The sequence below is a fragment of the Flavivirga eckloniae genome, from assembly GCF_002886045.1.
In the GTDB taxonomy this organism is placed as follows: domain Bacteria; phylum Bacteroidota; class Bacteroidia; order Flavobacteriales; family Flavobacteriaceae; genus Flavivirga; species Flavivirga eckloniae.
Genome location: NZ_CP025791.1, coordinates 3,547,475 through 3,605,145, shown reverse-complemented (window position 1 = coordinate 3,605,145; position 57,671 = coordinate 3,547,475). Strand labels below are relative to the sequence as shown.

The following is a 57,671-nucleotide window of genomic DNA, read 5'->3' as shown; positions in this document are numbered from 1 at the left end:
TTTCATGAAGAGCCCCAGTGTGCTTCGGTTTGTCCAGTAGATTGTTGTGTGCCTGATGAAGACCATGTTGAATCTGAAGAGACGTTGCTTGAGAAAAAGGCTTGGTTGCATGCTGAGTAAAGATTAGATACATTAATCAAGGCTATTGGGACAATCATCATTTAATTCCAAATGTTCTGCGATTCTTACCCTTATTGTATCATTACCTTCGTCAGTTCCAGCACAAACTTCTCCGAATAGAAAGAATATAATAAAAAAGTTTTTACAGAAAGTATGAACTTTTGCCTTTTCAAAGCAATGTATGTTTAGCTATTTTGCCCTTGATAAAAAATATTCTAACAGAGGTGATAATCGTGTTTTTAATTCAATATTAATTTTGATGATACTACTTTCGTACTTTCAAAATTTACTTTTATGAAGTATAGCCCTTTTCTGAAGTTAGATACATTAATTTTTATATCAGAAATATTAAAAACATTCTCATAATAAATACGTTTACCTAAAGCATTATAAAATTCAACGGACTTAGCTTTTTCAGAAACATTAGATTTAATGTTCACAAAATCAGTTGTTGGGTTTGGATATATTGATATTTCTTTTTCTAAATCAAAATCTGTAAGGCTCAATGTACCTGTTGTATATTGATAAGTATCTGAATAAACTATATTCCCATTATTAGTGGCAACTAGTCTGTAGTAATAAGTTTGATTTGGCAACGGGTTGTTGATTAAACTAGTTATCAAGTTAGTATTATAATCATAAGCAAAATTTGGCGTTCCTGCTATTGATGAACCAAAACTGTCTGTAACCCCATATTCGAAATGAATATCTGTTAAATAAGCTCCATAGCTATTAATTAATCCTTTAAATTCTAAAGAATTTGTTTGAGTTTCTTCTATTGTTCCGCTAACCATTATAATATCTCCTGAAAAATTAAAAATTCCTTCTTTGCTATAAATAGTTTCTCCATTATGAATAGCTTTTAATCTAAAAAAGTAATTTGAATTTACATCTAAGTTAGTTATTGTTGTACTAACATAGTTTGTACTGTTAGCGTTGACTCGAGAAGGATTGGTTGAAATATTGTTTCTGTAATCAATAGTTCCGTATTCAAACACGATATCTGTTATATCTTGATTATGAGAAGTCAAATATGCTGATAATGTAACATCTGTTCCATTAATACTTGGTCCATAAAGATTTATATCGTATTCTGGATAAGTTGTAAAAGACTGAATATCACCATAAATATCTTCTCCTTGGTGTGTTGCCTTTATTCTATAAAAGTATTGCGTTTCAGGTTCTAAATTAATTAAACTTGCAGTAACATTTTCTGTTGTATTTTCTAATACAGATGTTGGTGTTCCACTTAAAGTACCACTAAGAGCATCTGAACTCTTACCATACTGAAACTCCACATTTGTAATGTCATGTTCATTGGAAACTACAGTACCCGAAATTTCTGCAGTATTGGATGAAAAATTAAAAGTATATTTCGTTGTTATTTCATAATCGGGAAGTGTTGTGAAACTCAAAATTTGGCTAGAAGAATTAATATTTGAATTCTGTTTTCCTGTCAATCTATAGTAATATGTGGTGTTTGACTCTAAGTTAACTAAATCAATAGAAACATTCAAAGATTCATTTGCATCAACGGTTTCAGGTATTGTAGAAATAATATTACTGAACGAGTAATCCATGCTATATTCAAATTGAATGTTCGAAATAGATTCTCCATTAGAAGCAACATTACCAGTTAAACTAGCACTTGAATTAGTGAGGTTTTCAGCAGGATTAATATGCAAAATCATGGTTTCATAATCTACATTACTTCTGTAAATTTTACCATTTGTACCTACTGTATAGATTTTCTCGTTAATAAGTTCAATTGAATTTATAGCATATTGTTGAGTAAGATATTCCCAATTTACACCTCCGTTTTCCGTTTTATAGAGTTTTCCATCCTCGTCTGCTATATAGCCAATATTTTTTGAATAAAAATTAACCTTTGTATACCATTCATATGGAATTTCTAATTCTTGCCAGTTGGTTCCGCCGTCGTTTGTTTTATAGATTAAACCTTGATCACCGACAAAATACCCATTGTTCTCATCGACAAAATGAAATGCATTAATATCTTCACCTTCCAACTCAATACTTATATTCCATGTATTGCCACCATCTATAGTTTTGTACATAGCTCCATAATAGTTTCCTATACGATTACCATAACCAATCAAATCACTAACAAATTGTATCTGACCAAATTCTTGATTAGAAACCTGATTCCATGTAATTCCCCCATCAATAGTTTTCATAACTTTTCTTTGGTTAAAACCTCCAGAAATAAAACCAATATCTTCATTTATAAAGAAAATAGAACTTAGCCCTTCGTCTACGTAAATATTTAATTGATTCCATGTGACTCCTCCATCTAATGTTTTAAATACATCTCCAGATATACTGTTCGTTCCACCTCCTATGGAATAACCAATATTTTCATTAACAAAATAAAACCCACTACAATATGTATAATGGTTCGTAGAAGAAATAAAAGACCAATTATCTCCAAAATCAGTAGTCTTGTAATAATTATTTCCTGACCTAGCAAAACCTACACCGGTATCAAATATTTTAATACCATTAAAATCATTATAAGTTACAGAACCTGGTGTCCATGTATCTCCTCCATCTGTAGTTTTAATAATACGTCCACGCGCACCAGTGGCATAACCAATATTACTGTCTTGAAAATAAATTCCATACATAGAAGTATTGTATACAAATCCACTTTGAAAAAAAATTTGACTCCATGTACTTCCTCCATCATTTGTTTTATAGGTAGCTCCATGATCTCCTGTTGCAAATCCATTATTTTCATCTAAAAAATGAAAATCATATATTGCCTCAATTGATCCCGATATTTCTATCCAAGTTTCTCCGCCATCAGTAGTTTTATACATATAATCATGTTCTCTTGTTGCAAATCCAATGTTTTCATTAATGAAGTAGATGTTAAAATAATTAGAAGGGATGATATTACTGTCGTCTTTTGTTGAGTACCAAGTTTCTCCACCATCAATAGTTTTTAGGATAACTCCATTTAAACAAGCTGCATGTCCTACCAATAAAGATGTGAAAAAAGTTTTGACTACACTTACATTAGGTATACTTGAGCTTTCCCAGGTTACTCCGGCATCATCAGTTTTTATCACACTATTTGAAGTCGATAATATAATATTGTTATCATCAATTATATTAACAGTATTAAATGTATTATTAAAACCTGTAGATATTTGACTCCAGGATGTTCCGTTATCTATAGATTTTAACACGTATCCATAATTACCAACAATATAGCCTGTTGTATTGTAAAAACTCATATCATTTCCACTAGATATATTTTGTTTTTTTAACCAAGTATTGCCAGCGTCCAGCGTTTCCAATAATTCATTAGACGTAATAATGTATCCAATATTATTTGTCACAAAATCAATATCTTTTCCAGTATTAGCTGTTGGTTTAGGGTTCAACAATTCCCAATTTGTTTGAGAGTAGATTTTATTTATGCATATAATAATACAAAACAGGAAAAGTAGATTTTTTTTCATTTCAATTTGTTTAAACTTCAGGACGGATCAAGCTTATGTACGAGATGTTGCACGTTTGAGTTTGAGGTTTTTTCGAAAGAAAATCAGAAGCTAACAAATACGTAACCAACTTAACGTTAGCTAAAAATAGTCATTTCTTATATATGGCGTGCCTATTGCACAAATCTTAGATAAAGATACAGAAAATATGTGTTTTGTCGTACGCAAGGCAAGAAAGATTATCCAAAAAAAATTATTCACTCAACTTCAATTAAACGCACATATACACCGTTGTTTCTAAATATGTCTCCTGCTAGAATATTTTCTAGTGACAATAACAGTGAAAAGGAAGTATATAATAAAAAGCTTTTACGGAAAGTATGGGTTTTTGTGTTTTTAAATTAATGGGTTTTTAGCTGTTTTACCGCCACTAGAAAATATTCTAGCGGGAGCTGGGGTTGTCAGCATAGATAACTCTCTATATTTTAATCTCAAAAGTATTGAAAATGCTTTCCGATTCTTGCTTAGCCATATTGATACTTCAAATAGAATTAATTAACGTTGTATAACGACCGTAAACCTAAAGAGTGAAACTCCCAGGTAGCGGGGCTGTGCAATGGTACGTCTTCAAATGTACGTGTTATAAGATTGAAATAGCGCACCGTATCTCCACGCCAGTAATAAAGCGTGTCTGGTTTGTCAGAGAATATCGGACTGGCGCGTGATTTTAGAAACTTTCGGGCATTCTCGCTGCCTAAAAGTTCTCCTGTTTCTATAGAGGCCCAATGTGCCATGATGCTTGGTCCACCGTCGGTTTTGAAAAAAACAAGTTTGCCGTCGATGGATACAATGGGGGATTTAATATTCCAATTTTCTGGAAAATTAAACGTCACTTTTCTTTTAAGCTTGCCATTGAAGTCATGAATCCAGAAACCGTCTGATTTCATTGCCAGAAACTCTTTATCACCAGGCAAAAGAAATAAACCAATAGAAAAAATAGTTGTGCGTTCAGTTAACTTTTGCTCTGAAACACTATAGTTATAATGCTTTCCATCGGAGTAAAAAATCAGATTTTCACTATCTGATGTCCAATTAAAATGGGGGACACCTCCTCCGTCAATTATCTTGATACTCGTTTGCTCCTTTAAATCCAAAAGCCCTCTAAAATAACCATTGGGACCATCCAAAGACAATGCTACATAACGGTTATTAGGCGAACGAATAGGCGTATGTACAATCGTCGCTCCGTCGAATAAAAGCGCGCTATCCGCTATTTGACGTCGATTGGAGCCATCAAGCTCCATTGACCACAATGTATCACTGTCTTCTGCATTGAGGCGAGCTATAAGTTGAATTCTGGGTATTGAAGTTGATTGTATCTTATTGTTTTGACAGTAGACCATGAATGATACTGTGGAGATTAGAGTAATTAGTGCTATTTTTTTCATAATTATATTGACCATAACGGTCTCGTATAACCGTCAGTTACGGGTTAATATGCGTTTATTTTCGGTTTGGCACTGACTTTAGCAATTCCGAGTGGATTCGGACGTAGTCAAATCCGCCCGTAATTGCGGTTATACATTGTTACCTGCAGTTATAATTTTTTTTCAATCCACTTCTTAAGGACTATATCCCACGCTGATTCATCAAATTCTAATTCTCCTTTTCTTTTTGGATTGGTAACATAAAGGGAAAACCAAGTTAATAAAAGTGTTTTTGGTAAATCAAATCCTTCATATTTATGTGTAACTAAATCTTTATGAATCTGTTCATAATGAGGTTGCATTTTTTCGATTGTTTTTTCGATAGAAACAAAATTCTCACCGTCTTCATCAAAATTGTCAAAAAACAATGAAAAATCATCTTCTTTCCAATTTTCTGAATCGTCTGGAAATTTATATTTAATGTAGGCTTTAAATGTTTCTAGATTAAAATCTTGCTTTAAATTGAAGCTATTAGATTTAGCTATATTATCATTTATAGTTTCTTTGTATTCTTGAATACCTATTCTTAATTCCTCGAATTGTTCATCGGCTTCTTCAAATTTCGCACTTAAGCGAAATAGTTTTCTTTGAAATTTGTCGGGGACTTGAGCATCACTCTTATAATTTAGCTTGTGTTCAACTTCTGCCCATGCGTGCATAAGTACGGTCCTTGTCTGTATTTCGGCCTTTAAGCCTTTAAGCTTTCTGTAGTTTGGGGCAGCTAACCAACTATCATTTATAGTTACGATGTAATGATTTGATCTATAGGCAAATTCTTTTAATCCCAATAAATCAGATTTGTCTTCTTGCTCGATAACTAAAAATTCTTTTCTAATAATTTCATCAATTCTTTTAATATCTGAAGCATAATAGCAAATTATTCGAACTCCACATATATCTTCAATATCTATAAACGGATTTTTATATCCTTTTCTTTTTGTTTTTTCGTAAAAAGAATCGAATTTTTTTACTCTAGAATATATCTCAAGAAAAGGGATGTCTGCTTCTTTTAGAAATGTTCTCAAAGCTTCAACAATATTATTTCCAAGTCTATTGTAATTTTCTTTCTTTTCTTGAAACTCTCGTATTAATTTATTTTTATCCATTTCTTTAAATTGCAGGTAACAATTATATAGACGCACCTTATGGTATTTATTCCCCTTATATTTCCGAATAAACGTCATAAGGTGCGTTTATTTCTATTATATGTAAAATCAAATATAAGAAAAATCTTTCTCGATTAAATAATACCCTATTATACTAAACCCCCATTATCACAAATCACAACTCCCCAACATTAACACCGTCACCTGACATAAATCATAGAATTTCAGCTATTTAGTTTATAACTTAACAAACATTTCGTTAAAATTTTATGTATTATGAAAAGCCGTACTCCTAAATTAATTTGTGACGCAAATGAAGCAGTTGCAAGAATTGCGCATAAAACTAATGAGGTTTGCGCCATATACCCGATAACTCCAGCATCCCCTATGGGTGAACATGTTGATGTATTTAGCTCTAACGGAGAAAAAAACATTTGGGGTAATGTTCCCAGGATTGTAGAAATGCAAAGTGAAGGTGGCGCAGCAGGAGCTGTTCATGGTTCATTGCAAGCCGGTGCTTTAACCACAACATTTACCGCTTCTCAAGGATTACTACTTATGATTCCTAATATGTATAAAATGGCAGGCGAATTGTTACCCTCTGTTATCCATGTTGCCGCCAGAACGGTTGCAACGCATGCGCTTTCAATTTTTGGAGATCATTCTGATGTTATGGCAGCAAGGCAAACAGGGTTTTCTATGTTATTTGGAGGCTCTGTTCAAGAAGCTTACGATTTTGCTCTTATAGCCCAAGTAGCCACGTTAAAATCCAGAATTCCCTTTCTAAATATTTTTGATGGCTTTAGAACGTCTCATGAAATTTCTAAAATCGATTCTATTCCAGATGATGTTATTACGGCAATGATACCCGAAGATAAGATTTTAGAGCATAAAAAGCGGTCGTTAGATCCAGACCATCCGGTAATACGAGGTACTTCGCAAAATCCGGATGTATTCTTTCAAGCTAGGGAAGCTGCCAATACATTTTACGAAAACGTACCTGAGATTGTTCAGGATACCATGGATGAATTCTACCAACATACGGGACGCAAATACAGTTTATTTTATTACGAAGGACACCCGGAAGCAGAACGCATTATTATACTCATGGGGTCTGGTGAAGGTGCTGCACGAGAAACTGTTGAAACTATGGTTCGTCATGGTGAAAAAGTAGGCGTATTGTTTGTTCGTTTATTCAGACCGTTTTCAATTAAACATTTTATTAATGAATTGCCCAAAACCGTTAAAAAAATAGCGGTTCTGGATAGGACTAAAGAACCAGGCGGCGTTGGAGAACCTCTATATTTGGATGTTGTTACAGCATTTAATGAAAGTGATCGAGATATGCCTGTTATTGTTGGTGGTCGCTACGGCTTATCTTCAAAAGAGTTTACACCTCAAATGGTTAAAGGTATTTATGACGAATTATTAGACGATAAACCTAAAAACCATTTTACAGTTGGCATTAATGATGATGTAACGTTTAAGAGTTTACCAATTGACGATTCCTTTAAAACCGAAAGCAACACTTTTAACTGTATGTTTTACGGATTAGGATCTGATGGAACGGTGGGAGCCAACAAGAACTCCATTAAAATTATTGGAAATACCACAGATAATTTTGTACAAGGCTATTTTGTATACGATTCTAAAAAAGCCGGAGCGCAAACCATTTCCCATTTACGTTTTGGTCCGAAACCTATTTATTCATCCTATTTAATTGATAAGGCTGATTTTATAGCAAGCCACCAATTCAATTTTATAGAAAAGTATAATATGCTTGCCGATTTAAAGCATGGTGGAACCTTTTTATTAAATGCACCCTATTCTAAAGACGATATCTGGAATCATCTACCTGAAAAAACACAAAAAGAGATTATTGATAAAGAAGCCAATTTTTATATCGTTGATGCGAGTAAAGTCGCTGCGGAGTCCAATCTCGGTAAACGTACCAATACCGTATTACAAACATGCTTCTTTGCTATTTCTGGTATCCTGCCAAAAGAAGAAGCCATTCAACGCATTAAAGATGCTATTGTAAAGTCTTACTCCCATAAAGGAGTAAGAACCGTTAAAATGAATTTTACTGCTGTTGATAATGCGCTTGCCAATCTTGAAAAAGTAACATATCCAAAAGAAATTACAAGTAAAAAGCATATCCAAACTGCTATGACAAATGCTCCTGAAGGATTTATTACAGAGGTATTAGAAAAAATTCTTGGCGGGTTTGGAGATGAGCTTCCTGTAAGTGCGTTTCCGGTTGATGGTACCTTCCCAACAGGAACAACTCAATATGAAAAAAGCGGTATTGCAGACAATGTTCCGGTTTGGGATGATGTGGACTTATGCACGCAATGTAATAAATGTGTTGCTATTTGCCCGCATGCAGCGATTAGAGCAAAGGTTGTGCGTAATGATGAATTATTAAATGCCCCAGCCTCACTACAATCAATTGCAGCTAAAGGCAGACCTTTTAATAAAAATGAAGAATCTTATGTGCTTCAAGTATCGCCACAGGATTGTACGGGTTGCGATCTTTGCGTAGCTGTTTGTCCGGCAGTAAGTAAGGAAGATGAAAACTTTAAAGCGATTAATATGCACAAAAAGCTTAAAGTTGAAGCCGAAGAGGACGTAAACTGGGATTATTTTGTTAATCTACCTGATTACAATAGAACTGCATTACAAATTACAAACATAAAAGGCTCGCAGTTCTTAGATCCGCTATTTGAATTCTCGGGTGCGTGTTCTGGTTGTGGTGAAACACCTTACATTAAACTATTAACCCAATTATACGGAGATAGTATTTTAATTGCAAACGCAACAGGGTGCTCATCCATTTATGGTGGTAACTTACCAACCACACCATATAAAACGAACGAATTTGGTAGAGGCCCAGCCTGGGCAAACTCCTTGTTTGAAGATAATGCAGAATTCGGTTTAGGTATGAAATTAGCTTTAAGTAAGAAACAAGAAATTGCGGTAAGTTTGCTTAAATCTGTTGAAAAAGACGTTGGAAAAGAACTGGTTGACGCCATTCTTAACAATCCTGAAAAGACCGAAACAGAGAAAGCAGAAAATTTCAAAAATCTTGATAAATTAAAAATCAAACTGGTAGGCATTGATGATGAAAATGCCAAAAAACTATATCAACTCACCGAATATCTCCGTAAGAAATCAGTATGGATTTTAGGTGGTGATGGTTGGGCTTACGATATTGGTTATGGCGGTGTAGACCATATTCTAGCTTCTGGTGAGGATATAAACATTATGGTGTTAGATACTGAGGTTTATTCTAATACCGGCGGACAAACTTCTAAAGCAACCCCTCTAGGTGCTAGTGCGAAATTCTCTGTATCTGGTAAACGAACCAGCAAGAAAAGTTTAGCGCTTCAAGCTGTTTCTTATGAAAACGTTTATGTTGCTCAAATTGCAATTGGCGCAAAAGACCTTCAAACGCTAAAAGCTATTGAAGAAGCCGAAGCTTACCCCGGACCATCCATTATAATTGCCTATTCGCATTGTGGCGAACACGGCTACGATCTTGCCGACGGTGCTTTACAGCAAGAAAAAGCTGTAGCAAGTGGTTATTGGCCGTTATTTAGATTCGACCCGTCTAAACCGAAAGGAAAGAAATTTAAATTAGATTCTAAAGCCCCATCGATACCTCTTAAAGACTTTATGTATAATGAAACTCGTTTTTCCAGAGTTGCTAAAGACGATGCCGAACTTGGAGCTAAGCTCCTGGAACAGGCTCAAGCAGAAGTTAACTCGAAATGGGAGCGACTAGAACTTTACAGAGATATGTAAACATATCCTGCAGACTCCTTAAGACAAACTCTCCATGCTACCGCATTTAGCATGGATACGGTATTGCTATTACTAACATTAAATACATTTACTATGAAAAATGAAGCTAGTAAATATTTTTTTAATGCCTCTCAAAAATTGAATCAAGCTAATGACGAACTTTTTAAACCTGGAGAAGATATTGCAAATCATTTAATTTGCAAAAATTCCCAATATGCCATTGTCCATTATCTAAAAGGGTTTCTTGTAGAAAACGGTATCGATACGAGGAATTTTAGAACAATACATGATCTTTATGAACAATGTATAAAAATCAACAGAGACTTTAAAGATATCGACTTGTTAGATTTTGACTGTAAATGGCGTAAATCGGATTGTACAACGTATTGCTATATCCCATCAAAAGCAAGTACCTGTTTCAATATAGCGAATAGCCTAGATTGGTTTTAAAAAAAAGAGAAAAGCGCTTAAACTATTCAATATTAATAACTTGTTCAATTTGTGGCGCATACTTTTTTATGGTCATTTCAACCCCAGATTTTAGTGTCATCTGATTGATGCTACAGCTCACGCAATTTCCTTTTAACTGGACTTTGACCAATGTGTCGTTTTCCTCAATGGATAATAACGAAATATCGCCACCATCACTTTGAAGGAACGGGCGAATTTCTTCTAAAGCTTTTTCTACATTTAATCTAACTTCTTCTGTGCTCATACCCTATTTTTTAACAGCTGAACATCCAGCCATGGTTGTAATTTTAATTGCTTCGGTAGGTGGCAAGTCGTCATTTCGCCTTACAACTTCTTCAACAACATTTTGAGTTAGTTTTTCAAATGCCTGTTCTAACTGTGTTCCTGTTTGTAGTGCAGCCGGACGACCAACGTCTCCTGCTTCTCGTATACTTTGCACTAATGGTAACCCGCCTAAGAAAGGCACTTCTAAATCTTCAGCTAAATTCTTAGCCCCTTCTTTTCCGAAGATATAATATTTATTATCTGGTAATTCTTCAGGTGTAAAATATGACATATTTTCTACAATTCCTAAAACTGGCACGTTAATGCTCTCCTGCTGAAACATAGCTACACCCTTTTTAGCATCGGCTAATGCTACATTCTGTGGTGTACTAACAACAACAGCTCCTGTAATAGGGAGTGATTGCATGATACTTAAATGAATATCGCCTGTTCCCGGAGGTAAGTCTAATAACAAGAAATCGATCTCTCCCCAATGGGCATCAAAAATCATTTGATTTAATGCTTTTGCTGCCATTGGCCCTCTCCAAACCACTGCTTGGTTAGGTTGTGTAAAAAACCCGATGGATAATACCTTAACGTTATAATTCTCTATAGGTTTCATTTTAGATTTCCCATCTATATTAACCGCTAAAGGTTTTTCTGCCTCAACATCAAACATAATAGGGATAGATGGTCCGTAAATATCGGCATCTAAAACTCCCACCTTAAAGCCCATTTTAGCAAGAGTTACTGCTAAATTTGCTGTTACTGTAGATTTTCCAACACCACCTTTACCAGATGCTACAGCTACTATATTTTGAATTCCAGGTATAGGATTACCTTTAATAACATTTGCTTTTGGCGTTGCAGGCGCGTCTACCTTTACATTTACTGTAATTTTAGCTTTTTCGTAAATTTGCTCGTGAATCGTTTTTAATATATCTACCTCGGTACGCTTCTTTGCTTGTAAACTTGGATTTTTAATGGTAATATCTACAATAACCTCATCTCCAAATGTAATCACATTTGTTACGGCACCACTTTCAATCATATTTTGCCCTTCTCCCGGTACGGTAATCGACTCTAATGCCTTTAATATATCTTTTTTATTCAGCTTCATTTTTTTAGCTTTAATCTAAGCTACAAAGATAATTAATTAAGAGAAGATAAAATCCAAAAGCTAGAAGTTTTATCTGCGTTTAGGGCTTAAAACCAGAGGTATTTTGATTTATTCGGGCAATTCATAATTCTCGATAACATAATCTAAATCCTTGTCTCCTCTTCCGCTTAAATTTACCAGGATAGATTGTTTTGGGTTTTCTTTCGTCAATTTAAGGCAAATGCTACGGCATGCAAACTTTCAAGAACAGGAATAATATCCTCTTAATCTTGAAGGCTTTTATTATGATAATAATCAACTTAGCGATTTAATATCGGGACAATATTATAAAGTAAAGACCGATAAGAGAGCGTTTATAAATTTAAGATTATTAAGCAATAACCTTATAGTTCTTTTGATGGATCCCAGTAAACACTGTCTAAATTCTGAATCTGGTTGTCAACGACCTCTATCCCCTCATTTTCTAACAGTTGTTGCATAAGGTTAGTACCATCAAAATGATGTTTACCGGTTAGTAAACCTTTCCTATTTACTACACGGTGAGCGGGAACGTTTCTTGCTCCAGAACCGTTCATAGCATAACCAACTATGCGTGCACTTCTAGCTGCTCCCAGATAGTTGGCAATAGCACCATAGCTGGTTACTTTGCCGTAAGGAATTTGCTTGGCAACTTCGTAAACTTTATCGAAGAAATTTAAGGTTTCTGGTTTCACAATTTATAGTTCCTTAATAATATTGATTAATGTTATAATTGAAATAACGCCTGTAACGCCTCCAATGACGTAATTCATACCTTTTTGAGATGTAAACGACTTTCCTTTTATCTTATCGAAAAAGAAAATATACATGTATAGCATTACAAAAGTCCCCATACCTGCTCCTGCTACGTACGATATGATACTAATCTGGTCGAAAGTCATCCACCCAAACGAGGCTATGGTAATTGTCATATAAGCCTGATAAGGAATTGGAAACACATTTATTGCCGAAAGAAACATCCCTTGAAAAAACCGGCTATGCTTACTACGCATTTGTGGCTTAATTTGTTGGGCGGGCTTCGATTTTGAGATAAGTAGAAAATAAATGGTTATTAGCACAAAAATAACAAAGGCAACCCGTTGTAAAACATCTACAACTTCTGCATGCTTAGTTAAATATCGTGCAAAAACAGAGGCTACATAGGTTTGAAGCAATACAACTGCACAAACCCCAATGGAAAACACTATGCCTCTTATATGCCCTTCTTTTAAACTTATTTTAGCAGCCGTCATATTTAATAACCCCGGAGGCGCAACTCCTATTATAGCTACAGTTAATCCTAAAATGAAGACTACAGTTATATTCACTAATGCTTAATTTTGAACCGAATATACGTAATTGGTTTGTTTTGTTCCAAATATTGTGATTCGTAGAAAGTTTGAATGCTTGTAACTTCTTCTGGACTGCCTTCTTGTTTATACACATTATGGTTGGCATAAAGCACTTCATGCCCCGCACCATGCAATAACCCAAGCGTATATCCGTGCATAAACTCGCTGTCGGTTTTTAGATTTACGACACCATCGGTTTTCAATATTTTTTTATAGCGTTTTAAAAAGGCTTCGTTAGTCATTCTGTGTTTAGTACGCTTGTATTTTATTTGCGGATCCGGGAAAGTAATCCAAATTTCATCAACTTCGTTTTCTGCAAAGGCATGATCTATCAGCTCGATTTGGGTTCTTAAAAAAGCAACATTAGGAATATCTTCTTCTATAGCAGTTTTAGCGCCTCTCCAAAACCGTGCACCTTTAATATCTATACCTACGAAATTTTTATTAGGATATTTTTTTGCCAACGCCACAGAATACTCTCCTTTTCCACACCCCAGTTCTAACACCAATGGATTTTCGTTTTTAAACACCGATGTTCTCCATTTACCTTTTAAATCGTATTCCGCATTAACCAACTCATCTCTAGACGGTTGAAACACATTCGAAAAAGTTTCGTTTTCCTTAAACCTTTTTAACTTGTTTTTACTCCCCACTATTATTTAAAATTTTGGTAAAATTACGGAAATATACTAAAGTGTTCATATGCTTATCTTTGAATTTACCGAAAACTTGCGTGAAGTTTTTTTATAGCACCTTTTTTAAATTTAGTTCATGTTTTAAATTAAAACATATGAAAGAAAATCCGAATTTTGCAATAATGATCACGCCATAAATTATTTATGAAGAAACGAATTTTAGTTGCTCCTCTTAATTGGGGTCTTGGACATGCTACAAGAAGCATTCCTATTATCTATGAATTAATAAAACATGGTTTTGAACCAATTATAGCGAGCGATGGCGTTGCTTTAACGCTTCTACAAAAGGAGTTTCCCAGACTGTCGTCTATAGAATTACCATCTTATAATATAACTTATGCTAAAAAAGGAAAGCATTTTAAATTAAAGATGATCAAGGACTCGCCCAAACTCCTTAAAGCAATAAAAGCTGAAAAAAAAGTCACCAAATTTATTGTGGAAACTCATGGTATTAAAGGGATTATTTCCGATAACCGACTGGGGGTTTATAACAAAAATGTGCCTTCGGTTTTTATAACCCATCAATTAAATGTTTTAACAGGAAGCACAACATGGTTAAGCACTAAAATGCATCAAAAATTCATAAAAAAATTTGATACATGCTGGGTTCCAGACACTCCTGAAGATATTAATTTAAGCGGAAAGCTAGGGCATAGCAATAGTTTTGAAATCCCTACGGAATACTTAGGTCCTTTAAGCCGATTTGAAAAGAAGTCTTTAAAGATTGAGAATGATTTAATGGTATTACTTTCTGGCCCCGAACCTCAACGTACACTTCTTGAAAAAAAGATTTTTTCTGAATTAAAATCTTATAAGGGCAAAGTACTTTTTGTTAAGGGTGTTATGGAAAAGGAGCAAACGATCCAAATTATTGGAAATGTTACTATTTACAATTTTATGACTTCTAATTTACTGGAAAAGACCATTAATAAAAGTGACATCATTATGTCCAGATCTGGTTATACCACTATTATGGATTTGGCTAAGCTGAACAAAAAAGCCTTTTTTATACCTACGCCTGGGCAGTTTGAACAGGAGTATTTAGCAAAACGATTAACAGATTTAGGGATAGCACCAAGCTGTAAACAGGCAGATTTCACAATAGATAAATTAGAACGTGTATCTTCTTTTGAAGGTTTAAAAGCTTTTGATTACAGTGTAGATTTTAAAAGGCTATTCAACTTTTTCGAGCGTGAATGAAAATTCACTTCCCACACCAAATTCGCTTTCTACATATATTTTTTCGTTATGGGCTTCTATAATATGCTTAACTATGGAAAGCCCTAAGCCTGAACCTCCTTCTTTTCGAGATCCGCTTTTATCAACTCTATAAAAACGCTCAAATAAACGAGGCAAGTGTTCTTTCCCTATACCTTCTCCATTATCTGTAACACGAACTATGACTTTATTTTTTATAAGGTTTTCTATGCTAACCTCGGTAGTACCTTTTACTCTACCATATTTTAAAGAGTTTACAATTAAATTTGCAAGAACCTGTTGTATACGCTCCTTATCTGCTTTAACTAATACCTGTTTATTATAATCGGTATCGAAAGTAAGTGTAATTCTTTTTTTACTGGCTTTCATCTCCAACATTTCAAATACATTTTCAACCAGTTCAACAATATCAAACTCTTCTATGTTTAAACTTAAATCACCAACTTCTAATTTGGTTATCATATCTAGGTCTTTAATAATATAACCTAGTCTCTCAATACCCTTACTGGCTCTTTCTAAATACTTTGCTCGTATTTTCTCATCATCCATGGCACCATCCAATAATGTAAGGATATATCCTTGCACAGTAAATAATGGTGTTTTTAATTCGTGAGACACGTTTCCTAAAAACTCTTTCCGGTATTTTTCACGAACTTTTAAGCTCTCTATTTCAATTTTTTTATCTCGTGCAAACTTATCAATCTCCTGGGTAAGTGTTCGCATATCGGTAGTAATAGGGCCTTTACTTAAGTTAGCAGATTCTAAAAGTGTTAAATCATCATATATCTTTTTAACACGTTTGTATATATAGCGTTCTACCCTAAATTGAATAACAAAAAAAGAAAAAATATAAATGCATACAGCAAAAGCCAGTGCATGAAGCCACTTAAACTCATATAAATAGTACAAAAAAACACTCACTAAGAGTGTTGTGTATATTGTTATATGAAGTGACGTTTTTACCGAAAACTTATATGACCTCTTAAATTTTGCCTGCATTATTCTACAAACTTGTAGCCTACTCCTTTTATTGTTTTAAAACTGTTATCGCCTAATTTCTCTCTTAGTTTACGAATGTGCACATCTATGGTTCTACCTCCTACAACAACTTCGTTACCCCAAACGGCATCAAGAATTTCGTCTCTTTTAAAAACCTTTCCTGGTTTAGATGCTAGTAAAGATAGTAATTCAAATTCTTTTCTTGGTAAAATAATTTCTTCGCCTTTCGAAACAATCTTATACTCATCCCTATTTATTACCAAACTTCCTATTTTAACGGTATCGGTAACATCTTCCTCTTTAAATCGCCTTAAAAGCGCTTTTACTTTACTAACTAAAACTTTAGGCTTTATTGGTTTTGTTATATAATCATCTGCACCGGCATCAAAACCTGCAACTTGCGAATAATCTTCTCCTCTAGCGGTTAAAAAAGTAACGATACTATTCTTTAAATCTGGATTTTTCCGAATTAATTCACATGCTTCTATGCCATCCATCTCAGGCATCATGACGTCTAAGATAATTAATTGAGGAAGTTCCTTTTTTGCTTTTTTAACACCTTCATGACCATTCTCTGCCGTTATAACCTGATAGCCTTCACTTGATAAATTATACCCAACTATCTCTAAAATATCCGGTTCATCATCAACTAATAATATCTTAATATCACTCTTTTTCATACTTAAACAATAAGTTATATTTATTTCTTAAAGTAAATATAAAACTAATAAAAACGGTATTTATACCATTTTATTAATATTCTAAAATAAATAACATTAACGTAACAGACAAGTTACAGTAAATTAAACTTTCGACCAAACAACTAAATCTTTAACAGTTTTTTGGCATCACTTTTGTTGTAATTTATTACCTTTATAATGTTGAAAATGAGTGTATGAAAAAAAACTACTTATTCATTTTATTATTAGCCATAGCATTTACAGTAACCCAACAAGGGGTTGCTCAAAGCAGTGTTAATAAAAACCCGCCTAAGCAGCAAAGTATAAAGGGATTATCTATTTACCCAAACCCTGTTGCTATTGGTAAACCTTTCATATACCTAACTTCTAAACGTAATTTGTCTAAAAAAATTGAGCTCTTTGATGTTTTAGGAAAAAAAATTCGATCCCTTGTTTTAACAGGTAAACGATTAAATATTTCTAATTTAAACAAGGGCGTATATATTTTAAAGATTACTGAAAACGATATTAGCGAAACAAGAAAACTAGTAATTAAATAATACTTACTACATATCCATAAACTTAAAAGCGTTACTTATATAGTAACGCTTTTTTATTTTATATATTTTTGTCTTTCTGATAAAAATTGTCTTAGAGTTAAATTATTTTCAAATGAAACCGTGATATATAAGATCCTACCCAAAGGTTCTTCGAATAATTATGATGGATACCAATTCTATTTTCAACATTAGCAATCAATCTGAATTTGAGGATTTGGCTCTACAGGTTTTTAAATTTCAATTCGAAAATAATCGTATTTATCGTTCTTTTTGCGATTTATTATACAAGCACCCTAGTGATATAAAAACTATTAAGGATATTCCTTTTTTACCCATTCAGTTTTTTAAATCGCACAAAATACTAAGCTCCAAAGCTCCTATAAAAACTACGTTTTCAAGTTCTGGAACCACCGGAAGTATTACAAGCAAACACTACGTAACGGATTTAGATATTTATACGCAAAGTTTCACCAAAGGTTTTCGGCAATTTTACGGAAACATTGAAGATTATGTAATCCTGGCATTACTCCCTTCTTATTTAGAACGCGAAGGATCTTCTTTAGTGTACATGGTAGATGCCATGATTAAACAATCCAAATATACCGAAAGTGGATTTTATTTAAATAACCACGCAGAACTAAAAGACACTTTAACAGATTTAGACTCTCAAGGAAAAAAGATATTGTTAATAGGCGTGTCTTTTGCACTGCTCGATTTGGTTGAAACTTATCAGTTTAATCTAAACAACACCATTATTATGGAAACTGGTGGTATGAAAGGGAGAAGAAAGGAGCTAATCAGGGAAGCGTTACACACAGAACTAAAAATGGGTTTTGGGGTAGACGCGATACATAGTGAATATGGTATGACCGAGCTTTTAAGTCAGGGCTATTCAAAGGGGCATGGCATTTTTAATTGCCCAGATTGGATGCGTATTTTAACACGAGACACCGAAGATCCGCTCACTATTCAAGCACACGGTAAAACGGGAGGAATTAATGTTATTGATTTAGCCAATGTAAACTCCTGTTCCTTTATTGCTACTCAAGATTTGGGGCGGGTTAATAGTAATGGAACTTTCGAAATTATTGGCCGTTTTGACAATTCGGATATTCGCGGATGTAATCTTATGGTACTTTAATTAATGTGAATCTTGTTTAAGAGGTCAAGATGTCACTTCGAGTGAAACTCTGGAAGAATTTAGCACTTCGACTACGCTCAACAGAACTATCGAGAAGCTTTTTTTGACAAAAATTTATTGGTTTTCGATACGATCCCGAAGAAAATCGGGATCACTCAAACTGACATAAATTTTCTTACCTAAGGATACGTTAATTAATCTGAGTCGATAAATAGTTAATTTATTCTAAATCAACTTAAAACTGAGGTATGTATGCTTCGACAAGCTTATCATGACAAATTAACTTTAATCTGTGTAAGTTATTTAAAATAGATACGACCAAACCACCAGCTAAGAAAAAGAAAAATTTTTAGTTTTTAGTTGGTTGGTTAAATAGAAAGCCTGATTTGCTTAAATCAGGCTTTCGTTTTTATACTATTTGTAATACGAAGTAATTTTTCTTTCCACGCTGTAACAGCACAAACTTATCGTTAATCAAGTCCTTTGCTGTAATGCTGTAATCGTCTTTTACTTTTTCTTTATTTACAGAAATAGAGTTCTCTTTTAGTGCTCTTCTAGCTTCTCCGTTAGATTTTAGAAACCCTCCTTTTTCTGCTAAAGCGGCAATTATATCTAATCCTCCATTAATATCAGATTGAGATATTTCTGTTTGAGGTACACCTTCAAAAATATCTAAAAATGTTTGCTCATTAAGCCCTTTTAAATCTTCGCTTGTAGATTTCCCAAAAAGGATGTTGCTAGCTTTAATAGCGTTTTCTAAATCATCTTTAGAATGCACCATCATTGTAATTTCTTCGGCTAAACGTTTTTGTAAAACGCGTAAATGTGGTGCTTCCTTATGTGTTTCAATAAGCTTATTTACTTCCTCTTCATTTAAAAAAGTAAAAATCTTGATATACTTTTCAGCATCCTCATCACTAGAATTTAACCAGTATTGATAGAATTTATACGGTGACGTTCTTTTAGCGTCCAACCACACGTTACCGCCTTCTGACTTTCCAAATTTAGAACCGTCAGATTTTGTAATTAATGGACAGGTTATAGCAAACCCTTTTCCGTTACTAATTCTTCGAATTAACTCAGTTCCGGTTGTAATATTCCCCCACTGGTCACTACCTCCCATTTGTATGGTGCAGTTATCCTCTTTATATAAATGAAGAAAATCGTATCCTTGAACTAATTGATAGGTAAATTCAGTAAAACTCATGCCTTCAGCCCCTTCTGAAGAAATCCTGTTTTTCACAGAATCTTTAGCCATCATATAGTTTACCGTAATGTGCTTACCAACATCGCGAATAAATTCAAGAAATGAAAACTCCTTCATCCAATCGTAATTGTTCACTAAAACGGCAGCATTTTCGGCATCGCTTTCAAAATCTAAAAAGTGCGATAACTGTGCTTTAATAGCTTCTTGATTATGACGCAATGTTTTTTCATCTAACAAATTACGTTCGTTCGATTTACCTGAAGGGTCACCAATCATTCCGGTTGCCCCACCAACTAAAGCGACAGGCTTATGCCCACAACGTTGGTAATGTGCCAAAAGCATGATAGGCACCAGATTTCCGATGTGTAAAGAATCTGCCGTAGGATCAAACCCCACATAAGCACTACGCATACTTTCCATTAAATGCTCATCGGCTCCTGGCATTACGGTATGTATCATACCTCTCCATGTTAACTCTTCAACAAAATTCTTTATCATTATTATTAATTTTTAAAAAACTATGCAAAGATAAAAATCACTGCATAATTACTTAGGTATTATGCATAATTCTTTATTTTGAAAAGCATTCCCTGAATTTATTGAAAAATATCAAGTTGGAAATACTTTTAACTCAAACCATAATCAAAAATTTTAAATATTCATTACTTTAGTCGTATGATTTTAGTAACAGGAAGTACAGGCTTAGTTGGTTCTCATTTACTTTATAAGCTCGCTAGCAATAATGAGAAAGTAAGGGCTATTTATAGAACAGAACGCAAGCTTGATCATGTAAAATCTGTTTTTGCTACTTATACTTCTAACTATGAATCCCTTTTTAATGCTATTGAATGGGTGAAGGCAGATCTTTTAGATATTCCTTCGCTATCTGATGCGTTTAAAGGTATTACCCATGTGTACCATTGTGCGGCATTCGTCTCTTTTGAACCGAACAAATATCAACTTCTGCGGAAAACAAATATAGAAGGCACAGCAAATATTGTAAATCTGTGCTTATCAAATACTATAGATAAGCTTTGTTATGTAAGCTCCATTGCCACTTTAGGAAAACCTGTTAACAACGAAGAAATAACAGAAGATACGGTTTGGAACCCAGAAGACGACAATAGTGTTTATGCAATTACAAAGTATGGTGCAGAAATGGAAGTATGGCGTGCTACTCAAGAAGGTCTTAATGCTGTAATTGTTAATCCTGGTGTTATTTTAGGAGCTGGTATTTGGCGCTATGGCACTGGTAGTTTTTTTAAAAAAGCGCATAAAGGATTTAAGTATTATACGTCTGGAACGATTGCTCTTATTGCTGTTCAAGATGTCGTTTCAATTATGATAACACTTTTAAAAAGCGATATTATAAATGAGCGCTTTGTTCTGGTTGCCGAAAATTGGACTTATAAAAGGTTTTTACATGCCTTATCGAAATCGGTTAATACGAAACCTCCAGAAAAAATGGCGAGTAGCAGATTGCTAAAATTGGCTTGGAAATTAGATTGGTTAAAAACTACATTAACTGGTAAACGAAGACAGTTAACAAGACACATTACCATATCTTTAACAACAGAAAGCAAACACAGCAGCAATAAAGTTAAGACTGCTTTAAATTACAAGTTTAAACCTATAGATGAAACAATAACTGCTATTGGGGATCTTTATCCGAAATAGGAGCTATTAAACCTTTTTTCTCGTGAAGCACTTCCTGCACTAACTTTTCAACTAAGGTATCTTTCTTTTTAATCACTTTTAAAGAGTCCTGATATTTCACCAAACCTAAAGAGTCCATTTCCTTAAATATCAACTTAAGCGAATCGCTCTTTCTTTTTGCTTTCTCAATCCTCAACTGTTCTTCTTCTTCCCTAAACTTAACCTTAAGTGCTTCCAAACTATCCTTTACCTTAACATAAATGGCTTCGTAGTCTTTTGCATAAAACGCATAATAACTATTACTTAAAGCAAATTGCAAGCTATCGATATTATGCTTTTCATAAACATACGTATTCACATTAACCCCATGATCCTCCATCATTTTCCGGTTTACAGTACTTGCCGAAGCTATTAATTTAGCATCAATTATAATATCTACCATTTTCTCTTTAGATATTAAATTATGCGGCTTCTCCGGTTTTTCCATATTATAGCAAGCCGTTGCAGCTATAAGAATACCTAAACAAAGGGTAACTCGTTTTAAAATCATCTATTAAAAGTTAATCGTTTGGCTGCTTTTATATCGCTAAATTTACAATTTTCGTATACTATACTACCATTTAAAAAGGTATGTGTAATTCTGGATTTAAATGTTGTCCCTTCAAAAGGCGACCATCCGCATTTATACAAAATGTTGTCCTTATTTACAGTCCACGGATTATTTAAATCCACTAACACCATATCGGCATAATAGCCTTCTTTAATAAAGCCTCTTTTTTCAATCTGAAACAAAATTGCCGGGTTATGGCACATTTTTTCAACCACCTTTTCTACAGAAATCTTACCCTTATGGTGCATTTCCAACATAGCTGGTAGCGCATGATGCACCAATGGCCCTCCAGACGGTGCCTTAGTATAAACATTTTCTTTTTCTTCTAATGTATGTGGTGCATGATCGGTTGCAATAACATCAATACGGTCGTCTAATAAAGCCTCCCATAATTGTGTTCTGTCTGCCTCGGTTTTCACTGCCGGGTTCCACTTAATAAAAGTACCTTTTGTATCGTAATCTTCATCATTAAACCACAGGTGATGGATACAAACTTCTGCAGTAATCTTTTTTTCCTTTAAAGGAATTTTATTACTGAATAAATCTGTTTCCTTTCCTGTTGAAAGATGAAATACATGAAGCCTCGCTCCTGTTTTTTTCGCTAATTCTATAGCTCTGGAAGAAGATAAATAGCATGCTTCTTCGCTTCGAATAACAGGATGGTTTTTAATAGGAATATCGTCTCCAAACTTTTCAATATGCTCTTGGAAATTCTTTTTAATAGTAGTTTCATCTTCGCAATGAACCGAAATAACCATATTGGTACTTTTAAAGATTTTCTCCAATACATCTAAATCATCAACCAACATATTGCCTGTTGATGACCCCAAAAACAATTTTAATCCGGCTGCTTGATTTGGATCTAATTTTAAAATTTCATCTAAATTATCATTAGTTCCCCCAAACATAAATGAATAATTGGCAGACGATGTTTTTGAAGCTATCTCGAATTTCTCTTCTAATTTTTCAATAGTTGTAGTTTGCGGATTTGTATTTGGCATTTCTATAAAGGACGTAATCCCGCCTGCAATAGCTGCTCTGGATTCCGTTTCGATATTTCCCTTATGGGTTAAACCTGGTTCTCTAAAATGAACTTGATCGTCGATAACTCCGGGTAATAAATATTTCCCCTCGGCATCTACAACTTTTACATCGGCAGATTTTACGCTTATAGATTTGCCTATCTGTTTAATGTATTCGCCTTCAATTAATATATCGCCATTAAAAGTAACGCCTTCATTTACAATATTTGCATTCTTAATAAGTGTCGATCTTAATTCCATATATGTTTATTTTTTAAAAAAACTTTTTAGCTTCATAGAGATCACTCCAAATACAGCTTCTGAAATTATACCAGAACTTAGTTTTGATTCTCCTTTTGTTCTATCTGTAAAAATAACGGGGACTTCTTTAATTTTAAACTTCTTTAAATAGGCTTTAAACTTCATTTCAATTTGAAACGCGTAGCCAATAAATTTTATCGCATCCAAGTTTATCGCTTCAAGCACTTCACGTTTATAACAAACAAAACCGGCTGTTGTATCATGTATTCTCATACCTGTAATAATGCGTACATACTTTGACGCAAAATAAGACATTAAAACACGATTCATAGGCCAGTTAACAACATTTACACCTTGTACATACCTGGAACCGATAGATAAATCTGCGCCTTCAACATCGCATGCTTTGTATAGTTTTATTAAGTCTTTAGGATCGTGCGAGAAATCGGCGTCCATTTCAAAAATATACTTGTACCCTTTGTTCAAACACCATTTAAAGCCATGAATGTAGGCTGTACCTAATCCAGATTTTTCTTTTCGAACTTCCAAAAACAACCGCTTTGGAAAACCAACTTGCAATTCTTTAACCTTTATAGCTGTAAGGTCTGGTGAGTTATCATCAACAATAAGGACATGAATACTATCCGATTGGGAAAAGACAGCCTTAACTATAGCTTCAATATTTTCTATCTCATTATATGTTGGAATGATAACTACTGTATCCTTCATTCTCTAACTTTAGTTAAAAATCTATTTTAATTTTTAGCAAATGTACATTAATAAGCGTTTATTTTTTTTAAATATTCCTTAATAATTATAAGTGTAGTGTAAATAATTATAATAATTTTATAGCATGCTTCGGGATATTGTATCAAATGAATTATATACGGTTTTATTAGTTGCTGGGCTGCTTATTGTGGCCATTGCAAAATTGACTTCCCCTAAACGTTTCGACGACTTCATTTATGTTTTAGGTAACTCTAAATATCTTAAGATTTATTCCAGAGATCAAAAATTCCTGGACAAATTTGATGCTTTATTATTTAGCAACTTAATTCTTTCGGCTTCTGTTTTTAGCTTTATAGCTTACCGCCAAATAAACAATGGAAGTAGGCTCTCAATAGATTTAATGTTTAAAATAGCCTTTAGTATTTGTGTGTTTATTTTAATAAAAGTACTTATAGAAAGGCTTATTGCCAGCATCTTTGAAATTGACAAACTAATAGATCAATATCTTTTTCAGAAAATTAGTTACAAAAATTACATAGGTCTTTTATTACTCCCAATAAATGCTCTACTACTTTTTAGTTTTAAACCAACTTTGCCGGTAATATATTTTATAATTGTTTTATTGCTAATTGTTAATATTATTGGCATCATTACATCCTTTAAAACACATCAAAGTTTAATAAAACGTAATTATTTTTATTTTATTTTGTATCTTTGCACTCTCGAAATCTCACCTTATATTATTTTATACAAGGTGTTCATTGCCAACTAATAGGACAAACTACTTGCAAGTATGAAAGTAAAAACAATTCTAGTATCTCAACCCGAACCAAAAATAGAAAACTCACCCTACTTTGATTTACAAGAAAAACAAAAGGTAAAAATAGATTTCAGACCTTTTATTCATGTTGAAGGCGTATCTGCAAAAGAGATTAGACAACAAAAGGTAGATTTAAACAATTATACTGCTATTATTTTAACTAGTAGAAATGCGGTAGATCACTTTTTTAGAATCGCTGAAGAAATGAGGTTTAAAGTTCCAGACACCATGAAGTATTTCTGCCAGTCTGAAGCTGTTGCCTTCTATCTTCAAAAATATGTGGTATATAGAAAACGTAAAATTTATGTTGGTAAACGAACGTTTGCTGAATTATCTCCATTAATTAAAAAATATAAAGAAGAAACATTTTTATTACCAAATACAGACAAAGTAAAACCGGCAGTTCCTGAAACCTTAAATGCTTTAGGAGTCAACTGGAAACAAGCTACTTTTTACAAAACTGTAGTAAGTGATTTATCTGATTTAGCCGATGTGTATTACGATGTTTTAGTATTTTTTAGTCCTTCGGGAATAGAATCTTTATTTCATAATTTCCCAGACTTTAAACAAAATGATACGCGCATTGCCGTTTTTGGAAATACAACGATAAAAGCTGTAGAAGAAAAAGGATTACGAGTAGATATTGCTGCTCCAACACCTGAAACGCCATCAATGACCATGGCACTACAGAAGTATATTGACAAAGTCAATAAAGGAAAATAAACACTTTTTATTATAAGCAAAAAGGGATGATTTTTTCAAATCATCCCTTTTTAATTTAACTAGTATATTAATATAGTCATACCCGACTAATTTATTAATGATTCACGCTATGTTAAAATTAAAACGCATAACGTTGTGGACCGCCTCGTCTGATTTCCTCATTACAATGAGCTTCAAACTTTTTGAAATTCTCACGAAACGCATTGGTTAGCTTAAACGCCGTTTTGTAATAGTCCTCATCATTATTCCAAGTAGCTCTTGGGCTTAAAACGCTTGTCGGTACTCCTGGACATTCTCTGGGTTGTGCTACACCAAAAACGGAATGGATATGGTAATCGTCGTAGTTATACAATCCCAAGTGACCATCTAATACAGCCTTAATCATGGCACGAGTATATTTTAATTCCATGCGCTTTCCAATTCCGTAAGGACCACCGGTCCAACCTGTATTTACCAGCCACACATTAACGCCAGATTCTTTCATCTTTTTACTTAACATTTCTGCATACTTGGCAGGATGTAGCGGCATAAAAGGCGCTCCAAAACATGCCGAAAAAGACGGTTGCGGTTCTACAACTCCAGCTTCGGTTCCTGCAACTTTTGCCGTATATCCCGAAATAAAATGGTATGCCGCCTGGCTAGGAGTTAGTTTCGATATTGGAGGCAATACACCAAAAGCATCGGCAGTTAAAAAGAAAATATTCTTTGGATTCTTCCCAATTGAAGGTACTTTAATATTTTCGATATGCTGAATAGGGTAACTAACTCTGGTATTTTGAGTAATTGAACTATCCTCGAAATTTACATTACCATCGGCATCTAAAGTAACATTCTCTAGAATAGCTCCTCTTTTAATAGCATCGTATATTTCTGGTTCTTTATCTCTAGATAGGTTTATAACCTTAGCATAACAGCCACCTTCGAAGTTAAACACCGAATTTTCACCCGTCCAACCGTGCTCATCATCACCAATTAAGCTTCTGTTTGGATCTGTAGACAGGGTTGTTTTCCCAGTTCCAGATAATCCGAAGAAAATAGCAGTATCACCATCCTTACCTACATTAGCACTACAATGCATTGGTAACGTTTTTTTAAATACTGGAAGTATAAAATTTAATGCAGAGAAAATACCTTTTTTAATTTCACCTGTATACCCAGTACCACCTACTAATGCTATTTTTTTGGAAAAATTCAAAATAGCAAAATTATGCTGGCGTGTTCCATCTATTTCTGCATCTGCCATAAAACCAGGTGCATTTACGACTATCCATTCCGGATCGAAACCCTTTACCTCTTCATTTGTGGGTTTCAAAAACATATTATAAGCAAATAAATTGCTCCAAGGATATTCGTTAATAACGCGAATATTTAATTTATGATCTTGGTCTGCACAAGCATAACAATCTCTTACAAAAACTTCCTTCTCAGACAAATAATCAACAACCTTTTCATACAATGCATCGAATTTATCAGGATCGAAAGGAATGTTAATGTCTCCCCACCAAATACGATCCCGAGTTATATCATCTTTAACAATAAATCGGTCTTGCGGAGAGCGTCCTGTAAACTCACCTGTGTTAACAGCCAGAGCTCCAGATGAAGCTTCTACCCCCAGACCTTTTTCAATAGTAATATCATGAAGCTGATCTGGTGAAAGTTGATACTTTACATCGGCATTTTTAATTCCATATGCCTCCAACGAAATCGTTTTCGTAACTTGATTATAATTTACCATAATTTGCTATAAAATTATTTATTGTGCAAAACTAAGATATTTATTTTAAACAATTTATTATTAATCTCCGTTTTTGGGCTTAATCTTTAAGAAATTCACAATTAAAAACCCCCATGTTAAAATGAGAAGTAATCCGCCTATTGGAGTTACAAATCCAATGGTTTTAAAATTAAAAGTTGTTAACAAGTTTGTTGCCAATCCATAAATAGATCCAGAGAATAAAATGACCCCTATTACAATTAAATAGTACAAAATCTTTTTTGCACTTTTTTGAAGATCTGAGTTTGTCCCTACAAACAATAGTAAAATAGCATGATACATCTGATATCTCACACCTGTTTCAAAAGTTTGTTGTGCCTCAACCGTAATTAAATCTTTTAATGCATGTGCGCCAAATGCCCCAAAAGCAACAGCCAAAAAACCAAAAATGGACGCTGTGATTAATATTTTTTTGTTCATAATATGTATAACGTTATGGCTATTAAAACCTATTCTATTTATTAAATTCGTTGTTACAAAATTAATTAACTATTATTACTATGCGAAAAATTTTGGTTATTGGTTCCGGTAAATCAGCTTCCAGTCTTCTAAAATATTTGTTAGATAAATCAACATCAGAGAACCTCTTTGTTACTGTTGGTGATGTAAACCTTAATGCGGCAAAAAAACTGGTTGGCAATCATAAAAATGCTGAAGTCATATTGTTGGACATTTTTGATGAAACATCACGCACCAATGCCATTAAAAATGCAGACATAGTAGTTTCAATGTTGCCTGCCCGTTTTCATATAGAAGTGGCTAAAGATTGTGTTTTGTATGGTAAACACATGGTTACGGCTTCTTATGTGAGTCCGGAAATGCAGGCTTTAAATGATGAAGCCAAAGCCAAGGGTCTGGTGTTAATGAATGAAATTGGTGTCGATCCGGGTATTGACCATATGAGTGCCATGCAGGTTTTAGATAACATACGTAATAATGGCGGGAAAATAATCTTATTTGAATCGTTTACTGGTGGTTTAGTTGCTCCCGAAAGCGATAACAACCTATGGAATTATAAATTTACATGGAACCCCAGAAATGTAGTTCTGGCAGGGCAAGGTGGTGCTGCCAAGTTTTTACAGGAGGGTACTTATAAATACATTCCTTATCACCGTTTATTTAGACGTACTGAGTTTTTAGATGTTGATGGTTTTGGACGTTTTGAAGTGTATGCTAACAGAGATTCTCTTAAATACCAAAGTGTTTACGGGCTCGATCATGTTAAAACATTGTACAGAGGTACTATGAGACGTGTTGGCTTTAGTCGAGCGTGGAATATTTTTGTGATACTGGGAATGACAGACGACAGTTATACGATTGATGATAGTGAAAACATGAGCTATCGCGATTTTATAAATGCTTTTTTAACCTACAGTCCGTTTGATTCTGTAGAACTAAAATTAAGGCATGCACTTAAAATAGACCAAGACGATATTGTGTGGGACAAGCTTGTAGAACTCGATATTTTTAACTCCGAAAAAAAGGTAGGTCTTAAAAAAGCAACTCCAGCGCAAATACTCCAAAAAATACTTATGGATAGCTGGACACTTGATCCGGATGATAAAGACATGATTGTTATGTATCATAAATTCGGTTACGAAAAAGACGGTAAAAAGCATCAAATCGACTCGAATATGGTTGTTTTAGGCGAAGATCAAACCTATACAGCTATGGCCAAAACAGTAGGTTTACCGGTTGCTATGGCAACGCTTGCTATCCTTAACAAAAAAATCACAACACCTGGTGTTCAAATACCTATTAGTAAAGAGGTTTACGAGCCTATTTTAGAAGAACTTAAAACGTTTGGTGTTTATTTTCATGAACGCGAAGTGCCTTATTTAGGGTATAACCCTTTGAATAATTGATATTCGAATATTGCTCACAATTATCTCAATCGATACCCGACTGAAAACTGAAAGATAAGGATAGCTAGCCCTTCCGAATTGCCTTCTTCTTTTTGAACAACGTCCAATAGTTTCAGATTAGTTCTGATTCTCCAGACCCGACAGGTCTCACTTCGACGTCATTCTGAACAGATATAGTCATTACTAAGCATAGTTTTGTTTTTATGCTTTCAGTTGGGCTATACTAAACGAATACATTTTGATTGCTCTTAAAAAGCTCGATTAAAATACTTCATATCGTTTTTAGTTTCGATTTGAAATCAAATAGCTATTTTTATGTTTTAAAATTCAACTAATGAAGTCTAAAAACAAGCCTATAATAATAGATGGTATCGACAAAAAGATACTACGTGCTTTAACCACCGATGCCCGAACACCTATTCTGGAAATTGCAAGACATGTTGGTATTTCTGGTGCTGCTATTCATCAACGTCTTCGGAAATTAGAAAAGTCTAAGCTCATTTCTGGCTCTCAGTTCATTATCGATCCTAAGGTTTTAGGCTATTCAACCATGACCTTTGTTGGTATTTATCTTGAAAAGGCTGTAAATACGGAAGATGTTATTAGAGCTTTAAAGAAAGTTCCTGAAGTTTTAGAATGCCATTACACTACTGGCGACTGGAATATCTTCATCAAAATGTTGGCTTACAATAATAGTCATTTGATGCTATTACTAAACAACAAAATTCAAACAATTGTAGGCGTATTAAGAACAGAATCTATCATTTCTTTAGATCAGCAAATTAATCGACAAATAAAGATTTAAAGGATTCTATATTATGTCGAGTTAATGTGAATCCTGGCTCTGGCAAGAACATCTTGCATAATGACAAACTTAACCATGATATCACATGTAAAGTTGGAATTGCTTTGGGATACAGGTTTTATAAAGATAAAAAATCCCAAACGGGACGTTCGGAATTTTAATTTATAAGATTCCTTTTTTCAAAGGAACACTTTGTCATTCAGAAGCCTTGCCTGCCGGCAGGCAGGTTCGCTACGCTCTGAATGACAAAAACCCAATCATTCATTAAAATGATTGGGTTTTGATTATTACTTTTTAGAATTTCAGAGATTCCTTTTTTCAAAGGAATTTGTTACATCTTCATTAACCAAGAACGCACATCTACTTCTTGTTTAATAATATCTCTTAAATCTTCTATTTTAACACGTTGTTGTTCCATTGTATCTCTATGACGAATGGTAACCATATTATCTTCTAAAGTATCATGATCTACAGTAATACAAAATGGTGTTCCGTTGGCATCTTGCCTTCTGTAACGTCTTCCCACAGCATCCTTTTCATCATAAATTACGTTGAAGTCCCATTTTAAATCATCTACAATCTTACGGGCAATATCGGGTAAACCATCCTTTTTAACCAATGGTAAAATAGCTGCTTTTACTGGCGCTAATACACTTGGCAATTTTAAAACTGTACGTGTTGTTCCGTTTTCAAGTTCTTCTTCTTGTAACGAATTTGAAAATACGGCTAAAAACATTCTATCTAAACCAATGGAGGTTTCTAAAACGTATGGCGTGTAACTCGCGTTATCTTCATGATCGAAATACTGTAATTTCTTTCCTGAGTATTCTTCGTGAGCTTTTAAATCGAAGTCTGTACGCGAATGAATCCCTTCTAATTCTTTAAATCCGAATGGGAACTTGAATTCAATATCAGCAGCTGCATCTGCATAATGCGCTAATTTTTCATGATCGTGGAAGCGGTAATTATCTTCTCCCATTCCCAATGATAAATGCCATTTTAATCTGGTTTCTTTCCAATGCTCGTACCATTCTTTTTGAGTTCCTGGTTTTATAAAGAACTGCATTTCCATTTGTTCAAACTCCCGCATTCTAAAAATAAACTGTCTTGCTACAATTTCATTTCTAAAGGCTTTACCTGTTTGCGCAATTCCGAATGGAATTTTCATACGCCCTGTTTTCTGAACATTCAGGAAGTTTACAAAAATACCCTGTGCTGTTTCCGGACGTAAGTATAAATCCATCGCAGAATCTGCAGAAGCACCAAGTTTGGTTCCAAACATAAGGTTGAACTGCTTAACGTCTGTCCAGTTTTTACTTCCAGTTAACGGATCGGCGATTCCTAACTCTTCAATAAGCGCTTTTACATCAGCCAAATCTTCATTTTCTAAAGACTTTGCTAACCTAGAAAGTATCGTATTTATTTTTTCTTGATATCCTAAAACACGTCCGTTTGTAGAAACAAATTCTTCTTTGTTAAATGCATCTCCAAAACGCTTGGCTGCTTTAGCAACTTCTTTATCTATTTTAGCTTCTATTTTAGCACAATAGTCCTCAACCAAAACATCGGCTCGGTATCTTTTTTTGGAATCTTTGTTATCGATCAACGGATCGTTAAAAGCATCCACGTGACCTGAAGCCTTCCATGTGGTTGGATGCATAAAAATAGCGGCGTCTATCCCCACTATATTTTCATGCATTTGTACCATCGCTTTCCACCAGTAATCACGGATGTTTTTCTTTAACTCTGCACCGTTCTGTGCATAGTCGTAAACTGCACTTAATCCATCATATATTTCGCTACTTTGAAATACATATCCGTATTCCTTTGCATGCGATATAACCTTCTTAAATTGATCGTCTTGATTTGCCATGCTGCAAAAATAAAAAACCGCTTTGAACTGAAGAGAGTTTCTTTACAAAAAAACAATATTTAAAGTGTTTTTTATGTTATGAGATTTTACAGATTTAAAATGTTAAGTTACAATCAATTATTTGTTAGTTTTTATAAGTTTGTACAACTAAAACCTCATGAAAATAAAATTCCTAAAAAATAGTATTAAAATTTTGTCCTTGCTTATTGGTCTTTCTGCATTTTCACAAAGCCCCTGGACACAAAAAAAAGGCAAATTTTATATGCAACTTTCATTTACTACTATACCAAATTATGATACTTTTTTCGGCGACCCTGATTATACTATTTCTGGAAAAATTACAGATAATACCATTCAATTTTATGGAGAATATGGTTTTTCAGATAAAACCAGTTTGATTGTAAACGTTCCTTTAAAGTTAATCTCAATTAGTGATTTTGAAAACCCTCTGATTGATTGTGCTGGAGATTGCTCTGAAGATTTTAATGAATCAGCACTTGGGAATCTAGAAATAGGTATTAAACATAACTTCTATAAAAAAGATTGGATACTTTCCGGACAATTTTCTATTGAAGTAAATACAGGCTCTTATGACGATGTTTCTGGAATTAGAACAGGTTATAACGCATTTACATTTACACCCCTTTTTTTAGCAGGGAAAAGTTTTGAAAAAACTTATATTCAAAGTTTTATTGGCGCTAACATTAGAACCAATGATTACAGTTCTAACTTTAAAGTTGGCGGGGAAGTAGGGTATAAGATTACCAAACATATTTGGTTAATTGGTTTTGTAGATATTGTAAAATCTTTAAAAAACGGAAACATTGTGTTGCCCATAGAAAACACTTTCACGGGTTTCTATGTAAACGACCAAGATTATGGTGCTTATGGTTTTAAAGGTATTGGAGAAATTACAGATAGATTTGGCTTAACAGCTGGTTTTGGTGGTGCTTTTTTTGGAAACAACGTAGCTAAACAAGCCGCTTTAAATGTTGGAGTTTATCATAAGTTTTAGTTTGTATTACCACAAATTCATAAATAAAAGATAGGCTCCTAAATATTCTCTAGACCAAAATTTAGTTCTTAGTTTTTATTTAAGTTTACATGAATATTTATTCACAATAAATGATTTATTCATTAGTTAATTTATTCTTTCCAAAGGTATGCTATGCCTGTATTAACTTATTGAATTAGAACGAAATCAAATCATTTAAGATTATAAAGAATTAATTGAAAATAAAGAGGGTATTTTGAATGCTTATTATAAATGATTGGCTATAATTAAGGTTGTTACCAAAACTTCTTAAAATGGAACAAATCCAAAATATAGGAATTTTCCTTCTAAATTATTGTTTTTGTATATTTGTAATATGAAGATCGAAATTTTAAACAATAATTCCTTAAGATTAGCTGGGGTTAGACATGACTATAAAACAATCGAAGCCAAAGAGATTGATGAGTTAGTCGAAAAATTTTTAAATACTCCAAAAGGTGAAAAAAAACACCACTTTAGAGATAAAATTACATCTTTAACTAGTGATATTAAAAATAGTAAAATAAAGGTTATTCAAGATATAAATGGAATTAAATTAGGTGTTTGGGGTGGAAAAATAAACACTAATGAGGTTTTTATATCATTTATAAGAACTACTAATTCAAAATTATCAAATACCTTATTTAATCAACTAATAAATGATTTAATAAATCTTACAATATCCAGCGCTAAAAATTTCTTAATTATAAATAATGAATACTTATCAGAACTCCAAAAAGAGCAGTTGGAATCCTATGGTTTCTTGTTAAAATTAAACCAATGGGTTAAAATAGTTGACAAAGGTGTTTTTAATTCTAAAGATTATTTTGATAAAAATGTAATTACATCAAAAGTATTAGATAATAATATTATCACGAAGGAACTCTTGAAGAATGAAGTAAATTACAAGCTTCAAATGGAGCGATTATTATTCCCTTTAAAATTTGAAGATTTAGATATTCCGACGTATATAATACCTATTAAACCTTTTTGGGCTAGTCAATTATTCGATTATCATACAGAAGGGAGTTTATTTGGAACTAAAGCTGAGTTATCATGGAATAGAGAGAACGTATATTATAGAAGCGTAAAACCCGTATCAGAAAAAGTTCCAGCTCGAATACTATGGTACACCAGTAGTAAAACAAATAATCAAAACGGGAGGGAAAGAAGTATTATTGCTTGTTCATATTTAGAAAGTGTAAATATTGGTAAGCCAAAAGATTTATTTAATAAATTTAAGCACCTCGGTATTTATGAATGGGGAGATGTTTATCGTTTGGCTAAAAATGATATCAACACAGACATAAAAGCTTTAGAGTTTAGTGATACAGAGGTTTTTAAGCATCCTGTTAGCCTACAACGAATTAATGAAGTGCTTCAAAAAAATGAAAGAAAAAAGAACACTTTTCCCTCTCCTTTAAAAGTAAACAGTAAAATTTTCAATGAAATTTATAAACTAGGAACAGAAGACCAAATCAATGAGCAAAATAATTGTCTTATCCATAAAACCAGAATTTTCTAATCGTATTTTCAATGGTTCAAAGAAAATAGAATTGCGAAAATCATCACCCAAAATTGATAATGACGATATAATTATTATATACAACACAATGCCTGAAAAAGCAGTTGTTGGCATTTGTAAAATAAAAGAAGTCATAGATTCCACACCTAAAGAAATTTGGAATAATTATTCGGAAATCTTAGGGATTGATGAGAAACGATATTTTGATTATTATTTAGGCAGAGAAAAGGCTATTGGGTTAAAAATTGATTGCTTCAGAAGGTTTAAAGACAAAATCACATTGAAGGAAATAAAAGACTTTATTCCTGATTTTTCACCTCCCCAAACTTTTAAATATTTCAGTAGAACGACAATAATGGATTCTTACAAATGGGCTAACAGTTTAAGGTAGTATTCGTACGTATGTTATTTGCATTTACAAAAAGGCTTTACTAATAATGCTCAGCTCAATAATCAACCTATTCTTCCCAAAAGTATGCTACGCATGCCATAATCTACTGAATGACAATGAAAAGACCATCTGCACAGATTGCAGACACAACCTCCCTATTACAAATTTCCATTTTAATAATGATGATACGGTTACAAAAGTTCTTTACGTACGAGCCAAAATTGAAAACGGTACAGCACTTTTGCGATATGAAAAAAAGGGGATCGTTCAACAACTCATCCACGGATTAAAGTATAAAGGTTATGAAAACATCGGTTTGTTTCTTGGAAATTGGTTAGGAGGCGAATTAAAAAACATCGAATCTTATAATTCTATTGATCTAGTAATTCCCGTGCCCCTTCATAAAAAGAAATTCAAAAAGAGAGGGTTTAATCAGGTTTCAAAATTCGGTCAACAAATTGCGAAAGACTTAAAAGCTAACTATAAAGAAGATGTGTTGTTAAAAGTAACCAACACCAAATCGCAAGCCAATAAAAACCGCTTAGCACGTTGGAATAATAGTGATGAATTATTTACGCTTGTTAATTCTGATGCTATTAAAAACAAACATATCTTACTGGTAGACGACATTATTACCACAGGCGCTACACTAGAAGCCTGTATTGCAGTATTAAATCAGGCGAAAAACGTAAAAATAAGTATTGCTACTATGGCAATAGCTTAATAAGCAAGTAGCCTGAAAAGTAAAATGTAAACCATATTGAGTACTTCGACTACCCTCGGGCTTTATAGAAATATGTTTAACTTTCCAATAAATCGTTTACACCTTTGTTCTCTACACAGACCAGTCAGGTTTTGAAAACCTGACTGGTCTCAAAGTAAATTACATCTTACCTATATTGAACTCATCGAAATATAATTGACCAATGATCAATATCGGTTTCAACAAGCTCAACCTGACAAGATAAGCTTTAATTACTTTTAAGGCTTCCAATTTTCGGTTGAAATTATTTAAGTTGATAAAAAAGAATCAAATTACACACATTACTACAATGTTGAATTGGTATTGATCGTTATATCTCCAAAATTACGTAGGTTTGTGCTAAATTTAAATTGGTAATGAATAAAACGCTTTCAAATTTTATTTTAATAGTTTTTTTAAGCTTATTTTTTATAAACTGTGCTAACCGAGGAACTCCCGGTGGAGGCCCGAAAGATGAAGATCCTCCTGTTATTATTAGGTCTCTTCCAGGGAATTATTCAACCAATTTTAAAGGTAAGGAAATAAAAGTTTATTTTGACGAATATGTTAAAATTAAGGACTTACAAAAGCAGCTTATTATTTCGCCTCCAATGAGTACACAACCGGAAATTACGCCTATTGGGGGTGCAAGCAAATATATTACCATTAAAATTCACGATACGCTAGAACCCAATACCACGTATGCCTTTAACTTCGGAAATAGTATTACCGACAATAATGAAGGCAACCCGTTTCCGTACTACAGGTATGTGCTATCAACTGGTGATTATATTGATTCCCTTAGTGTAAATGGTAATATTGTAGATGCCTTGAAAACTCAACCGGAAACTTTTGTTTCGGTAGCTTTATATGAAGTTGATTCTACGTTTCACGATTCGATTATTTATAAAGAAACTCCTAAATACATTACCAACACATTAGATAGTCTTACCACATTTTCTATTGAAAACCTTAAAGAAGGCAAGTACATGCTTATCGCTTTAAAAGATAATAATGGCGATAATAAATTTCAACAAAAGTCAGACCAAATAGCTTTTTATAAAGACTTTATCAATGTCCCTACAGACTCACTTTATACCCTAAAACTATTTAATGAAACGTTAGATTATAGAGCCACCAAACCTCGATTAATATCTGGTGAAAAAATTGCTTTTGGATATGAAAGTGATTACAGAGGCATGGCTATTAACTTACTATCTGATGTACCTTCGGAATTTGAATACCGTATAACAAAGGATCCAAAAGCAGATAGTCTTAACTTTTGGTACAAACCAAAACTTGAAGTGGACTCGCTCCTTTTTAATGTAACGCATCCTACTTTCGAAAAGGATTTTACGGTAAGAATTAGCAAGCAAAAAAGAGACACCTTAATAATTATGTCGGCTCCAAATGGTATTATTCGTTATAAAGAACCTGTTAAAATTTCTGGTAGCACGCCTCTAATTAGCTTAGATGCTTCTAAAATCACATTAATCGATCAGGATTCCATTCAGGTAGATTTTACTACCGAATTTGATACCATTGCAAATACGTATTCTTTCAATTTTAACAAAAAAGAAGATTTCGCCTATAATATGCAAATATTTCCGGAAGCTTTTATAGACTTTTTTGACGATACGAATGATACTTTAAACCTTTCTTTTAAAACGAAAAAAGAATCTGAGTATGGTTATGCCCGTTTTACATTGGTAAATGCTGAATATCCTCTAATTGTTCAATTAACAGACAAAGACGGTAAGGTAGAATTCGAACAGTTTGTAGAAAATGACGAGCCTTTAGATTTTCAAAACCTAAATCCTAAAATCTATTTTATTCGCGTTATACACGATGCTAATGGAAATGGGCAATACGACGCAGGTAACTATCTTAAAAAGATACAACCAGAAAATGTTAGTCATTTTCAAGAAATAGAAATTAGGGCCGATTGGGGGCTTTCTGAGACACTTCAATTTACTCCAGAGTAAAGTCGTCTCTATCGTCTAAAAACTTTAGCTTATTTCTGTAGGCCTGTACATGTTTTTTTTCTAATGTAACTACTTCTATTTGTTCCTTAGCGGGTTCTATAGACGTAATCGTATTACCCAAAACATCGTATACTGCAGAATGTCCTGAATACTCACTATTAACACCATCAATTCCAACGCGATTTACACCAATACAATAACTCATATTCTCAATAGCCCGAGCTTTTAGTAAAGCATCCCAGGCAGATACTCTTGGTTTGGGCCAGTTGGCAACATATAACAACACATCATAATCCTGCGTGTTTCTTGCCCAAACGGGAAAACGTAAATCGTAGCAAATTAACGGACAGATTTTCCAACCTTTATAATCTACAATCAGTTTTTTAGTGCCTGCCGTATAAACTTTATCCTCACCTACCAATGTAAAAGTATGTCGTTTATCATAGTGCTGAATAGTTCCAGACGGTTCTACAAAAAGTAACCTGTTGTAATAATTATTATCCTCTAAAACCACAAAACTCCCAACCATGGCAGTATTAAACTGTGATGCTGTAGATTTCATCCATGCTACAGTATTTCCATCCATAGTTTCTGCTACATTTTCGGCATTCATGGTAAACCCTGTTGTAAACATTTCCGGAAGCACAATTAAATCAACCGCTTCCGAAATGTTTTTTATCTTTTCAGAAAAATTTTCAAGATTCTGTTTTGGGTTTTCCCAAATTAAATCCGATTGAATTAATGCTATTTTAAGTTGATCTTGCATTTATTTAATTTACCTTCAAATTTATCTCTTTTATACTTTAGTTTTTCAACTTTTTCAACCCATTTCATTTCTTTAACTGGCGATAATCTACCTCTTTTCTTTAAGCTTTCGTATTTAGCCACAGCCCTATTATATTTACTACTAGCTTTATCAAAATTAGATTGTGCCTTTTCTTTCTTTTTAAAAGCTTTTTCTGCCTTTTTTGCGTTTTTATCAGCCTTTACACGTTCAGCTTCTAAAACTTTCTGCTCTTTTAGAGTCTCTAAAATTTCTATTTTTTCTTCAACAGATAACCTACTTGTTATGTCTACATTATTTTCTAAAATAGTTTTTCCTTTAACCTTATAAGTAGCTCCATTAAACACAACCTCTTGCGCTTGTATGGTTAACGATGCCGCCAAAAACAATAATACTGCAAATAATTTCATGACCTTTTTTTTAAATTGTTATATGATTTTAGACCACATATCAATTAAAAGTCACTTAAATCCCATTCAAAACATCTGCCGCTCTTTTTAAAGTATCATCTTCTTTTGCAAAACAAAATCGAAGTACTTTATTATCTAAATTGTTACTATTAAAAACCGATAATGGAATAGATGCAATACCAGATTCCATGGTTAGTCGTTTTGCAAAATCAAGATCATATTCTTGTGTGATTTCCGAATAATCCAACACTTGAAAATAAGTACCCTTTGATGCTGTAAACTTAAATCGGGAATCTTTAATAAGGCTTAAAAATAAATCTCTTTTCTGCTGATAAAAGGCTGGCAACCCTAAATAATGATTCGGCTCTTGCATATAATCGGCAATACCTTTTTGTGTTGGATGATGGATACAAAACACATTAAATTGATGTACTTTCATAAACTCATCCATAAGTGTTTTTGGCGCACAACAATAGCCAACTCGCCATCCTGTATTATGGAATGTTTTACAAAAGGAAGCTACTACAAAGCTTCGGGCTTTTAAACCTGGAAACAAACATGCGCTTTGGTGTTTTTCATCATCAAAAATCATATGCTCATACACCTCATCACTTAACACAATAATATTAGTATCATTAGTAATTTCCTCTAATTGCATCATGTCTTCCTTCGAAAACACAGTGCCTGAAGGATTATGTGGGGTGTTAACAATAATCATTTTTGTTCGATGAGTCACTTTCGACTTTACCTCTTCCCAATCTACACTAAAATTTGGTGCTTTTAATTGGATGGACACTGTTTTTCCGCCGTTGAGCGTAATGGCTGGTTCGTAACTATCGTAGGCCGGTCTGAAGATAATAACCTCATCACCCGGATTTATAAAGGTTGTAATAATTGTAAAAATAGCTTGGGTTGCTCCCGCAGTAACAGTTATTTCGTTCTCAGGGTGATAGTCGGTATCATATAACAGGTTTATTTTTTTAGCAATGGCTTCCCGTAATTCTAAGTTTCCTGCCATAGGCGCGTATTGGTTATACCCGGAATTCATAGCTTTGCAGACCAAATCGGTTAATTTCTGGTCACCACCAAAATCTGGGAATCCTTGCGATAGGTTAATGGCTTGGTGATCGTTCGCCAACTTGCTCATGGTTGAAAAAATAGTCGTCCCTACATTTGGGAGTTTAGATGTGTGTTGCATAGAACATCTTATTTTAAAGTCTTATTAAATAGCAATTAATTGTAATCGAAATGCATTTTCATACCTTCATGCGATGGCACAAACCCCAGGTTATTATAAAACTTAATAGCTCTAGGACGTTTTTTATCGGAAGTTAACTGTAGTAAATGTGCTTTTCGCTCTTTTAATAGTCCATTCAAACATCTTTTTTCCAATCCCCATCCCTCTGTGACTTTCTTTTAAATGAACAGATTCTATTTGAGCCCTCAAGCCACCGCAATAAGACATATATTGAACAAATGTAAGTTGCATGGTTCCGATAATTTCTGATTTTTCATCCTCTACTACCATTAATTCCTGATTTTCATCGGCATCGATTACTTCAAAAGCCTCCATGTATTCAGGAGGCAAAGGTATTTGAAAATTTTCTCTTTTCCGGCCTAACTCATCATGAGCTAATAGCTCTACAATTTTTGAAACATCTTCTTTTATAGCTTTCCTAATTGTCATAGCCTCAATTTTCAATAGTTACCTCATGTAAATATAGCAACTTACCGACTTACACCGGGGTTATACATTAAATGATTTGAAATAATTTGTTGAAAATTTAAACGCCTAATAACTTTAAAAGCTCCTGTTTGTATGTTCTGCCAATAGGTATTTTATGAGCCTTAACAAAAAGGGTATTTCCAGAGATCTTATCTACAAATTTGCTATTTATAATATAAGATTTATGGACTTGAATAAATTGGGTGTCGGAAAGTTTTTCTATCCAGTTTTTCAATGAATCTATATAGGACAGTTTTTGGGTTTCGGTTACTACGGTTATATAATTTCGATCGGATTCTATATACATTATAGAACTCAAAACAAGTTTATGCAATGTTTTATCTACATTTAAAAAAATGGTTTCCTCGTTACTGTTTTCTTGATTGTTTTCTGGTATTTCTATTCTATCTTTTGCTTTGTTAACTGCTTTTAAAAAACGATCGAAGGAAAAAGGTTTTACCAGATAGTCAACAATCGTATCCAGTTCAAAGCTGTTTACTGCATACTCTGGGTAGGCTGTGGTCATAATAATAGCCGGAGGGTTTTTAACCGTTTTTATAAAATCCAACCCGGACATATCGGGTAAATTGATATCCAGAAAAACAACATCAACCGTATTATTGTTTAAAAATGAATTTGCTTCAATAGCAGCATTAAAAGTATCTACCAAAGTAATACTTGGCATTTTACCAATAAAGCTCTTTAACACTTTTTGAGCTGGAATTTCGTCTTCTATAATAATACAATTCATTGTTTACATATCAATTAGTCTGGTCGATCACAGTCAAAGACTTAAACCATGAAGGTCTCGATTGCGCTCGACCAGATAGTATTAGAAATTAAGCTTTAAATACACTTTAAATTTATCGTTCTTATCTATTCTAAACTCATAATGGTCTTTATAAATAAGTTCCAATCTTTTCTCTAAATTTTGTAAACCAATTCTAAAATCGGTGGTACTTACTTTTTCTTCATCATAATCATTTTCGCAAATACACTCTAAAACACCTTTTTCTACTTTAATAGTAATAGATACATCACTATGCAATGTGCTATGTTTAAAAGCATTTTCTATAATGGTGATTAAAAGCAATGGTGCTATTTGATAATTATATGAATCTATATCCTTTTTATAATCAACATGTTTAGTTCCTTCTGTTCTTAACTTTTGAAACTTCATATAGTTATCTATAAAATGAACCTCCTTTTCTAAGGAAATTGTTTTAGAATTGCTCTCGTACAGTACATGTTTTAAGTTATCCGACAGCATTAAAATCATCTCTGGAACTTCGTTTGGTTTTTCTAATGAATAGGAATAAATCGTATTTAAATTATTAAACAGTACATGTGGATTTATCTGCGATTTTAAAAATTTAAGTTCCATTTCTGCATGTTCTTTTTTAATGGCCTCAACTTCGTTTTCTTTATCAATAAAACGGTATAACACCCATATAAAAGAAAAGAAAATCAACGGCACTAACGATTGCCACAAGTAGTCGCTCAAGCATTTAAAAATAGTGCATCCGCATTTAGCGAAAGTATAGCAGTATAACTGGGTAGCCAGAAATGAAATAACAGCAAATACAAAAGTGTAAAGTATGTACATCTTCTTTCTAACAAAAAAGGGGAGTAACAGGAAGTTGTTTCCGTATACAATAATAACCAATAGCGCTAGGTATTGAAGAAAAGGGTTTTCTTTCCAATAAAAATCTGAAAACAAAAACAACGATACAAATACAAATAGCATCCAAAATAGGATGTGTACCAAAATTTGTGAGGTATGTTTTTTTACAAAAGTCATATGATTATGAAAAGTAAATAGAAAAGAGATAACTATCAAAGAATATGTACAAAAACCGGCTTTGTGGTTACAAACGTCAAAAATGTAGTTTGCAAGAAAACTACAATCGTTCGCATGGTTTATTAAGTAAGCTGTCCAAATTACTGGAATTGCATGGTATTGCATTATACTTTTAACATAAAACAATCAAAATCATGAAACGAACAGTTACCCTTTTAATCATTTTACTTAATCTACATTTTGGGGTTTCCCAAACATTGAACAACCTTACTACAGATAAAAACGGAAATGAGCTTTTACTTGGCGAAATAAACAGAAAAGGGCTCGCGAAAAACAGTTTTAATCAGTGGTTTTCTAAAAATTACGACGATTATCTAGTTAATAAAAAAGTTGTGAAAGGCTTTAAAAGTTTGTTACATTCATATGAAATCAAAGTTTTTTTAGGCACTTGGTGTGGTGATAGCAAACGAGAAGTTCCAAACTTCTATAAAGTTTTAGATGCTGCTAATTTTCCAGAAAATCAACTAAAAGTTATTGCTGTTAACAAAACTAGGAATGCTTATAAACAAAGCCCTAATGGCGAAGAAAAAGGCTTGAACATTCATCGGGTTCCAACATTTATTTTTTATAAAGACGGTAAAGAGGTTAATAGAATTGTAGAATTTCCAAAAGAAACTTTAGAACGTGATATTTTTAAGATCGTTTCTAATAAAAAATACACTCCAAATTATAGAGTGGTTAGTCAGATGGATGATTTACTCAACTCTAAAACAATAGACAACTTAAAGCTTGATGAATCTGTATTGGTATCCAAATTCGCAGAGTTGGTAAAAGGCAGCAGGGAGCTAAACACCTATGGCTATGTGCTTTTGAGTGCCGGGGAAATTGAAAAGGTTTTATATGTTTTTGACTTAAATACTAAAATTTTCCCTTATAAATCGAATACGTACGACAGTTTGGGGGAGGCTTATTTTGCAAGCAAAAATTATACTGAAGCGTTAAAGAATTTCTATAAAGTGCTGAGTTTAAATCCTGATGATGGGGATGCTGTTAAAATGGTTTCAACAATTAAAAATGAAATGAAACAAAACCCTTCCGACATTAATTCGAAAAAGAATTAATGCCACCTTCCCTTGGCTAGGGAAGGAGCTTTAAATGGTTAAACTTTATATTTTTCTTTAATATAAAATATAGCTTTCATGTTTTGTAAACTCTTGTTTTTCAAATTACGCTTAGTCCGAAGTTATCTTAAAAAAACATTAGATATTTAAATAATTTCTACCTATTATCCTTCGACAAGTTGAGTAAGACAGGTAACCTTTAATTATATAGATAATTAATGACTATTATGTCAATCCGGGCTTGTCGAGGATTATTTATAAAATTTGGACTAATTTGTTTAAACAATATCCATCTTCTTTAAAAGGAAGGAAGCATTCATATTTTGGCAAACTCCCACTTTTAGTTTATAATCAAAGTGAAGCTCATCATTAATAATTTCGGCGTCAAAGTAATAGTTCTTTACGTCCTCTAGCTCCTGTTCGATTTCGCATAAGCTTAAGTCGTGTGTAGCAATAATTCCTGTAGCATTTGAAGCTACCAGTTTTTCAACAAACTTTCTGGAACCTATAGCTTTATCAGTGCTATTTGTACCTTTTAAAATTTCATCTAGAACTATGAAATAGGGTTCTTCTTTAATAGCATCAACGATGTACTTTAAACGTGTTAATTCTGAGAAGAAATACGAACTATCATCTGTTAAAGAATCTGTTGTTCGCATACTGGTAATTAACTTAACTGGTGTATATTGACTTGTTTCAGCACAAATCGGCAACCCAACATTAGCCATAACAATATGTAAAGACACCGTACGTAGAAAAGTACTCTTTCCTGCCATGTTTGCTCCGGTTACAATAAAAAATTGTTCGTTTTCTATTATTAGATCGCTATCTACACGTTTACTTTTATCTAATAAAGGATGCCCTAAATTGGTCGCTTTTATAACCGTTCCTTTGTCCTGTATTTCTGGGAATATAAAGTCTGGATGGTTAAATGTAAAGTTACCTAAAGAATTATAGGCATCAAAAAATGAGACAACCTCAAACCAGTCCGCTACTTTATTGGCATATTGTTCAATCCATTTTTCGATATTGTAGCTATTCTTTACATCTGTTAAAAACAATCCATTACCAAAAATGGCACCTATAATATTGTTTCTATTATCTAAAGCGTCTAAAGACTTTGAAAGTCTTTTAAAAATATGGGATGCTTTTTCTGAATCTGATTGAATCTGTTTTTGCTTTTGTTGTAATAATTCTGAAGTGAAGGTTTCGTTTTCTATTAAATTTAATAACTGTGCGTATTGACGAAATGTATCTTTAACTCTATCTGTATTTGATGATAATGCATTTGTTTTTTTAACATAGATTCCCGTAATACCAAGCCCTAAAAGCAACCAATATCCAATAGACTCTGGATGAGTTAATTTAAAAACTATCAACCCAAATAGTATCACAGAGCCAATAACAAAAGCTATTGGCAACCACTGCATGACTTTTGGCAAAAAGGATTTATAGTTTTGCAACCAACTTATAATACTTTTAGCTGGTGTTTCTACCTCTACCAAGCTCGATGTTGCCGAATAATACTGCCTCCATTCTGGTTTGGAACTCAATTCTTTTATAGCGTCTTGTCGTGATTTAATACTGTTGATATCATTTGCCTTTAAAGCATCCGCTAGCTTTTGAGTGCCTTCGTTAACAGTTGTTCTGTTTACAAATTGAAAAAAGGATCCCCTCCCGAACAAATCAATGTCCAAGCAATAAAAATGACCAGGGTCTTGAAACTGTAAGCCTTTATCTCTTTCATGAAAATCGCCAGAAGCTATTTCGATTTCTTCTTCATTTATTACGACTAAAGCTTTATTGAAGTTTCGTTGTGACTTTACATCGGTATATTTTGATAATAAATAAACAAATACCCCAATTCCAATAACTGCTATAGCTACTGCCACTTGCCAATATTGAAACGTAAAGTAAATTCCTAGCCCGGTTATTAAAAATACTGAAAGCCTTAACATACTTAGAGCTGTCATACGTTTGTATAATCTTTGGGCTTCAGATTTATATATTTCTAAATGCTGCTTGTAGTATGATATGGGGTTATTCATTTTAAATAGTGATTGATACAGTAAAAAATAAAAGAGCTATCCGAAAAGTCATTTTATTCTACTTTTCAGACAGCCCAAAATAATTTATAATATTGTTTTTAGTCTCGTCCTCCAAATACTTGAAGCGCCCAATACAATAAGGTTGCCAATGCTCCAATAGCAGCAACTAAATAGGTTCTGGCTGCCCATTTAAGTGCATCTTCCGATCCGGCGTATTCTTCCTGAGATACTATATTTTTATTTTTCAACCAAGCTAAAGCTCTATTGCTAGCATCATATTCTACAGGTAAGGTTATAAAACTAAATAATGTTGCAAAGCCCATAAGCACCACTCCAGCAGCGGCCGCCCACCAGCCTAAACCTACTCCTGCAGCACCACCTAGTACTAATCCACCAATGATTAACCATTGTGACATTCCTGAAGATACACTTACAACTGGTACTAAGGCAGAACGCATTTGCAACCAACTATAAGCTTTTGCATGTTGTACAGCATGACCACATTCGTGGGCTGCAACAGCAGCTGCGGCTGCATTACGTTGATGATATACTGCTTCGCTTAGATTAACCGTTTTATTTTTTGGATTGTAATGATCGGTTAAACGTCCCGGAGTTGAAATAACCTCAACATCTCTAATGCCATGATCTGCCAACATTTTTTCGGCAATCTCGGCTCCGCTCATCCCATTACGCAATTGGACTTTCGAATACTTTTCAAATTTTCGCTTTAAGGTACTGCTCACCAACCAACTCACTAAGGCTATAGCTCCTATTAATATATAATATCCTAACATTGTCTCTTCATTTTAAATTATAAATAAAGATAGCAAAAATAGCGCCAATTTAGCGGTCTGAAAGTTTGTCAGTATTAAGATATTTCTGTTTCCCAATTAAAGGCTTCTGCGATTTCTTTGTATACGACTCTTCCTTTTACAATATTTAGCCCTTTAGACAAGGTAGTATCTGTTTCGCAAGCTTTTACCCAACCTTGATTTGCCAACCTAAGTACGTACGGCAACGTTACGTTGGTTAATGCCACTGTAGAAGTATATGGAACGGCGCCCGGCATATTGGCAACACAATAATGTACTACATCGTCAATAATATAGGTAGGGTTTTCATGGGTTGTTGCTTTTGTAGTTTCAAAGCAACCTCCTTGATCTACTGCCACATCTACTATTACAGTTCCTGGTCGCATGTCTTTAAGCATATCCTTGGTTATTAATTTAGGGGCTTTAGCACCTTTAATTAAAACACCCCCGATTATTAAATCGGCTTCTTTAATGCGTTTTCTAATATTGTATTCACTGGAAAATTCGGTAACAACATGGTTAGGCATCACATCGTTTACATATCGTAATTGTTTCATGTTAATATCCATAATAGTAACATGTGCGCCCAAACCAGCAGCCATCTTTGCGGCTTGCATGCCTACTATACCAGCACCAAGAACAAGCACTTTTCCTGGTGGTACTCCTGGAACACCTCCCAGCAACACACCACGACCTTTGATTGGTTTTTCCAAATATTTTGCACCTTGTTGTATAGACATTCTTCCTGCAACTTCAGACATAGGGACTAATAACGGTAAAGACCCATCTTTTTCTTCAACGGTTTCGTAAGCTATACAAATAGACTTGCTGTTAATCATAGCTCTTGTGAGTGTTTCGCTAGAAGCAAAATGAAAATACGTAAACACGACCTGATCTGGTTTTATAAGCGTATACTCTTCTTCAATAGGCTCTTTTACTTTTACTATCATATCTGATGCGGCATAAACATCTTCGATAGAATTTAAAATAATGGCTCCAGCTTCTTCGTAGTCTTTATTAAAAAAACCACTTCCAAAACCAGCATCGGTTTGTACATAAACTGTGTGATTGTTTTTAGTTAGTTCAAAAACACCTGCGGGAGTCATTCCTACGCGGCTCTCGTTGTTCTTAATTTCCTTTGGAACACCAATTTTCATAGTAATAATTTTAGTTTAATAGACAGAACCAAAGTACGACGAATAGTAGAAATTTTATACGCCTAATAGTCACTTTTATGAATTTAGTAAATAGGCAAGTTCATTTTACTAAATTGAAAATTTAGGGTCATGATTACACTCTGAAATTACCAAGTTTATATTTAATCAAGAACAACACAAATTAAACTATACACATATAAGTAAACTATGTTTACAAATTATTAAACATACATTATATATTGAATAAACGATTAGCAAATCAAAATGATTTGTAAAGCTACTTAGACCTGTCAGGTTTTAAAACCTGACAGGTCTGGAAAATAAAGGAATAGAAATTTTGTTATATAATATGCAAAAAGAATGAAATATAAATATGCCATTGAATAGCTCGACTAACACAGAAGTTCCATTCTCATTTCTTACCATATTTTATTTTATAATACACCAATAAAAAGGCAGATACTATGGTGATACTGTTTGCAAAAATCATTGGTGGACTGTTTTTTAGAAAGCCATAAATTAGCCATGCAAAAACTCCAACAAAAAAGATAAGCAACATTGGTAAGGATAAACTAGAAACATCTTTGGTTTTCCATGTTTTATATACCTGTGGCAAAAAAGCAATTGTTGTTAAAACTGCTGCTGTAAAACCAATAATTTCTATGTAATTCATTTTATACCTTTTAGAAGAAAACAAACTCTTCCATTCCTAAAGCCCCTTACATACAAGATATGATATTTTATTCGTACCTCGTTTCGACTTCGCTACGATACTCATTTAATATTAAATGAGTAAACTTTCATATTATGGCGGCATCTGTAATTTTATCTAATGCAGCTGCTATCTTATTTAAGATATTTTCCTGATTTGTAATATTGTGCCTATCTCTTAAATATATAGGGTTATTATACGATATGTTTACAACACCTTCTGCATTTTGATAAACCAATATTTTTTGTGGCAAATCTAAACCCATGGTTTGAGCATTTTGCATTAATGGTGTTCCCAAATTAGGGTTTCCAAACATAATAATTCGGGTCGGGTTTAAGTCTAAACCCACAGATGAAGCATTGGCTTGATGATTTAACTCTGCTATAATTTTTAGGTTTGGATTGTTCTCAATAACACTTTTTAACTTTTGATAGGTTGTATCGAAATCCTGATGACTTATTTTAGAAATAATTCCTGCTTCAATCATAATAATAACTTTTTAATCCCATTGGTCTTAAAAAATCATATTAACTAACAATATTAACTATTTTCCCCGGAACTACGATCACCTTTTTAGGGGTTCTCCCTTCTAATTGTTCTTGTGTTTTTTCATATGCCATAACAGCCGCTTCAATATCACCCTTACTCATATCCAACGGTAACTCCATTGTAAAACGCATTTTCCCATTAAATGATATTGGATAGTTTTTACTGCTTTCTACTAAATGGCTTTTATCAAACTTAGGGAATTCTGCTGTTGAGATAGATTCGCTATGTCCTAATTGACTCCATAATTCCTCAGCAATGTGTGGTGCATATGGCGAAACTAAAACTAATAACGGTTCTAGTATATCTTTATTTGTACACTTTTGAGCTGTTAACTCGTTTACTGCTATCATAAACGTAGATACCGATGTGTTGAATGAGAAATTCTCAATATCTTCTTCTACTTTCTTAATGGTTTTATGAAGCGTTTTTAAAGCCTCCCCTAACCCCTCCGAAGGAGGGGAACTCGTTACGTGAAAAGCTCCGTTTTCTCCTTGGTGGTAAAGTTTCCAAAGTTTTTTCAGGAAAGAATGTACTCCAGTAATACCAGCAGTGTTCCAAGGCTTATATTGCTCTAAAGGCCCTAAGAACATTTCGTATAAACGCAAACTATCTGCGCCGTATCTTTCACAAATTTGGTCTGGATTGACTACGTTATATTTAGACTTTGACATTTTTTCTACATCGCGCCCTACCTTATAAGTACCATCTTCTTCACAAATAAATTCAGCATCCTTAAATTCTTCTCTCCAATTCTTAAAAGCTTCGATATCTAGTTCGTCTGAACTATTTACAAAAGATACATCCGCATGGATTGGCTGAACCTTTGTCTCTCCAACTAGTTCCTTTGAAATGAATTTATTCTCACCTTCTACACGATACACAAAAGCACTCGTCCCCAAAATCATTCCCTGATTAATCAATTTTTTAGCAAATTCATCATAAGGAACAAACCCTTTATCGAACATAAACTTTTGCCAAAAACGGGAGTATAGTAAGTGTCCTGTAGCATGCTCACTTCCTCCTATATATAAATCGACTTGTTGCCAATAATCGATAGCTTCCTTCGAGAAAATTTCATCATCATTATCAGGATCCATATAACGATTAAAATACTGTGAACTTCCTGCCCATCCTGGCATCGTGTTCAACTCCAACGGAAAGACCGTTTCATTATCAATTAACTCATTACCGACTACCAAACATTGATTAACATCCCAAGCCCAAACCGTAGCATTTCCTAATGGTGGCTCGCCTGTTTCGGTTGGCAAATATTTTTCAACTTCTGGTAATTTAATTGGTAAATGCTCTTTAGCAATCATTTGCGGCATTCCATTTACGTAATATACTGGAAATGGTTCTCCCCAATAACGTTGTCTGCTAAATACGGCATCACGTAATCGGTAATTGGTTTTCCCTTCTCCCTGTCCTAGTTGCTCCAGCTCGAAAATAACACGCTTGGTTGCTTTTTTATAGTTCATGCCATTAATGAAATCACTATTGGCTATGATTGTTTTTTCTTTATCTGCAAAGGCTTCTTCAGAAATATCTATACCTTCAAAAATATTTGGAATCGGAATATTGAAATGTTTCGCAAAATCGTAATCACGTTGGTCACCACAAGGTACTGCCATAACAGCTCCGGTACCATAACCAGCTAATACGTAATCGCCAATCCAGATTGGAATAGGTTCTTTTGTAAACGGATGTTCTGCATAAGCACCAGTAAACACACCCGAAATGTTTTTTACATCAGCCATTCTATCACGCTCACTACGTTTTGCAGTAGCTAATATATAAGCCTCAACATTTTCTTTTTGTTCTGGTGTTGTTATTTGTGATACAAGTTCATGTTCTGGTGCGAGTGTCATAAATGACACCCCAAAGATGGTATCGGGACGGGTTGTAAAGACTTCTATTTTGTGAGACCCTTCGACTGCGTTCAGGGTGACATTAGGTAATACATTAAAAATAACAGATGCGCCAACAGACTTTCCAATCCAGTTACGTTGGCTTTCTTTTAAAGAATCTGTCCAATCAATAGTATCTAATCCTTGAAGTAGACGTTCTGCATAAGCAGAAATTCGCATACTCCATTGGGTCATTTTTTTACGAATAACAGGATGTCCACCTCGCTCGGATACACCGTTTACTATCTCATCATTCGCCAAAACAGTTCCCAAAGCTGGGCACCAATTTACCTCCGTTTCGGCTAAATAAGTAAGTCTATATTGTAATAATATTTCTTGTTGTTTTTCTGAAGTGAATCCCTTCCAGGTTTCTGCCGAGAATATTTCAACGTTATCATCGCAAGCTGCATTAACATTACTATTGCCTTCTGTTTCGAAAATCTGGATTAAATCTGAAATAGCTTCGGCCTTATTCGTGGCATTATTATACCAAGATTCGAATAATTGAATAAAAACCCATTGGGTCCATTTATAGTAACTTGGATCTGAGGTTCTAACTTCACGAGACCAATCGAACGAAAAACCTATTTGATCCAACTGCCTACGATATGTTTTTATATTATCAGCAGTGGTTATAGCTGGGTGCTGCCCGGTTTGTATAGCATATTGCTCTGCCGGCAAACCAAAACTATCGTACCCTTGTGGATGCAATACATTAAAACCTTTATGGCGTTTATAACGTGCATAAATATCAGAAGCGATATACCCTAATGGGTGTCCAACATGTAAGCCTGCACCACTAGGATAAGGGAACATATCCAAAACATAATATTTTGGTTTTTCACTTTTCCCCTCCGCTCCGCTCAGGGTAGGATTTTCAGCTTTAAATGTTTGGTTTTCTGCCCAATATTTTTGCCATTTGGCTTCTATTTCGTTGAAATTGTATTTCATAAACTAATTTTTTCTCGCTAAAGCGTAAAAAAGCAAAGCTTAATTATCAGGCTTTGCGGCTTAGCAGGTCTCTTTTAAAACCGCAAATTTAAACTTATTATAACAATGTTGAAAGTTAAAACGTTGTTATTATATATGCCTGAGGCTTACTTATTTTGAATTTACTTTTAGGTTCAATTAAAAGACTTAAATCTTTTGAAGCTTCTTTTCATATACTTTATTATTTTTACGCTATTAATCCTAAAATACTTATGAGCGCATCATTTGAAAAACACCAAAAACGCAGACTTATTTCATCGTACTTCTCTGTAGTATTAAGTATTGCTTTAGTGCTGTTTTTATTGGGTTTATTGGGCATGCTAATTTTAAATGCTAAAAAAGTATCCGATCACTTTAAAGAGCAAGTGGTTGTAACCATTTACCTTAAGGATTCTGCCAAAGAGGTTGAGACAAAACAGCTTGAAAAAAGCTTAGCCATGGCAGATTACGTAAAATCTACCGAATATGTCTCTAAAGAACAAGCTGCCGAATTTATGAAAGCTTTAAATGGTGAAGATTTTATGGACTTTGTTGGCTATAATCCGTTACAAAATTCAATCGATGTGCACTTGAAAGCTGATTTTGTAACTTCTGAACATTTAGAAAAGATTTCTACCGAAGCGTTAAACAAAAACTTTGTTGACGAGGTTGAATACGATAACGACTTGGTTAATTTGATGAACGATAATGTAAAAAAGATTAGTTTTTGGGTACTTATTATTAGTGCTATTTTTACTTTAATTGCCGTTTTACTCATAAATAGTTCTATTAGGCTAGCTGTTTACTCTAAACGTTTTACCATAAAAACCATGCAAATGGTTGGTGCTACTAAGCAATTTATAAGATTCCCCTTTATTATGAAAAGTGTTCGTTTGGGCATGATTGGAGCTGTACTCGCTCTTATAGGCATGGGTATTGTTTTGTATTATCTTAACAAAACATTTATAGAATTGGAATTATTGAGCAATCCTATTTTAATGGGACTTTTATTTGTTTTTGTTTTTACTCTAGGTGTCGTTATCACTTGGTTAAGTACACATTTTGCAACACAGCGTTTTTTAAACTTAAAGACCGATCAACTGTATTAATAAAACAACAACCAAGTGAAAAAAGTAATTATAATTTTAAGTGCTTTATTACTATTAGTAGTGATCGTTTATGTTGGTTATATGGGACTTTTGGCTTCTGTTATTGATAACCCTAAAGCCGATACGTCTACAATTAAAACGAAAACCATTACCCGTATTGCAGAAGGTTCGTCGTACGATATTGTTTTTAATGATGCCCAAGGCGACCGCTATTACATAAACAGAGGATTAGAACGTGGCTTAAATTTAGATTCTCTTAACACAAAAATTCTAAATAAAAAGGTTACTTTGCACCTAGCAAAAGTTCTTGGTGGTTTTGTTACCTCAGAGCATATTTCGCAAATGACCATTGAAAATGACATTATTTATACTGAATTCAACTAATTATGGGAGAGAAAAAACGAAAAGAGTCCTCTAAAAGTACTTTTGTCTTTGGGAAGAAAAACTACAAGTTTATGTTTATTGGCTTAGCTTGTATCGCTTTAGGTTTTATTTTGATGTCTGGCGGTGGTAGTGATGATCCTAATGTTTTTAATCCTGACATCTTTCATTGGAGACGTATAAGGCTTGCTCCTGCTATTATTCTTATTGGATTTGGCATTGAGATTTATGCTATTTTATTAAACCCTGATAAAAAGTAACTAGTCTTTAATTCTTTTTGCAAAGGTTATAGCCATTCGTTTTAAATAAACGTAACTGTTTTTTATGGCGTCATCAAAGTTTTTAGCATGATGCATTACAGTATCTGTATAAGAAATTCCAAAATTTTCAGTCTCACCTTTTAAAAGAGAACTCCTTCCGCATAGTACTGCTACTGGAATACTTTCTTTTTTTGCTGACTTTATTATGCCCTGAATCGTTTTTCCTGAAAATGTTTGAGAATCCAATTGCCCCTCTCCGGTTATAATCCAATCGGCTTCTTTAATTTTTTCTTCAAAATTAATTAAATCCTTAACCAAACTTATACCCGATTGTAGTTCGGCATTTAAAAACACTTTTGTTCCAGCCCCCATGCCTCCAGCCGCACCAGCACCTTTTATTTCTTGCACATTTAAATTAAAAATTTCTAAAAACAACTTTGACATATGCTGTAATCCTTTATCTAAAAGTGCGATCTCTTCTTTTGAAGCTCCTTTTTGAGAACCATAAACGTAGGCTGCTCCGTTTAATCCAAATAATGGATTGATAACATCGCAAGCCACTTTAAAATCTACCTCTTTTAAACTTGAAATAACGTGGGTTCGATTGATATTTTTAACCTGTGACAAATGCTTCCCTATCGGGCTTAACGTTTTACCGTTTTCATCTTCAAATTTATAGCCTAAAGCAGTTGCCATACCAATACCGCAATCGTTCGTAGCGCTTCCTCCAATACCAAGTACAATAGTTTTTGCTCCTTTATTAATGGCATCTAAAATAAGTTCCCCTGTTCCTAACGACGTCGTATAAAAACAGTTTTGCTCTTCGGGTTTTAACAGTGTTAGCCCAGAAGCCTCAGCCATTTCTATAAATGCTGTTTTAACAGATTCCATAAAAAGGTAAGTGGCTCTAATCGGTCTAAACAACGGATCATGTACGGTTACACTTATTCGTTTACCTTTTAAATGATATTCTAATATGGCTGTAGTACCATCGCCGCCATCGGCTAATGGCAACTTAACTATTTCTGCCGATGGAATTATATCCTTTATGCCTTCTTCAACAGCATTACAAAATTGGATTCCTGTTAAAGAGCCTTTAAACTTATCTGGTGCCAATATTATTTTCACATGTCTAAAATAGCAATTATGTCTTTAAATGCTGCATGCTTCGAAGTTGCACCTGACGCTTCTACTTTGTGCTCATTATCTCTGTAGTCTATCCTGTTTTCTATTTTCGTTGAGAATCGATTTCATTTAAATAATTAAACTTTAATTAATAAGAAGTTATTTATATATCAATTTTAATATTTTTGCGCCATGGATATAATAAACGCAATCATTTTAGGCATTATTCAAGGACTTACAGAATTCTTACCTGTTTCGTCAAGTGGTCATTTAGAGCTTGGAAAAGCCATTCTTGGCGATAATTCAATTCCAGAAGAAAGCTTACTTTTTACTGTGGTGCTTCACTTTGCAACTGCTTTAAGTACTATTGTTGTTTTTAGAAAGGATATCTTGGTTATTATTAAAGGCATACTTAAGTTTGAATGGAACGAAGATTTACAGTTCGTTTCTAAAATCGTAGTATCGATGATTCCGGCTGTTATTATAGGCTTATTTTTTGAGGATCAACTGGAACAACTTTTTGGAGGTAATATTTTACTCGTAGGATGCATGCTTATTGTAACGGCAATTCTACTTTTCCTGGCCGATAAAGCCAAAGACACCAACAAAAAAGTATCTTTTACAAATGCGTTTATTATTGGAATTTCTCAAGCCATTGCCATGCTTCCGGGTATTTCGCGTTCTGGCGCTACTATTTCTACATCTGTTTTATTAGGTAACGACAAAACTAAAGCAGCTCGTTTTTCGTTTTTAATGGTAGTCCCTTTAATTTTTGGAAAAATCGCAAAGGATGTTATGAGTGGTGATTTAACTTATGCGAGCCACAACTTTTTACCGTTATCCGTTGGTTTTATAGCTGCTTTTATTGCCGGGCTTTTTGCTTGTACATGGATGATTGCATTGGTAAAAAGAAGTAAGCTAAGCTATTTTGCTATTTACTGTATTATTGTTGGGGTTATTGCTATTATATTTTCATTTTTAAATTCATAGAATGATTTCTAAAGAAGATTACCTCTCCGGACAGGTTCTTTTAATAGACAAACCTTTAAACTGGACTTCTTTTCAGGTGGTTAATAAGTTGCGTTGGGAAATCCGGCAGGCTTTTAACATAAAAAAAATAAAGGTAGGCCATGCTGGTACTCTCGACCCATTAGCTACTGGCTTATTGGTTATTTGCACGGGCAAGATGACCAAACAAATTGACACCTTTCAAGGGCAAGTTAAAGAGTATACGGGCACATTTGTTATAGGTAGCACCACGCCATCTTACGATTTAGAAACCGAAATAAATGACACATTCCCTACCGATCATATTACCGAAACGTTAATTTATAACACAACCAAACAATTTATTGGAGATATTCAACAATATCCTCCTGTTTTTTCTGCATTAAAAAAAGATGGAAAACGGTTATATGAATTTGCCAGAGCCGGTGAACATGTTGATATTAAACCAAGGACAGTGAATATTTCTGAATTTGAAATCACAAAAATCGACACTTCGACTGCACCCAGTACAGGGGCAATACATATTGAATTTAGAGTAGTTTGTAGTAAAGGCACTTACATTCGTTCTTTAGCAAACGACTTTGGAAAAGCACTAGATTCTGGCGCCCACTTATCGGCATTAAGACGTACTAAAATTGGAGATTTTGATGTAGCCAATGCCACCTCCATTGAATCCTTTATTGAAAATCTTTCTTTGTAAATAATTGTTGACCAAAACTTTAGGAAATACCCCCTAAAGTGTTTAACTATAACACTTTGCACCATATTAAAAAAACATCAATTTTCATAGATTTTAGGTTATTCTAAACTTTTTAGCGTATTTTGCCGTATATTAAGCGAACAATTTTCTCTAACACACACGATTTGCACCTAACAGATCAACATAAAGCCCTATTGATTACCTTCTTCCTTTCAGGAACGGTAATTCTATCTGTTTTTAATTTAAGCCTTAAAAAGCAAGACAAATTTGCTTCGGAAAGCTATTATGAAATAGAACCAGAAGAAGAATTAACTGAAGAGGAAGTTAAAATTCTAGAGGCTTTAGAAAAGTTAAACGCAAGCAAAGCAGAAACAAACCAAGCCTTTAACGAAGCTAATAACAAACACTTTGCAGAAGCTTTTAAACCTATTGCGCCACCCGAAGATTACGTGCCAAAATCCAGTAATACACCAGAGAACACAGAATCTTATACTAAGTCATATGAGGGTTCTGAAAATACTAAAGTAGACGAAAAAGAGTTATCGTCGTTTAGCAAAGTGAATGACTTATTAAAGAAACAACTAGGGGATAACAACAATAATAAAAGTACGATTAGTTTTTCGCTGGCTAACAGAGAAAAACGTCACATACCAATTCCTATTTATCTATGTGAAGTAGACGGTAAAATAATTATTAATATTACCGTTAACGATACAGGGAATGTAATAGAAGCTTACGTAAACACCTCTTCTACTTCTAGCAACGAATGCCTTATAGAACACGCACTAGAATACGCTAAAGAATCGCGATTTAGCGAAGACCCAACTAAGAAAACTCAATTAGGGTCTATTACATTTTATTTTATTGGCAAATAGAGGGTTCTAACTCGCAAAGTATTTCGGTTAGATCGTTTATAATATTTTGTCCCTTGTTGGTATTATACCAGTGCTGTAAATCTTCCTTAAATTCTGGAGTTAACTTTCCATGTTTTGCCTTAAACCTACTAACATAGTTAGTTGCCTCGCTTGGTCGTGGCCCATAGGTTTGTAAAACATCTCCCGTGCTATTATCTAACATAATTAGTTTAGGAATAGCCTTATTACCGTTGGTTAAAAAAGCATCCATTAGTTCAGGATTTTCATCACGAAGTACTACTTTAAAATCGATATTACCGTTTAACCCGGCCACTTTATTCATAACTGGTAGTATGTGTGCTGCATCTCCACACCAACTTTCAGTAATTACCAACCAGGTTATGGGCTCTCTAAATGCCTCAATTCTACTTAAAGTTTCATCGGTTACCTTTACAGTCTTATCCCAACGCTTCATGCGTCGATCATTAAGTTTAGTATATTCAGCTAAAGCTTCTGTCTTTTCATTTCCTGTATTAGAGTTTTCTTCAACTAATTGTGTAACCAAGTTTCTATAAGCTTGATACGACATACTTCTATCTAAACTATTTTTTATAACTGTATCCATAATCTTCATTTAATGTAGGCAACAAAATTAGCACCTTGATTTTTTATTTAAGATGATTTTTGTCATACTTTTACGTTAAACCTT

Annotated in this window: 54 protein-coding genes (1 of these 54 cut by a window edge); 23 read left to right on the top strand and 31 right to left on the bottom strand. The window is 33.8% G+C overall.

Going from position 1 to position 57,671, the window contains the following annotated elements; genetic code table 11:
* Positions 1–120 carry the 3' portion of a 4Fe-4S dicluster domain-containing protein gene (locus C1H87_RS14945; protein WP_102756581.1) on the top strand. It extends 231 nt beyond the left edge of the window, so 120 of the gene's 351 nt are visible here — the last part of the coding sequence; its start codon lies off the left edge, out of view; it ends in the stop codon at positions 118–120.
* Positions 121–359: 239 nt separating this feature from the next.
* Here C1H87_RS14945 and C1H87_RS14940 read toward each other — a convergent pair whose 3' ends face one another.
* The 3 genes from C1H87_RS14940 to C1H87_RS14930 all read right to left on the bottom strand — a co-directional run bounded on the left by C1H87_RS14940 (position 360) and on the right by C1H87_RS14930 (position 6,183).
* Positions 360–3,611 (bottom strand): T9SS type A sorting domain-containing protein, encoded by a 3,252-nt coding sequence (locus tag C1H87_RS14940; RefSeq protein ID WP_102756580.1) that lies wholly within the window; start codon positions 3,609–3,611, stop codon positions 360–362.
* Between the two features lie 530 nt (positions 3,612–4,141).
* Positions 4,142–4,783: a hypothetical protein gene (locus C1H87_RS14935; RefSeq protein WP_158655237.1), complete on the bottom strand. Its 642-nt coding sequence runs from the start codon at positions 4,781–4,783 to the stop codon at positions 4,142–4,144.
* A 404-nt stretch (positions 4,784–5,187) separates the two neighbouring features.
* Positions 5,188–6,183: a GTP pyrophosphokinase gene (locus tag C1H87_RS14930; RefSeq protein WP_158655236.1), complete on the bottom strand. Its 996-nt coding sequence runs from the start codon at positions 6,181–6,183 to the stop codon at positions 5,188–5,190.
* 276 nt (positions 6,184–6,459) lie between these two features.
* Here C1H87_RS14930 and nifJ point away from each other — a divergent pair, with 276 nt between their 5' ends.
* Together nifJ and C1H87_RS14920 are read left to right on the top strand one after the other, a co-directional pair.
* Positions 6,460–9,990 (top strand): pyruvate:ferredoxin (flavodoxin) oxidoreductase, encoded by a 3,531-nt coding sequence (gene nifJ / locus C1H87_RS14925; RefSeq protein ID WP_102756577.1) that lies wholly within the window; start codon positions 6,460–6,462, stop codon positions 9,988–9,990.
* Positions 9,991–10,083: 93 nt separating this feature from the next.
* Positions 10,084–10,440, top strand: a complete 357-nt coding sequence (locus C1H87_RS14920) for a HEPN domain-containing protein (protein ID WP_102756576.1) — start codon at positions 10,084–10,086, stop codon at positions 10,438–10,440.
* A gap of 22 nt (positions 10,441–10,462) precedes the next feature.
* Here the strand turns inward: C1H87_RS14920 and C1H87_RS14915 are convergent, their stop codons facing one another.
* The 5 genes from C1H87_RS14915 to trmB all read right to left on the bottom strand — a co-directional run bounded on the left by C1H87_RS14915 (position 10,463) and on the right by trmB (position 13,868).
* On the bottom strand, positions 10,463–10,705 hold the full coding sequence (locus tag C1H87_RS14915) for a NifU family protein (RefSeq protein ID WP_102756575.1): 243 nt from the start codon (positions 10,703–10,705) through the stop codon (positions 10,463–10,465).
* 3 nt (positions 10,706–10,708) lie between these two features.
* The gene (locus tag C1H87_RS14910; RefSeq protein ID WP_102756574.1) at positions 10,709–11,845 is read right to left on the bottom strand and encodes an Mrp/NBP35 family ATP-binding protein; all 1,137 of its coding nucleotides are present in this window, start codon (positions 11,843–11,845) and stop codon (positions 10,709–10,711) included.
* 383 nt (positions 11,846–12,228) lie between these two features.
* Entirely contained in the window at positions 12,229–12,558 is a 330-nt protein-coding gene (locus C1H87_RS14900; RefSeq protein ID WP_102756573.1) for an MGMT family protein, read from the bottom strand.
* Positions 12,559–12,561: 3 nt separating this feature from the next.
* Positions 12,562–13,191: a lysine transporter LysE gene (locus tag C1H87_RS14895; protein ID WP_233783159.1), complete on the bottom strand. Its 630-nt coding sequence runs from the start codon at positions 13,189–13,191 to the stop codon at positions 12,562–12,564.
* Entirely contained in the window at positions 13,191–13,868 is a 678-nt protein-coding gene (trmB, locus tag C1H87_RS14890; protein ID WP_102756572.1) for a tRNA (guanosine(46)-N7)-methyltransferase TrmB, read from the bottom strand. Before trmB ends, C1H87_RS14895 begins: the two co-directional genes overlap by 1 nt.
* A 186-nt stretch (positions 13,869–14,054) precedes the next feature.
* Between trmB and C1H87_RS14885 the strand changes: the two genes are divergently transcribed.
* The gene (locus C1H87_RS14885; protein ID WP_102756571.1) at positions 14,055–15,110 is read left to right on the top strand and encodes a glycosyltransferase; all 1,056 of its coding nucleotides are present in this window, start codon (positions 14,055–14,057) and stop codon (positions 15,108–15,110) included.
* On the opposite strand, the gene C1H87_RS14880 is transcribed toward C1H87_RS14885, so the two are convergent.
* Together C1H87_RS14880 and C1H87_RS14875 are read right to left on the bottom strand one after the other, a co-directional pair.
* Positions 15,084–16,127: a sensor histidine kinase gene (locus C1H87_RS14880; protein WP_102756570.1), complete on the bottom strand. Its 1,044-nt coding sequence runs from the start codon at positions 16,125–16,127 to the stop codon at positions 15,084–15,086. The two genes, C1H87_RS14885 and C1H87_RS14880, sit on opposite strands and share 27 nt — an antisense overlap.
* Positions 16,127–16,807 carry a response regulator transcription factor gene (locus C1H87_RS14875; RefSeq protein WP_102756569.1) on the bottom strand — a complete coding sequence of 227 codons (681 nt, stop codon included), beginning with the start codon at positions 16,805–16,807 and terminating at the stop codon, positions 16,127–16,129. Before C1H87_RS14875 ends, C1H87_RS14880 begins: the two co-directional genes overlap by 1 nt.
* A 215-nt stretch (positions 16,808–17,022) precedes the next feature.
* On the opposite strand from C1H87_RS14875, the gene C1H87_RS14870 reads away from it, so the two are divergent.
* Both C1H87_RS14870 and C1H87_RS14865 read left to right on the top strand, forming a co-directional pair.
* On the top strand, positions 17,023–17,367 hold the full coding sequence (locus C1H87_RS14870) for a T9SS type A sorting domain-containing protein (RefSeq protein WP_102756568.1): 345 nt from the start codon (positions 17,023–17,025) through the stop codon (positions 17,365–17,367).
* A 160-nt stretch (positions 17,368–17,527) separates the two neighbouring features.
* A complete protein-coding gene (locus tag C1H87_RS14865) occupies positions 17,528–18,508 on the top strand; it encodes a LuxE/PaaK family acyltransferase (protein WP_102756567.1) in 981 nt (326 codons plus the stop codon).
* Positions 18,509–18,917: 409 nt separating this feature from the next.
* Here C1H87_RS14865 and tyrS read toward each other — a convergent pair whose 3' ends face one another.
* Entirely contained in the window at positions 18,918–20,213 is a 1,296-nt protein-coding gene (tyrS, locus tag C1H87_RS14860) for a tyrosine--tRNA ligase (protein ID WP_102756566.1), read from the bottom strand.
* A 177-nt stretch (positions 20,214–20,390) separates the two neighbouring features.
* Here tyrS and C1H87_RS14855 point away from each other — a divergent pair, with 177 nt between their 5' ends.
* Positions 20,391–21,392, top strand: a complete 1,002-nt coding sequence (locus tag C1H87_RS14855) for an NAD-dependent epimerase/dehydratase family protein (protein WP_102756565.1) — start codon at positions 20,391–20,393, stop codon at positions 21,390–21,392.
* Here the strand turns inward: C1H87_RS14855 and C1H87_RS14850 are convergent.
* Genes C1H87_RS14850 through C1H87_RS14840 form a run of 3 tightly spaced genes read right to left on the bottom strand, consistent with a single transcriptional unit; the run spans position 21,367 to position 23,993 of the window.
* Positions 21,367–21,921: a DUF4296 domain-containing protein gene (locus C1H87_RS14850; RefSeq protein ID WP_102756564.1), complete on the bottom strand. Its 555-nt coding sequence runs from the start codon at positions 21,919–21,921 to the stop codon at positions 21,367–21,369. The genes C1H87_RS14855 and C1H87_RS14850 overlap by 26 nt on opposite strands.
* A complete protein-coding gene (locus C1H87_RS14845) occupies positions 21,918–23,264 on the bottom strand; it encodes a dihydroorotase (protein WP_102756563.1) in 1,347 nt (448 codons plus the stop codon). Before C1H87_RS14845 ends, C1H87_RS14850 begins: the two co-directional genes overlap by 4 nt.
* Positions 23,265–23,270: 6 nt before the next feature.
* Complete coding sequence (locus tag C1H87_RS14840; protein ID WP_102756562.1) at positions 23,271–23,993, bottom strand: polyprenol monophosphomannose synthase; 723 nt, start codon at positions 23,991–23,993, stop codon at positions 23,271–23,273.
* 124 nt (positions 23,994–24,117) lie between these two features.
* Between C1H87_RS14840 and C1H87_RS14835 the strand changes: the two genes are divergently transcribed.
* Complete coding sequence (locus C1H87_RS14835; protein ID WP_102756561.1) at positions 24,118–24,765, top strand: DUF4271 domain-containing protein; 648 nt, start codon at positions 24,118–24,120, stop codon at positions 24,763–24,765.
* 21 nt (positions 24,766–24,786) lie between these two features.
* On the top strand, positions 24,787–25,536 hold the full coding sequence (locus C1H87_RS14830) for a uroporphyrinogen-III synthase (protein WP_102756560.1): 750 nt from the start codon (positions 24,787–24,789) through the stop codon (positions 25,534–25,536).
* A 118-nt stretch (positions 25,537–25,654) separates the two neighbouring features.
* Here the strand turns inward: C1H87_RS14830 and pckA are convergent, their stop codons facing one another.
* Complete coding sequence (pckA, locus tag C1H87_RS14825) at positions 25,655–27,271, bottom strand: phosphoenolpyruvate carboxykinase (ATP) (RefSeq protein WP_102756559.1); 1,617 nt, start codon at positions 27,269–27,271, stop codon at positions 25,655–25,657.
* Between the two features lie 60 nt (positions 27,272–27,331).
* Positions 27,332–27,730 carry a DUF423 domain-containing protein gene (locus C1H87_RS14820; protein WP_102756558.1) on the bottom strand — a complete coding sequence of 133 codons (399 nt, stop codon included), beginning with the start codon at positions 27,728–27,730 and terminating at the stop codon, positions 27,332–27,334.
* Positions 27,731–27,810: 80 nt separating this feature from the next.
* Here C1H87_RS14820 and C1H87_RS14815 point away from each other — a divergent pair, with 80 nt between their 5' ends.
* Together C1H87_RS14815 and C1H87_RS14810 are read left to right on the top strand one after the other, a co-directional pair.
* Positions 27,811–29,175, top strand: coding sequence for a saccharopine dehydrogenase family protein (locus C1H87_RS14815; RefSeq protein WP_102756557.1), 1,365 nt, complete (start codon positions 27,811–27,813; stop codon positions 29,173–29,175).
* A gap of 334 nt (positions 29,176–29,509) precedes the next feature.
* On the top strand, positions 29,510–29,980 hold the full coding sequence (locus C1H87_RS14810; RefSeq protein WP_102756556.1) for an Lrp/AsnC family transcriptional regulator: 471 nt from the start codon (positions 29,510–29,512) through the stop codon (positions 29,978–29,980).
* A 331-nt stretch (positions 29,981–30,311) separates the two neighbouring features.
* Here C1H87_RS14810 and C1H87_RS14805 read toward each other — a convergent pair whose 3' ends face one another.
* The gene (locus tag C1H87_RS14805) at positions 30,312–31,853 is read right to left on the bottom strand and encodes a glycine--tRNA ligase (protein ID WP_102756555.1); all 1,542 of its coding nucleotides are present in this window, start codon (positions 31,851–31,853) and stop codon (positions 30,312–30,314) included.
* A gap of 157 nt (positions 31,854–32,010) precedes the next feature.
* Between C1H87_RS14805 and C1H87_RS14800 the strand changes: the two genes are divergently transcribed.
* The 5 genes from C1H87_RS14800 to C1H87_RS14780 all read left to right on the top strand — a co-directional run bounded on the left by C1H87_RS14800 (position 32,011) and on the right by C1H87_RS14780 (position 37,529).
* Positions 32,011–32,868 carry a hypothetical protein gene (locus C1H87_RS14800; protein WP_102756554.1) on the top strand — a complete coding sequence of 286 codons (858 nt, stop codon included), beginning with the start codon at positions 32,011–32,013 and terminating at the stop codon, positions 32,866–32,868.
* 355 nt (positions 32,869–33,223) lie between these two features.
* On the top strand, positions 33,224–34,411 hold the full coding sequence (locus C1H87_RS14795; RefSeq protein ID WP_102756553.1) for a hypothetical protein: 1,188 nt from the start codon (positions 33,224–33,226) through the stop codon (positions 34,409–34,411).
* Complete coding sequence (locus C1H87_RS14790; protein WP_102756552.1) at positions 34,368–34,802, top strand: ASCH domain-containing protein; 435 nt, start codon at positions 34,368–34,370, stop codon at positions 34,800–34,802. The genes C1H87_RS14795 and C1H87_RS14790 overlap by 44 nt, the downstream gene beginning before the upstream one ends.
* Positions 34,803–34,848: 46 nt before the next feature.
* Positions 34,849–35,526, top strand: a complete 678-nt coding sequence (locus C1H87_RS14785; protein WP_102756551.1) for a ComF family protein — start codon at positions 34,849–34,851, stop codon at positions 35,524–35,526.
* A 395-nt stretch (positions 35,527–35,921) separates the two neighbouring features.
* Complete coding sequence (locus tag C1H87_RS14780) at positions 35,922–37,529, top strand: Ig-like domain-containing protein (RefSeq protein WP_102756550.1); 1,608 nt, start codon at positions 35,922–35,924, stop codon at positions 37,527–37,529.
* Here the strand turns inward: C1H87_RS14780 and C1H87_RS14775 are convergent.
* From C1H87_RS14775 to C1H87_RS14750, 6 genes are all read right to left on the bottom strand, one after another.
* Positions 37,516–38,295 carry an amidohydrolase gene (locus C1H87_RS14775; RefSeq protein ID WP_102756549.1) on the bottom strand — a complete coding sequence of 260 codons (780 nt, stop codon included), beginning with the start codon at positions 38,293–38,295 and terminating at the stop codon, positions 37,516–37,518. The genes C1H87_RS14780 and C1H87_RS14775 overlap by 14 nt on opposite strands.
* Positions 38,274–38,723: a hypothetical protein gene (locus tag C1H87_RS14770; protein WP_102756548.1), complete on the bottom strand. Its 450-nt coding sequence runs from the start codon at positions 38,721–38,723 to the stop codon at positions 38,274–38,276. The genes C1H87_RS14775 and C1H87_RS14770 overlap by 22 nt, the downstream gene beginning before the upstream one ends.
* Positions 38,724–38,778: 55 nt before the next feature.
* Positions 38,779–39,921: a methionine aminotransferase gene (locus C1H87_RS14765; protein ID WP_102756547.1), complete on the bottom strand. Its 1,143-nt coding sequence runs from the start codon at positions 39,919–39,921 to the stop codon at positions 38,779–38,781.
* Between the two features lie 123 nt (positions 39,922–40,044).
* Positions 40,045–40,410 carry a GNAT family N-acetyltransferase gene (locus C1H87_RS14760; RefSeq protein ID WP_233783157.1) on the bottom strand — a complete coding sequence of 122 codons (366 nt, stop codon included), beginning with the start codon at positions 40,408–40,410 and terminating at the stop codon, positions 40,045–40,047.
* Between the two features lie 97 nt (positions 40,411–40,507).
* Positions 40,508–41,200 (bottom strand): LytR/AlgR family response regulator transcription factor, encoded by a 693-nt coding sequence (locus tag C1H87_RS14755; protein ID WP_102756546.1) that lies wholly within the window; start codon positions 41,198–41,200, stop codon positions 40,508–40,510.
* An 81-nt stretch (positions 41,201–41,281) separates the two neighbouring features.
* On the bottom strand, positions 41,282–42,250 hold the full coding sequence (locus C1H87_RS14750) for a sensor histidine kinase (RefSeq protein ID WP_233783155.1): 969 nt from the start codon (positions 42,248–42,250) through the stop codon (positions 41,282–41,284).
* Between the two features lie 194 nt (positions 42,251–42,444).
* Between C1H87_RS14750 and C1H87_RS14745 the strand changes: the two genes are divergently transcribed.
* Positions 42,445–43,371 carry a thioredoxin family protein gene (locus C1H87_RS14745; protein ID WP_102756545.1) on the top strand — a complete coding sequence of 309 codons (927 nt, stop codon included), beginning with the start codon at positions 42,445–42,447 and terminating at the stop codon, positions 43,369–43,371.
* 278 nt (positions 43,372–43,649) lie between these two features.
* Here the strand turns inward: C1H87_RS14745 and C1H87_RS14740 are convergent, their stop codons facing one another.
* The 6 genes from C1H87_RS14740 to leuS form a co-directional block, all read right to left on the bottom strand.
* The gene (locus C1H87_RS14740) at positions 43,650–45,419 is read right to left on the bottom strand and encodes a MutS-related protein (RefSeq protein ID WP_102756544.1); all 1,770 of its coding nucleotides are present in this window, start codon (positions 45,417–45,419) and stop codon (positions 43,650–43,652) included.
* 98 nt (positions 45,420–45,517) lie between these two features.
* Positions 45,518–46,213, bottom strand: a complete 696-nt coding sequence (locus C1H87_RS14735; protein WP_102756543.1) for a zinc metallopeptidase — start codon at positions 46,211–46,213, stop codon at positions 45,518–45,520.
* A 74-nt stretch (positions 46,214–46,287) separates the two neighbouring features.
* Positions 46,288–47,388 carry an alanine dehydrogenase gene (gene ald / locus C1H87_RS14730; RefSeq protein ID WP_102756542.1) on the bottom strand — a complete coding sequence of 367 codons (1,101 nt, stop codon included), beginning with the start codon at positions 47,386–47,388 and terminating at the stop codon, positions 46,288–46,290.
* Between the two features lie 412 nt (positions 47,389–47,800).
* Positions 47,801–48,061 (bottom strand): SemiSWEET family sugar transporter, encoded by a 261-nt coding sequence (locus C1H87_RS14725; protein WP_102756541.1) that lies wholly within the window; start codon positions 48,059–48,061, stop codon positions 47,801–47,803.
* Between the two features lie 127 nt (positions 48,062–48,188).
* Complete coding sequence (locus tag C1H87_RS14720; RefSeq protein ID WP_102756540.1) at positions 48,189–48,587, bottom strand: DUF302 domain-containing protein; 399 nt, start codon at positions 48,585–48,587, stop codon at positions 48,189–48,191.
* 40 nt (positions 48,588–48,627) lie between these two features.
* Positions 48,628–51,507, bottom strand: coding sequence for a leucine--tRNA ligase (leuS, locus tag C1H87_RS14715; protein WP_102756539.1), 2,880 nt, complete (start codon positions 51,505–51,507; stop codon positions 48,628–48,630).
* 251 nt (positions 51,508–51,758) lie between these two features.
* Here leuS and C1H87_RS14710 point away from each other — a divergent pair, with 251 nt between their 5' ends.
* The 3 genes from C1H87_RS14710 to C1H87_RS14700 are packed head-to-tail and all read left to right on the top strand — an operon-like array spanning position 51,759 to position 53,275.
* Complete coding sequence (locus tag C1H87_RS14710; RefSeq protein WP_102758286.1) at positions 51,759–52,634, top strand: cell division protein FtsX; 876 nt, start codon at positions 51,759–51,761, stop codon at positions 52,632–52,634.
* A 15-nt stretch (positions 52,635–52,649) separates the two neighbouring features.
* Positions 52,650–53,018 carry a hypothetical protein gene (locus C1H87_RS14705; protein ID WP_158655235.1) on the top strand — a complete coding sequence of 123 codons (369 nt, stop codon included), beginning with the start codon at positions 52,650–52,652 and terminating at the stop codon, positions 53,016–53,018.
* A gap of 2 nt (positions 53,019–53,020) precedes the next feature.
* A complete protein-coding gene (locus C1H87_RS14700; RefSeq protein WP_102756537.1) occupies positions 53,021–53,275 on the top strand; it encodes a DUF3098 domain-containing protein in 255 nt (84 codons plus the stop codon).
* On the opposite strand, the gene C1H87_RS14695 is transcribed toward C1H87_RS14700, so the two are convergent.
* Positions 53,276–54,403, bottom strand: coding sequence for a glycerate kinase (locus C1H87_RS14695; RefSeq protein ID WP_102756536.1), 1,128 nt, complete (start codon positions 54,401–54,403; stop codon positions 53,276–53,278). It lies immediately after the preceding gene.
* Positions 54,404–54,592: 189 nt separating this feature from the next.
* Between C1H87_RS14695 and C1H87_RS14690 the strand changes: the two genes are divergently transcribed.
* The 3 genes from C1H87_RS14690 to C1H87_RS14680 all read left to right on the top strand — a co-directional run bounded on the left by C1H87_RS14690 (position 54,593) and on the right by C1H87_RS14680 (position 56,983).
* Positions 54,593–55,390 (top strand): undecaprenyl-diphosphate phosphatase, encoded by a 798-nt coding sequence (locus C1H87_RS14690; protein WP_102756535.1) that lies wholly within the window; start codon positions 54,593–54,595, stop codon positions 55,388–55,390.
* Between the two features lies 1 nt (position 55,391).
* Positions 55,392–56,108, top strand: a complete 717-nt coding sequence (gene truB, locus C1H87_RS14685) for a tRNA pseudouridine(55) synthase TruB (RefSeq protein ID WP_199769296.1) — start codon at positions 55,392–55,394, stop codon at positions 56,106–56,108.
* A 164-nt stretch (positions 56,109–56,272) separates the two neighbouring features.
* On the top strand, positions 56,273–56,983 hold the full coding sequence (locus C1H87_RS14680; protein ID WP_233783153.1) for a hypothetical protein: 711 nt from the start codon (positions 56,273–56,275) through the stop codon (positions 56,981–56,983).
* On the opposite strand, the gene C1H87_RS14675 is transcribed toward C1H87_RS14680, so the two are convergent.
* Complete coding sequence (locus tag C1H87_RS14675) at positions 56,970–57,587, bottom strand: thioredoxin family protein (RefSeq protein ID WP_102756534.1); 618 nt, start codon at positions 57,585–57,587, stop codon at positions 56,970–56,972. The genes C1H87_RS14680 and C1H87_RS14675 overlap by 14 nt on opposite strands.
* Positions 57,588–57,671 lie beyond the last annotated feature (84 nt).

Coding starts and splice junctions, on each gene's coding strand:
- C1H87_RS14770 (WP_102756548.1), bottom strand. CDS start 38,723: ATGAAATTATTTGCAGTATTATTGTTTTTGGCGGCATCGTTAACCATA.
- C1H87_RS14755 (WP_102756546.1), bottom strand. CDS start 41,200: ATGAATTGTATTATTATAGAAGACGAAATTCCAGCTCAAAAAGTGTTA.
- C1H87_RS14885 (WP_102756571.1), top strand. CDS start 14,055: ATGAAGAAACGAATTTTAGTTGCTCCTCTTAATTGGGGTCTTGGACAT.
- C1H87_RS14870 (WP_102756568.1), top strand. CDS start 17,023: ATGAAAAAAAACTACTTATTCATTTTATTATTAGCCATAGCATTTACA.
- truB (WP_199769296.1), top strand. CDS start 55,392: ATGATTTCTAAAGAAGATTACCTCTCCGGACAGGTTCTTTTAATAGAC.
- C1H87_RS14835 (WP_102756561.1), top strand. CDS start 24,118: ATGCTTCGGGATATTGTATCAAATGAATTATATACGGTTTTATTAGTT.
- C1H87_RS14775 (WP_102756549.1), bottom strand. CDS start 38,295: ATGCAAGATCAACTTAAAATAGCATTAATTCAATCGGATTTAATTTGG.
- C1H87_RS14855 (WP_102756565.1), top strand. CDS start 20,391: ATGATTTTAGTAACAGGAAGTACAGGCTTAGTTGGTTCTCATTTACTT.
- C1H87_RS14800 (WP_102756554.1), top strand. CDS start 32,011: ATGAAAATAAAATTCCTAAAAAATAGTATTAAAATTTTGTCCTTGCTT.
- C1H87_RS14750 (WP_233783155.1), bottom strand. CDS start 42,250: ATGACTTTTGTAAAAAAACATACCTCACAAATTTTGGTACACATCCTA.
- C1H87_RS14805 (WP_102756555.1), bottom strand. CDS start 31,853: ATGGCAAATCAAGACGATCAATTTAAGAAGGTTATATCGCATGCAAAG.
- C1H87_RS14675 (WP_102756534.1), bottom strand. CDS start 57,587: ATGGATACAGTTATAAAAAATAGTTTAGATAGAAGTATGTCGTATCAA.
- C1H87_RS14765 (WP_102756547.1), bottom strand. CDS start 39,921: ATGCAACACACATCTAAACTCCCAAATGTAGGGACGACTATTTTTTCA.
- C1H87_RS14845 (WP_102756563.1), bottom strand. CDS start 23,264: ATGGAATTAAGATCGACACTTATTAAGAATGCAAATATTGTAAATGAA.
- C1H87_RS14725 (WP_102756541.1), bottom strand. CDS start 48,061: ATGAATTACATAGAAATTATTGGTTTTACAGCAGCAGTTTTAACAACA.
- C1H87_RS14795 (WP_102756553.1), top strand. CDS start 33,224: ATGAAGATCGAAATTTTAAACAATAATTCCTTAAGATTAGCTGGGGTT.
- C1H87_RS14700 (WP_102756537.1), top strand. CDS start 53,021: ATGGGAGAGAAAAAACGAAAAGAGTCCTCTAAAAGTACTTTTGTCTTT.
- C1H87_RS14915 (WP_102756575.1), bottom strand. CDS start 10,705: ATGAGCACAGAAGAAGTTAGATTAAATGTAGAAAAAGCTTTAGAAGAA.
- C1H87_RS14760 (WP_233783157.1), bottom strand. CDS start 40,410: ATGACAATTAGGAAAGCTATAAAAGAAGATGTTTCAAAAATTGTAGAG.
- C1H87_RS14720 (WP_102756540.1), bottom strand. CDS start 48,587: ATGATTGAAGCAGGAATTATTTCTAAAATAAGTCATCAGGATTTCGAT.
- C1H87_RS14735 (WP_102756543.1), bottom strand. CDS start 46,213: ATGTTAGGATATTATATATTAATAGGAGCTATAGCCTTAGTGAGTTGG.
- nifJ (WP_102756577.1), top strand. CDS start 6,460: ATGAAAAGCCGTACTCCTAAATTAATTTGTGACGCAAATGAAGCAGTT.
- C1H87_RS14690 (WP_102756535.1), top strand. CDS start 54,593: ATGGATATAATAAACGCAATCATTTTAGGCATTATTCAAGGACTTACA.
- C1H87_RS14865 (WP_102756567.1), top strand. CDS start 17,528: ATGATGGATACCAATTCTATTTTCAACATTAGCAATCAATCTGAATTT.
- C1H87_RS14710 (WP_102758286.1), top strand. CDS start 51,759: ATGAGCGCATCATTTGAAAAACACCAAAAACGCAGACTTATTTCATCG.
- C1H87_RS14745 (WP_102756545.1), top strand. CDS start 42,445: ATGAAACGAACAGTTACCCTTTTAATCATTTTACTTAATCTACATTTT.
- C1H87_RS14840 (WP_102756562.1), bottom strand. CDS start 23,993: ATGAAGGATACAGTAGTTATCATTCCAACATATAATGAGATAGAAAAT.
- C1H87_RS14830 (WP_102756560.1), top strand. CDS start 24,787: ATGAAAGTAAAAACAATTCTAGTATCTCAACCCGAACCAAAAATAGAA.
- tyrS (WP_102756566.1), bottom strand. CDS start 20,213: ATGATAAAGAATTTTGTTGAAGAGTTAACATGGAGAGGTATGATACAT.
- C1H87_RS14920 (WP_102756576.1), top strand. CDS start 10,084: ATGAAAAATGAAGCTAGTAAATATTTTTTTAATGCCTCTCAAAAATTG.
- C1H87_RS14780 (WP_102756550.1), top strand. CDS start 35,922: ATGAATAAAACGCTTTCAAATTTTATTTTAATAGTTTTTTTAAGCTTA.
- leuS (WP_102756539.1), bottom strand. CDS start 51,507: ATGAAATACAATTTCAACGAAATAGAAGCCAAATGGCAAAAATATTGG.
- C1H87_RS14875 (WP_102756569.1), bottom strand. CDS start 16,807: ATGAAAAAGAGTGATATTAAGATATTATTAGTTGATGATGAACCGGAT.
- ald (WP_102756542.1), bottom strand. CDS start 47,388: ATGAAAATTGGTGTTCCAAAGGAAATTAAGAACAACGAGAGCCGCGTA.
- C1H87_RS14880 (WP_102756570.1), bottom strand. CDS start 16,127: ATGCAGGCAAAATTTAAGAGGTCATATAAGTTTTCGGTAAAAACGTCA.
- C1H87_RS14930 (WP_158655236.1), bottom strand. CDS start 6,183: ATGGATAAAAATAAATTAATACGAGAGTTTCAAGAAAAGAAAGAAAAT.
- pckA (WP_102756559.1), bottom strand. CDS start 27,271: ATGGTAAATTATAATCAAGTTACGAAAACGATTTCGTTGGAGGCATAT.
- C1H87_RS14820 (WP_102756558.1), bottom strand. CDS start 27,730: ATGAACAAAAAAATATTAATCACAGCGTCCATTTTTGGTTTTTTGGCT.
- C1H87_RS14790 (WP_102756552.1), top strand. CDS start 34,368: ATGAGCAAAATAATTGTCTTATCCATAAAACCAGAATTTTCTAATCGT.
- C1H87_RS14815 (WP_102756557.1), top strand. CDS start 27,811: ATGCGAAAAATTTTGGTTATTGGTTCCGGTAAATCAGCTTCCAGTCTT.
- C1H87_RS14850 (WP_102756564.1), bottom strand. CDS start 21,921: ATGATTTTAAAACGAGTTACCCTTTGTTTAGGTATTCTTATAGCTGCA.
- C1H87_RS14910 (WP_102756574.1), bottom strand. CDS start 11,845: ATGAAGCTGAATAAAAAAGATATATTAAAGGCATTAGAGTCGATTACC.
- C1H87_RS14740 (WP_102756544.1), bottom strand. CDS start 45,419: ATGAATAACCCCATATCATACTACAAGCAGCATTTAGAAATATATAAA.
- C1H87_RS14785 (WP_102756551.1), top strand. CDS start 34,849: ATGCTCAGCTCAATAATCAACCTATTCTTCCCAAAAGTATGCTACGCA.
- C1H87_RS14940 (WP_102756580.1), bottom strand. CDS start 3,611: ATGAAAAAAAATCTACTTTTCCTGTTTTGTATTATTATATGCATAAAT.
- C1H87_RS14810 (WP_102756556.1), top strand. CDS start 29,510: ATGAAGTCTAAAAACAAGCCTATAATAATAGATGGTATCGACAAAAAG.